Source organism: Paenibacillus sp. FSL H7-0326, assembly GCF_001955535.1.
GTDB lineage: Bacteria > Bacillota > Bacilli > Paenibacillales > Paenibacillaceae > Paenibacillus > Paenibacillus shunpengii.
Genome location: NZ_MPVN01000005.1, coordinates 57,672 through 115,342, shown reverse-complemented (window position 1 = coordinate 115,342; position 57,671 = coordinate 57,672). Strand labels below are relative to the sequence as shown.

The 57,671-nt window shown below is 47.2% G+C and carries 56 protein-coding genes (1 of these 56 only partly in view); 39 read left to right on the top strand and 17 right to left on the bottom strand.

The window, feature by feature from the left end; translation table 11 throughout:
* Positions 1 to 683, bottom strand: partial view of an NAD(P)/FAD-dependent oxidoreductase gene (locus BK126_RS22060; RefSeq protein WP_076314939.1) — the 5' portion only. 364 nt of this gene lie to the left of the window's left edge; only the first 683 of its 1,047 coding nucleotides appear in the window; the start codon lies at positions 681 to 683; its stop codon lies off the left edge, out of view.
* A 177-nt stretch (positions 684 to 860) separates the two neighbouring features.
* Between BK126_RS22060 and BK126_RS22055 the strand changes: the two genes are divergently transcribed.
* Positions 861 to 1,454: a DJ-1/PfpI family protein gene (locus tag BK126_RS22055; RefSeq protein WP_076314705.1), complete on the top strand. Its 594-nt coding sequence runs from the start codon at positions 861 to 863 to the stop codon at positions 1,452 to 1,454.
* A gap of 92 nt (positions 1,455 to 1,546) precedes the next feature.
* Here the strand turns inward: BK126_RS22055 and BK126_RS22050 are convergent, their stop codons facing one another.
* Together BK126_RS22050 and BK126_RS22045 are read right to left on the bottom strand one after the other, a co-directional pair.
* Positions 1,547 to 3,175, bottom strand: coding sequence for a response regulator transcription factor (locus BK126_RS22050; protein ID WP_076314704.1), 1,629 nt, complete (start codon positions 3,173 to 3,175; stop codon positions 1,547 to 1,549).
* A complete protein-coding gene (locus BK126_RS22045) occupies positions 3,153 to 4,928 on the bottom strand; it encodes a cache domain-containing sensor histidine kinase (RefSeq protein WP_076314703.1) in 1,776 nt (591 codons plus the stop codon). The genes BK126_RS22050 and BK126_RS22045 overlap by 23 nt, the downstream gene beginning before the upstream one ends.
* A 410-nt stretch (positions 4,929 to 5,338) precedes the next feature.
* On the opposite strand from BK126_RS22045, the gene BK126_RS22040 reads away from it, so the two are divergent.
* From BK126_RS22040 to BK126_RS22025, 4 genes are all read left to right on the top strand, one after another.
* Positions 5,339 to 6,193, top strand: coding sequence for an ABC transporter permease (locus BK126_RS22040; RefSeq protein WP_143757787.1), 855 nt, complete (start codon positions 5,339 to 5,341; stop codon positions 6,191 to 6,193).
* Between the two features lie 105 nt (positions 6,194 to 6,298).
* Positions 6,299 to 7,138, top strand: a complete 840-nt coding sequence (locus BK126_RS22035) for a carbohydrate ABC transporter permease (RefSeq protein ID WP_090725898.1) — start codon at positions 6,299 to 6,301, stop codon at positions 7,136 to 7,138.
* Positions 7,139 to 7,199: 61 nt separating this feature from the next.
* The gene (locus BK126_RS22030; RefSeq protein ID WP_076314700.1) at positions 7,200 to 8,819 is read left to right on the top strand and encodes an extracellular solute-binding protein; all 1,620 of its coding nucleotides are present in this window, start codon (positions 7,200 to 7,202) and stop codon (positions 8,817 to 8,819) included.
* 195 nt (positions 8,820 to 9,014) lie between these two features.
* Positions 9,015 to 10,319, top strand: a complete 1,305-nt coding sequence (locus BK126_RS22025; RefSeq protein ID WP_179085585.1) for an arsenic transporter — start codon at positions 9,015 to 9,017, stop codon at positions 10,317 to 10,319.
* Positions 10,320 to 10,481: 162 nt separating this feature from the next.
* On the opposite strand, the gene BK126_RS22020 is transcribed toward BK126_RS22025, so the two are convergent.
* The gene (locus BK126_RS22020; protein WP_076314698.1) at positions 10,482 to 11,978 is read right to left on the bottom strand and encodes a copper amine oxidase N-terminal domain-containing protein; all 1,497 of its coding nucleotides are present in this window, start codon (positions 11,976 to 11,978) and stop codon (positions 10,482 to 10,484) included.
* A 235-nt stretch (positions 11,979 to 12,213) separates the two neighbouring features.
* On the opposite strand from BK126_RS22020, the gene BK126_RS22015 reads away from it, so the two are divergent.
* The 6 genes from BK126_RS22015 to BK126_RS21990 all read left to right on the top strand — a co-directional run bounded on the left by BK126_RS22015 (position 12,214) and on the right by BK126_RS21990 (position 15,234).
* A complete protein-coding gene (locus BK126_RS22015) occupies positions 12,214 to 12,729 on the top strand; it encodes a hypothetical protein (RefSeq protein ID WP_076314697.1) in 516 nt (171 codons plus the stop codon).
* A gap of 32 nt (positions 12,730 to 12,761) precedes the next feature.
* Positions 12,762 to 13,121, top strand: coding sequence for a hypothetical protein (locus BK126_RS22010; RefSeq protein ID WP_256702990.1), 360 nt, complete (start codon positions 12,762 to 12,764; stop codon positions 13,119 to 13,121).
* Positions 13,122 to 13,236: 115 nt separating this feature from the next.
* The gene (locus tag BK126_RS22005) at positions 13,237 to 13,824 is read left to right on the top strand and encodes a hypothetical protein (protein ID WP_076314695.1); all 588 of its coding nucleotides are present in this window, start codon (positions 13,237 to 13,239) and stop codon (positions 13,822 to 13,824) included.
* Between the two features lie 25 nt (positions 13,825 to 13,849).
* Positions 13,850 to 14,296, top strand: coding sequence for a hypothetical protein (locus BK126_RS22000; RefSeq protein WP_076314694.1), 447 nt, complete (start codon positions 13,850 to 13,852; stop codon positions 14,294 to 14,296).
* A 143-nt stretch (positions 14,297 to 14,439) separates the two neighbouring features.
* The gene (locus BK126_RS21995) at positions 14,440 to 14,820 is read left to right on the top strand and encodes a hypothetical protein (protein WP_076314693.1); all 381 of its coding nucleotides are present in this window, start codon (positions 14,440 to 14,442) and stop codon (positions 14,818 to 14,820) included.
* Between the two features lie 27 nt (positions 14,821 to 14,847).
* Entirely contained in the window at positions 14,848 to 15,234 is a 387-nt protein-coding gene (locus BK126_RS21990; protein ID WP_076314692.1) for a WapI family immunity protein, read from the top strand.
* Between the two features lie 101 nt (positions 15,235 to 15,335).
* Here the strand turns inward: BK126_RS21990 and BK126_RS30290 are convergent, their stop codons facing one another.
* Entirely contained in the window at positions 15,336 to 15,467 is a 132-nt protein-coding gene (locus tag BK126_RS30290) for a hypothetical protein (protein ID WP_083656082.1), read from the bottom strand.
* 443 nt (positions 15,468 to 15,910) lie between these two features.
* Between BK126_RS30290 and BK126_RS21980 the strand changes: the two genes are divergently transcribed.
* The 3 genes from BK126_RS21980 to BK126_RS21965 all read left to right on the top strand — a co-directional run bounded on the left by BK126_RS21980 (position 15,911) and on the right by BK126_RS21965 (position 20,412).
* Positions 15,911 to 19,018, top strand: coding sequence for a DUF11 domain-containing protein (locus BK126_RS21980; RefSeq protein ID WP_076314691.1), 3,108 nt, complete (start codon positions 15,911 to 15,913; stop codon positions 19,016 to 19,018).
* 462 nt (positions 19,019 to 19,480) lie between these two features.
* Positions 19,481 to 19,609, top strand: a complete 129-nt coding sequence (locus BK126_RS30015) for a hypothetical protein (RefSeq protein WP_256702989.1) — start codon at positions 19,481 to 19,483, stop codon at positions 19,607 to 19,609.
* A 596-nt stretch (positions 19,610 to 20,205) separates the two neighbouring features.
* Positions 20,206 to 20,412 (top strand): hypothetical protein, encoded by a 207-nt coding sequence (locus tag BK126_RS21965; RefSeq protein WP_076314690.1) that lies wholly within the window; start codon positions 20,206 to 20,208, stop codon positions 20,410 to 20,412.
* Positions 20,413 to 20,588: 176 nt separating this feature from the next.
* On the opposite strand, the gene BK126_RS21960 is transcribed toward BK126_RS21965, so the two are convergent.
* Both BK126_RS21960 and BK126_RS21955 read right to left on the bottom strand, forming a co-directional pair.
* Positions 20,589 to 22,139, bottom strand: coding sequence for a solute symporter family protein (locus BK126_RS21960; RefSeq protein WP_076314689.1), 1,551 nt, complete (start codon positions 22,137 to 22,139; stop codon positions 20,589 to 20,591).
* A complete protein-coding gene (locus tag BK126_RS21955; protein ID WP_076314688.1) occupies positions 22,136 to 22,486 on the bottom strand; it encodes a DUF485 domain-containing protein in 351 nt (116 codons plus the stop codon). Before BK126_RS21955 ends, BK126_RS21960 begins: the two co-directional genes overlap by 4 nt.
* 263 nt (positions 22,487 to 22,749) lie before the next feature.
* Between BK126_RS21955 and BK126_RS21950 the strand changes: the two genes are divergently transcribed.
* Positions 22,750 to 23,649, top strand: coding sequence for an SDR family oxidoreductase (locus BK126_RS21950; protein ID WP_076314687.1), 900 nt, complete (start codon positions 22,750 to 22,752; stop codon positions 23,647 to 23,649).
* Between the two features lie 94 nt (positions 23,650 to 23,743).
* Here BK126_RS21950 and BK126_RS29520 read toward each other — a convergent pair whose 3' ends face one another.
* Positions 23,744 to 23,917 (bottom strand): hypothetical protein, encoded by a 174-nt coding sequence (locus tag BK126_RS29520; protein ID WP_179085584.1) that lies wholly within the window; start codon positions 23,915 to 23,917, stop codon positions 23,744 to 23,746.
* Positions 23,918 to 24,042: 125 nt separating this feature from the next.
* Between BK126_RS29520 and BK126_RS21945 the strand changes: the two genes are divergently transcribed.
* Positions 24,043 to 24,504: an Lrp/AsnC family transcriptional regulator gene (locus BK126_RS21945; protein WP_076314686.1), complete on the top strand. Its 462-nt coding sequence runs from the start codon at positions 24,043 to 24,045 to the stop codon at positions 24,502 to 24,504.
* Between the two features lie 55 nt (positions 24,505 to 24,559).
* Here BK126_RS21945 and BK126_RS21940 read toward each other — a convergent pair whose 3' ends face one another.
* Complete coding sequence (locus BK126_RS21940) at positions 24,560 to 24,988, bottom strand: Rrf2 family transcriptional regulator (RefSeq protein ID WP_076314685.1); 429 nt, start codon at positions 24,986 to 24,988, stop codon at positions 24,560 to 24,562.
* 180 nt (positions 24,989 to 25,168) lie between these two features.
* Complete coding sequence (locus BK126_RS21935; RefSeq protein WP_076314684.1) at positions 25,169 to 25,801, bottom strand: NAD(P)-dependent oxidoreductase; 633 nt, start codon at positions 25,799 to 25,801, stop codon at positions 25,169 to 25,171.
* 252 nt (positions 25,802 to 26,053) lie between these two features.
* On the opposite strand from BK126_RS21935, the gene BK126_RS21930 reads away from it, so the two are divergent.
* The 13 genes from BK126_RS21930 to BK126_RS21870 all read left to right on the top strand — a co-directional run bounded on the left by BK126_RS21930 (position 26,054) and on the right by BK126_RS21870 (position 40,220).
* Positions 26,054 to 27,256 (top strand): chromate transporter, encoded by a 1,203-nt coding sequence (locus BK126_RS21930; RefSeq protein WP_076314683.1) that lies wholly within the window; start codon positions 26,054 to 26,056, stop codon positions 27,254 to 27,256.
* Positions 27,257 to 27,315: 59 nt separating this feature from the next.
* Positions 27,316 to 28,467, top strand: coding sequence for a metallophosphoesterase (locus BK126_RS21925; protein ID WP_076314682.1), 1,152 nt, complete (start codon positions 27,316 to 27,318; stop codon positions 28,465 to 28,467).
* A 426-nt stretch (positions 28,468 to 28,893) separates the two neighbouring features.
* Positions 28,894 to 29,373, top strand: coding sequence for an Lrp/AsnC family transcriptional regulator (locus tag BK126_RS21920; protein WP_256209789.1), 480 nt, complete (start codon positions 28,894 to 28,896; stop codon positions 29,371 to 29,373).
* A 112-nt stretch (positions 29,374 to 29,485) separates the two neighbouring features.
* A complete protein-coding gene (locus BK126_RS21915) occupies positions 29,486 to 31,045 on the top strand; it encodes an ABC transporter substrate-binding protein (RefSeq protein ID WP_076314681.1) in 1,560 nt (519 codons plus the stop codon).
* Positions 31,046 to 31,221: 176 nt separating this feature from the next.
* Positions 31,222 to 32,172, top strand: coding sequence for an ABC transporter permease (locus tag BK126_RS21910; protein WP_047911556.1), 951 nt, complete (start codon positions 31,222 to 31,224; stop codon positions 32,170 to 32,172).
* A 4-nt stretch (positions 32,173 to 32,176) separates the two neighbouring features.
* On the top strand, positions 32,177 to 33,007 hold the full coding sequence (locus BK126_RS21905) for an ABC transporter permease (protein WP_076314680.1): 831 nt from the start codon (positions 32,177 to 32,179) through the stop codon (positions 33,005 to 33,007).
* A gap of 19 nt (positions 33,008 to 33,026) precedes the next feature.
* Positions 33,027 to 33,995, top strand: a complete 969-nt coding sequence (locus BK126_RS21900) for an ABC transporter ATP-binding protein (protein WP_047911558.1) — start codon at positions 33,027 to 33,029, stop codon at positions 33,993 to 33,995.
* Position 33,996: 1 nt separating this feature from the next.
* Positions 33,997 to 35,010, top strand: coding sequence for an ABC transporter ATP-binding protein (locus BK126_RS21895; protein ID WP_076314679.1), 1,014 nt, complete (start codon positions 33,997 to 33,999; stop codon positions 35,008 to 35,010).
* A gap of 27 nt (positions 35,011 to 35,037) precedes the next feature.
* Positions 35,038 to 36,651, top strand: coding sequence for a gamma-glutamyltransferase family protein (locus tag BK126_RS21890; protein ID WP_076314678.1), 1,614 nt, complete (start codon positions 35,038 to 35,040; stop codon positions 36,649 to 36,651).
* A 291-nt stretch (positions 36,652 to 36,942) separates the two neighbouring features.
* The gene (locus BK126_RS21885; RefSeq protein ID WP_076314677.1) at positions 36,943 to 37,557 is read left to right on the top strand and encodes a copper resistance CopC family protein; all 615 of its coding nucleotides are present in this window, start codon (positions 36,943 to 36,945) and stop codon (positions 37,555 to 37,557) included.
* Between the two features lie 2 nt (positions 37,558 to 37,559).
* Positions 37,560 to 38,639 (top strand): copper resistance D family protein, encoded by a 1,080-nt coding sequence (locus tag BK126_RS21880; protein WP_076314676.1) that lies wholly within the window; start codon positions 37,560 to 37,562, stop codon positions 38,637 to 38,639.
* 144 nt (positions 38,640 to 38,783) lie between these two features.
* Positions 38,784 to 39,095, top strand: coding sequence for an ArsR/SmtB family transcription factor (locus tag BK126_RS21875; RefSeq protein ID WP_076314675.1), 312 nt, complete (start codon positions 38,784 to 38,786; stop codon positions 39,093 to 39,095).
* Between the two features lie 141 nt (positions 39,096 to 39,236).
* On the top strand, positions 39,237 to 40,220 hold the full coding sequence (locus tag BK126_RS21870) for a Gfo/Idh/MocA family protein (RefSeq protein ID WP_076314674.1): 984 nt from the start codon (positions 39,237 to 39,239) through the stop codon (positions 40,218 to 40,220).
* 73 nt (positions 40,221 to 40,293) lie between these two features.
* On the opposite strand, the gene BK126_RS21865 is transcribed toward BK126_RS21870, so the two are convergent.
* The 3 genes from BK126_RS21865 to BK126_RS30010 all read right to left on the bottom strand — a co-directional run bounded on the left by BK126_RS21865 (position 40,294) and on the right by BK126_RS30010 (position 42,651).
* Positions 40,294 to 40,779: a CarD family transcriptional regulator gene (locus BK126_RS21865; RefSeq protein WP_076314673.1), complete on the bottom strand. Its 486-nt coding sequence runs from the start codon at positions 40,777 to 40,779 to the stop codon at positions 40,294 to 40,296.
* A gap of 312 nt (positions 40,780 to 41,091) precedes the next feature.
* Positions 41,092 to 42,372, bottom strand: coding sequence for an ammonium transporter (locus tag BK126_RS21860; protein WP_081872379.1), 1,281 nt, complete (start codon positions 42,370 to 42,372; stop codon positions 41,092 to 41,094).
* Positions 42,373 to 42,528: 156 nt separating this feature from the next.
* Entirely contained in the window at positions 42,529 to 42,651 is a 123-nt protein-coding gene (locus BK126_RS30010; protein WP_256209788.1) for a hypothetical protein, read from the bottom strand.
* Between the two features lie 434 nt (positions 42,652 to 43,085).
* On the opposite strand from BK126_RS30010, the gene BK126_RS21855 reads away from it, so the two are divergent.
* The gene (locus BK126_RS21855) at positions 43,086 to 44,246 is read left to right on the top strand and encodes an AI-2E family transporter (RefSeq protein ID WP_076314672.1); all 1,161 of its coding nucleotides are present in this window, start codon (positions 43,086 to 43,088) and stop codon (positions 44,244 to 44,246) included.
* A gap of 181 nt (positions 44,247 to 44,427) precedes the next feature.
* On the opposite strand, the gene BK126_RS21850 is transcribed toward BK126_RS21855, so the two are convergent.
* Positions 44,428 to 44,805 (bottom strand): ArsR/SmtB family transcription factor, encoded by a 378-nt coding sequence (locus BK126_RS21850; protein WP_076314671.1) that lies wholly within the window; start codon positions 44,803 to 44,805, stop codon positions 44,428 to 44,430.
* A 177-nt stretch (positions 44,806 to 44,982) separates the two neighbouring features.
* Between BK126_RS21850 and BK126_RS21845 the strand changes: the two genes are divergently transcribed.
* Positions 44,983 to 47,196, top strand: coding sequence for a heavy metal translocating P-type ATPase (locus BK126_RS21845; RefSeq protein WP_076314670.1), 2,214 nt, complete (start codon positions 44,983 to 44,985; stop codon positions 47,194 to 47,196).
* A gap of 125 nt (positions 47,197 to 47,321) precedes the next feature.
* Here BK126_RS21845 and BK126_RS21840 read toward each other — a convergent pair whose 3' ends face one another.
* Positions 47,322 to 47,630, bottom strand: a complete 309-nt coding sequence (locus tag BK126_RS21840) for a hypothetical protein (protein ID WP_076314669.1) — start codon at positions 47,628 to 47,630, stop codon at positions 47,322 to 47,324.
* Positions 47,631 to 47,806: 176 nt separating this feature from the next.
* On the opposite strand from BK126_RS21840, the gene BK126_RS21835 reads away from it, so the two are divergent.
* Positions 47,807 to 49,237: an aldehyde dehydrogenase family protein gene (locus BK126_RS21835; RefSeq protein ID WP_076314668.1), complete on the top strand. Its 1,431-nt coding sequence runs from the start codon at positions 47,807 to 47,809 to the stop codon at positions 49,235 to 49,237.
* A 77-nt stretch (positions 49,238 to 49,314) separates the two neighbouring features.
* On the opposite strand, the gene BK126_RS21830 is transcribed toward BK126_RS21835, so the two are convergent.
* Positions 49,315 to 49,794, bottom strand: a complete 480-nt coding sequence (locus BK126_RS21830) for a GAF domain-containing protein (protein ID WP_076314667.1) — start codon at positions 49,792 to 49,794, stop codon at positions 49,315 to 49,317.
* 194 nt (positions 49,795 to 49,988) lie between these two features.
* On the opposite strand from BK126_RS21830, the gene BK126_RS21825 reads away from it, so the two are divergent.
* Positions 49,989 to 50,273 carry a hypothetical protein gene (locus tag BK126_RS21825; RefSeq protein ID WP_076314666.1) on the top strand — a complete coding sequence of 95 codons (285 nt, stop codon included), beginning with the start codon at positions 49,989 to 49,991 and terminating at the stop codon, positions 50,271 to 50,273.
* 148 nt (positions 50,274 to 50,421) lie between these two features.
* Here BK126_RS21825 and BK126_RS21820 read toward each other — a convergent pair whose 3' ends face one another.
* The gene (locus tag BK126_RS21820) at positions 50,422 to 51,414 is read right to left on the bottom strand and encodes an alpha/beta hydrolase (protein ID WP_076314665.1); all 993 of its coding nucleotides are present in this window, start codon (positions 51,412 to 51,414) and stop codon (positions 50,422 to 50,424) included.
* Between the two features lie 180 nt (positions 51,415 to 51,594).
* Between BK126_RS21820 and BK126_RS21815 the strand changes: the two genes are divergently transcribed.
* The 6 genes from BK126_RS21815 to BK126_RS21790 all read left to right on the top strand — a co-directional run bounded on the left by BK126_RS21815 (position 51,595) and on the right by BK126_RS21790 (position 57,602).
* Positions 51,595 to 52,158 carry a GNAT family N-acetyltransferase gene (locus tag BK126_RS21815; protein ID WP_076314664.1) on the top strand — a complete coding sequence of 188 codons (564 nt, stop codon included), beginning with the start codon at positions 51,595 to 51,597 and terminating at the stop codon, positions 52,156 to 52,158.
* Positions 52,159 to 52,190: 32 nt separating this feature from the next.
* On the top strand, positions 52,191 to 52,946 hold the full coding sequence (locus BK126_RS21810; protein ID WP_076314663.1) for an energy-coupling factor transporter transmembrane component T family protein: 756 nt from the start codon (positions 52,191 to 52,193) through the stop codon (positions 52,944 to 52,946).
* Positions 52,947 to 53,213: 267 nt separating this feature from the next.
* Complete coding sequence (locus BK126_RS21805) at positions 53,214 to 53,753, top strand: ECF transporter S component (protein ID WP_076314937.1); 540 nt, start codon at positions 53,214 to 53,216, stop codon at positions 53,751 to 53,753.
* A 12-nt stretch (positions 53,754 to 53,765) separates the two neighbouring features.
* Positions 53,766 to 55,259 carry an ABC transporter ATP-binding protein gene (locus tag BK126_RS21800; RefSeq protein WP_076314662.1) on the top strand — a complete coding sequence of 498 codons (1,494 nt, stop codon included), beginning with the start codon at positions 53,766 to 53,768 and terminating at the stop codon, positions 55,257 to 55,259.
* 105 nt (positions 55,260 to 55,364) lie between these two features.
* Positions 55,365 to 56,903 carry an MDR family MFS transporter gene (locus BK126_RS21795; protein ID WP_256702988.1) on the top strand — a complete coding sequence of 513 codons (1,539 nt, stop codon included), beginning with the start codon at positions 55,365 to 55,367 and terminating at the stop codon, positions 56,901 to 56,903.
* Positions 56,904 to 57,134: 231 nt separating this feature from the next.
* Positions 57,135 to 57,602 (top strand): hypothetical protein, encoded by a 468-nt coding sequence (locus BK126_RS21790; RefSeq protein WP_076314661.1) that lies wholly within the window; start codon positions 57,135 to 57,137, stop codon positions 57,600 to 57,602.
* Positions 57,603 to 57,671 lie beyond the last annotated feature (69 nt).

The window sequence follows — 57,671 nt, the reverse complement described above, 5'->3', positions numbered from 1 at the left end:
ATGCTCACTTCGTTAATATCCGTTCCGTTCGCACTGTGCAGTGAATCAATAGCATAAGGCGTGCGCACCATGCAGGAGGATTCCTTCATCTTCACCACATTGCGCTCATGACCGCCGAATTGATCCCGCCGATGAACGACGATCAGACTCTCTGCGATCGGCTCCAATGCATTCGCCCAATCCACGGCAGAATCACCGCCGCCGGAGATGAGCACACGCTTGCCGCGGAATACTTCCAGCTCCTGTACCGTATAATGCAGATTGCTTACTTCGTAGCGGTCTGCACCCTCAATTTCGAGCTTCGCCATTTCGAGAATACCATAGCCGATGGCCATGACAACGGTCTTGGTCCAGTGACGCTCGCCTGTTGCTGATGTCAGAATAATGGTGCCGTCTGATTGACGCTCCAGCCCGGTAATATGCTGTCCGAGTACAATCGTCGGATCAAAGGTCATCGCCTGCTGAGACAGTTGCTTAATCAGGTCTTTACCGAGAGTAGGGGTTAATCCGCCCACATCCCAGATCATCTTCTCGGGATAGATCAGAATTCGGCCGCCCAGCTCTTCCCGTGCCTCAATCAGCTTGGTCTTCAAATCTCTCATTCCACTGTAAAAAGCCGTATACATACCGGCAGGGCCCCCGCCGATGATCGTCACATCATATAATTCAAGCTGTTCGCTCATCATTTACGTTCCTTCTTTCCGCATAGTCAGTTGTACAATTGCCTATCGGGTTTATCTTCGCTTATTATATTTGATAACGATTATCATCGTCAATTGATATCTGGTATAGAAGAACTATTTTATAGTAATCTATGAGAATATATTAGATGATAAGTTCTTATAAAAGGGGGCAGTACCATGAAGCAGCTGACAGTAGGAATTCTGTTATTTGATGAGGTAGAGGTTCTCGATTTTGCAGGACCCTTTGAGGTGTTCTCACTTGCAAGCGCTCTAGATAGCGGAGAAAAATGCTTCAACGTGATTACGATTTCAGAGAAGGATGAGCTGCTCTCTGCACGAAATGGGCTCAAAGTGAAAAGTGATTATCTCCTGACAAACCATCCGAAGCTCGACATTGCGATCATTCCAGGAGGGAAAGGGGCAGAGGAGATCGAAATTCACAATCCGGAGGTGATCAGCTGGATCAGAGAGCAGAAGAAATCGGTCACTGTAATGGCTTCAGTCTGCACGGGAGCGCTATTATTGGCTCAAGCTGGATTGCTGGACGGCAGAAAGGCTACAACCCACTGGATGGATACTCAGCGTCTCGAGCAGGAGTTTCCAGAAGTAGAGGTGCTGCGGGGTGTTAAATATGTGGATGAAGCAGATATTGTAACCTCAGGGGGCATATCGGCAGGTATTAATATGTCCTTCCATCTCGTATCGCGCTTCTGTGGTCAAGAGACAGCGAGACAGACGGCGAAGAGAATGGAATATGACATTGATATTTAGAGCTCAAGCCCGCGTTCCGATAGGGAACTCCGGGCTTTTGCGGTCTACGAAAATTGCGGTCTACGAAAGCTGCAGTCTGAGAATCAAGCTGGCTACATGCTGGTGGCTGCTTCCTGCCTCAGCTTGCGATATTCACTTGGAGTGCAGCCAACATCCTGCTTGAACAGCTTGGAGAAATAGGGATAATTAGCATATCCGACCTTCCCGGCGATGGAATAGACGGATAGTGATGTACTCTCCAGCAGCTGACGTGCACTTCTGATCCGGGTCTGAATAATGTAAGCGCCGAGCGATATGCCGGTCTCCTTCTTGAAGATGCGTGCCAAATAATCAGGGTTCAGATATACCATTTCCCCCAAACTGTTCCTTGTCAGCTCATCACCGCAGTGCTTATGAATATGCTGCTTGATCTCCTCGACGACGGAGTCCTGCTGGGCTGCATAACGACGGTATTCCGCTGCAGTTGTGATCAGGTATTCAATATACTTCTCCATATCCTCTATTGAATAGAGGGACGCTTCGTATAACTGATCATGAATTTTTCCGGTATACAGCTTATGTGCCTGGATTTCTCTGCTCTTTAGATAGGAATAGACGAGCTGAATCATGTCTAATCGGAATAGACGGAGTACGGAAGCACTTAAGATTTGACCCTGCCCGTTCGCAATCAGGTCATACAGGCAGCACTTCGCCTCAATCAAGAACGACACCGGATCATCCTTATGCAGCCATTCTTCAAGCCGTGTCAAATCCGGCGCTGTATAGACGGCTGCCTTTACTCCCTCTGCCTGAGGGTACTGCTCCAGATATAGCATTTGATTGCGGTGCTTGATGATGTCTTCATTCATGCGAAGTAAATTCTGTATTCCTTGGTACAGCTCTGGCAGGGGGGCGGTTACGCCGATGCAGCACGAGGCATCGGATTTCAGGAAACGGTTTGCTTTTTGAATAAAGGAGGTACACGCCGTTTCGATAAGAGCGGCTTCTTCATCTGAAGACCATCTGAGGATGACAAAATAGTGATTGTCTTTGACCTCAATCATAGCTTCCAAGGTGAAGGAGGGATGATGAAATAGCTCCGTGAGTACGTTATGAAGAGCATAGTTGAATAAATCCTTGTCTTCCTTGCCAAGGCTTTGGTCGTAAGCATAGATGGATATCAGCAGAGGCAGGAACGGGTCGGACAACTGATATGGCAGACTCTGCTCAATGATCGCCTCAGCCAGAGCTGCTGAGCTTGGGGCATTTTTCTTCTCGGTGCTGAGCTGTCTCCAGAAATGCTCCACCAGCTTGCGCTGATTTTTCTGCCAGAGCTGCCCCTCCTTAATCGCTGATTCATTCCTTCGTTGTTCCCGCACCTTGTATATCGCTTTGGACAGGATCAGCGTGAGCTTGTCGAAGGCGATCGGCTTCAGAAAATAGTCAAAGCTTTGCAGCTCGATCGCCTTCTGCGCGTAATTAAAGTCGGCATAGTTTGTTAGGAAGATCGTTTGGACTGCATAGTTCTCCTCCCGAATCCAGGCTAGAAGCTCAAGCCCGCTGCCCTGCGGCATTTCAATATCGCATACCATAATCTCAATATCCTGCTGCAACAAGATCTCTCTGGCTTGGGCTATATTGTAGGCAGTGTAGACCTGATCAATGGATAGAGCGCTCCAGTCGATCTTCTGCTCCAGTGCAGCAACGACAAAGTAATCATCATCCACTAGCAATACATTCATGTTTGTACCTTCCTTCTCCTTCAAGTTGGGCTTGCAAGGGCTGTGGCAGAAACAGCTGAATACAGGCACCGCCATACCTGCGATTCGAAAAAACCACCCGGGCTTCTCCATCATACAGTGACTCCAGCCGCTTCAGCGTGTTCATAATCCCGATTCTATGCCCTTGGAGCATCTCAAGCGGCTGACCAGCCTGAAGCTGCTCCAGAATTTCTGCGGGAAATCCGGGTCCTGAATCTTCAATTACAATCTTGAGGACACGGCGGCTGCTATCCATCTTCTGTTCCAATTGCAGCTGAATCTGCAGCTTGTTATCTCTCGATACGGCATATTTCACGGCATTCTCTATGAAGGTCTGAAGCACGAGTGGAGGAAGCAGCATCTCCCGGACGGCGTCACTTCCCTTAATGTCGTAGCTGAAGGCATTCCGATACCGGTGCTTTTGGATTTCAAGATAAGTTGTGACATGTTCAATCTCGTCCCCAAGCCGTACAAAGTGATCGTTATTCTGGAAAATATACCGGAAGTACGAGGAGGTGGAGAGGGCCATATACTCGATCTCCTTGTGCATTTGCATTTGGGCCATACTGTAGATGTTGGTGAGGCAGTTGAGAAAAAAGTGCGGCCTGATTTGCATTTTCATATACTCAAGCTGCACCTGCTGCTTGGACAGCTCCTGTTCATACATATCGATCTTGATTTGTTTCATTTGCTCGATGAGATTTCTGTATTGTAATCCTGCTTCCGACAGCTCAATAATGGGGCTGCTGGTGAAGTCCAGCGGCTCGCTGGACTCTGCCATCTTCGAGAGGTTTTTGGAGAATTGCTGGATTGGCTTCAGCACTCTGCCCTTGAAATACATAACGACAATGATCAGAGAGGACGCGACGAGAACGAACAGGAGCAGGATCAAGAGCTGAGCGACCATAATCTTCTCAAATGCGCCGAACTCAATGAACATTCTCACGTTAATGGTAGAATCGGTGAACGCCTTGCTTACGGTCGTCCGTGGACCTGAGATGAATGGGAAGCTGAACCCGGATTCTTGACTCTGTTCCATATCTGCTGCAGGACTGGACAAGATTCTGCCGTCCTGATCAACCAGAGTAGAGAAGCCGTTCTTTCCTAAATTAATCTGTCTTAGTGGCGCGATGAGATCATCCGCAGAAATAAGACACATCAGGTATTGCTCATGATAAGGCACGATGTTGATAATGTAGTACTTATCCTGGATGAGAATGGGCGTCCAGTTGGAATAGAACTTGTCATAGACATTGGGATCACTTGTATAGCTGACCAATTGCTGTCCAAGCTCCTGATACTCGGGATAAGTGATGCTCATGGGCGCGTAATTGCGGAGGAGCTTCTCATCGCTGGAATAATAGAAGAAATTGTACGCGGGTCCGTAGTTCTTCTGCAGCTCCGTGTAGCGTTTGCGCAGGTTATCATTGGCTGCAAGAAATTCGTCGTAGTTAACGTCCTGCCGCTTGGGTACCAGTGCTTCAATGTTGTCGTCGTTGGCCAGCGTCCAGCCCATATAATGATTGATATAATCAAAGTCATGATTGATTCTTGTCAGGTAGAGATCGGCAGTATCCTGGAGGTAACGTGTGGACTGCTGTTTAACAATCGAGATGGAGGCCATGCTGATGGCGAGATCAAGCAGAAGAGCGGAGATCGTGATCAGGAGCGTGATTTTGACATAATGCCGGATGGGATGTGACCTTCGGTGCTTATGCTTGATTACCCTATCCATCGTCAAGCTTCCTTTCCTGACGCTTATAATGTAAGCGTTTTATTATATGGTATTGATATTATAATTCCTCTCCTGTCAAAAGAACATGGATGTCAGGTCATTTTTGCACAAAGTCTGGATTGTGCATGAAGAAGTCCGTAATCCCTCATAATGCACGAGCCGTGTAAGGTCAGATTAGAGGAGCTGGGCAGTAGAAAGGTCCGAATCCTCTCGGTTACAAGTCCAGTACGTACCCTTCACGCGAAGTATACTCAAGACATGAAAAGAGAGTTAAGTTTGAAAGCGCTTCGATAAGCAGCTGACAGGAAAGGGGAGCGGATGTGAGAACAGCGGATTTAAGTGTAAAACAGAGTCATCGGAAAAGAGTACCTGCGGTGCAGCAGATCAAGCGGAATTGGGGTCTATATTTGCTGCTGCTGCCTGCTGTAATATTGCTGCTGCTATTTGCTTACATTCCGATGTACGGCATCGTCATTGCCTTCAAAGAATACAGTCCGGCCCTTGGCATCGGCGGCAGTCCCTGGGCAGGGCTCAAGTACTTCGAGAAGTTTTTCAATTCCTATCAATTTGATACGACGATCAAGAATACGCTGATCCTCAGCTTGTACAGTCTGGCTACGTTTCCGATTCCCATCATGCTCGCACTGATGATCAACCAGATGAGGGAGAACCGGTTTAAGCGGTTTTTTCAGACCGTAACCTATATGCCGCATTTCATCTCGACCGTCGTTATGGTGGGATTGCTACTGATCCTCTTATCGCCAAGTACAGGGCTGATCGGCCACATTTACCGCTTGTTCGGCGCGGAGGCTCCTAATCTAATGGGATCACCGGGGTTGTTCAGCAGTGTATATGTATGGTCCGATGTGTGGCAGCATACCGGCTGGGACAGCATTATCTTCATTGCGGCATTGTCCGCAGTCAGCCCTAGTCTGTACGAAGCAGCTACGATGGACGGAGCAAGCCGGTGGCAAAAAATATGGTATATCGACCTGCCGATGCTTATGCCGACGGCGGTCACACTGCTCATCTTGAGAGTGGGGAGTCTGCTGGGTGTCGGTTTCGAGAAGGTCTATCTGATGCAGAACAACCTGAACATCTCCTCAAGTGAAGTCATCTCTACTTATGTTTATAAGATAGGGATGCTCAGCAGCCAGTACAGCTTCTCGTCCGCCATTAACCTCGCGAATACGATCATTAATTTCATCCTGCTCATCATGGTGAATGAGATATCCAAGAAATACAGCAAGAACAGCCTGTGGTAGGAGCTTACAGGAGAGGAGGAGTAAAGAGTGGACCATGTGGATGCGCCCCGGCAAGCGGCCCGGCCTGTTAACAATCGTTCCTCGGATAGAGTGCTGGAGATTGCTATGTATGTGTTTGCTGTCATGCTGCTCATTGTGCTCATGTATCCGATATATTTTATTATCATCGCCTCGTTCAGTGATCCGGCAGCTGTGGCGAACGGTCAGGTGTGGCTGTTCCCCAAAGGGTTCACACTGGCAGGCTATCAGGAGCTGCTAAAGCATGAGAATATATGGATTGGGTATCGGAACACGATTCTGTATACGGTCATTGGTACGGTCATCAGCCTTGTGGTGAATATATCCGCAGCCTATGCGTTATCCCGCAAGGATTTGTTTGGCCGCAGAGCCATCTCGCTCTTTTTTATCTTCACGATGTTTTTTAATGGAGGGCTCATTCCGACTTTCCTTACGATCAGGGACTTCCATATGTATGATACCTTTCTCGTGATGGTGCTTCCGTTCTCGGTTGCCGTGTATAACATTATTGTCGCCCGGACTTTTTTTCAGCACAGCATCCCTGAAGATTTGTGGGAAGCGGCACAGCTCGATGGCTGCGGTAATTTGAGATACTACCTGCAGATCGTTATTCCCCTGTCCAAAGCTGTGATCTCTGTTATTGCTTTATGGACGGCGGTGGGCCATTGGAACTCGTATTTTAATGCACTTATCTATTTGAAGGACCCGAATCTGTATCCGCTGCAGCTCATTTTGCGCAATATTCTGATTACTAATCAGATGCAGTCCAGTATGGGAACCGGAGAGGCGGCGGCCGTTGCACTGCGTCTTGCCAATCTGATGCGCTATGCGGTCATTATTGTCGCAACAGTGCCGATCATGTGTATTTACCCATTCGTACAGAAGTATTTCAATCAGGGGGTGATGATTGGCGCCGTGAAGCAATAGCCGTCATGTAGTCTGTAATGCGCTGATATAGAGTCTGGTCTTATAAGAGGGGATCGATGATATGGGGATGAAGTATAGGAATAGAGCCTATCGATTGAAGCTGCTGACTTCGGTTGTCCTGGCATCAACACTGCTCCTGGGGCTGATCGGCTGCAGCAATGAAACAGCAGAGGAGCCGCAGGCCGTAGATGAAGCTGTCTTTAATCAAGAGGGGCTGCCTATCGTTAATGAACCGATCACGCTGGATGTGCTGACGGTGCGGTGGGGCAATATGGGGGATACATTTACGCAAAACCAGTGGCTTAAGGACTTAGAGCAGCAGACCAATGTCAAGATCAACTGGCAGGTCATGTCCTCCAATGACTGGGGTGAGCAAAAATCGATCATGCTGGCGAGCGGCACGCTCCCGGACGTGATCCTGGGTGATGCGGTATTCTCGGATTCGGATATTGTGAACAACCTGGCTTATTTCCGTCCGCTGGATGAGTATATTGATCAGTATATGCCGAATTTGAAGACTGCTATGGAGGAGACACCGGAGCTGAAGAAGATCAGTACCTTCCCGGATGGGCAAATCTACTCCCTGCCGGCAAGACTGCCTTCGAGACCGAAGTCCATGAATCAGCCGATTATTAACAAGGTATGGCTGGATCGTCTGGGACTCGAGGTTCCAGAAACGACGGATGAACTGTATCAGGTGCTCAAGGCCTTCAAGGAGCAGGACCCGAACGGTAACGGCAAGCAGGATGAAATCCCGATCAGCGGCTCGGGTGATATCAGCAGTGATCTGCTGAGTCCGTTTGGTATTACGGATATTAATGCCAGCAGCATGATGATCCAAGATGGCAAGCCGGTCTTCTATCCAGTAACCGAGCAATATAAAGAAGCGATTAAATGGGCGCATCAGCTGTATGCAGAAGGCTTGATTGATCCTGAATTGTTCACACAGGATAATACGATGTCTACAGCGAAGCATCAGAACCCGGATGCCGCGCTCATTGGATTCACGAACCAGTGGATACCGGATGCGGTGTTCGGCAAATGGAAAGATGAATATGAGGCAATTCCAACCCTTGCCGGACCTGACGGGCAGCGTTATCAGGCAGGAGACCCTGTAGGGCTCAGCTTCAGACGCAATGAGCTGCTGATCACGACTTCCAGCAAATACCCTGAGGTCGTCGCCCGCTGGGCAGATCAGTTCTATACGAATGAAGCCAGTATTCAAAATTTCTGGGGAGCGATCGGTACTGTCATTGAGAAGAAGGACGATGATACGTATGCACTGATGAGTCCACCAGAGGGTACGAGCGCAGATGCATGGTATTGGGAGCAGTCACTGCGAGATTTTGGACCGAAATATGTCAGTCCGAGCTTTGAACAGAACATTATTCTGGATGAAACGGTCGGAGACGGTCTGAAGCTGGTTATTGATAAGCTGGGCGCTGACTATGTGACGACACCATTCCCGAATGTCATGTACAGCAGTGAGGAGTTCCAGGAGCTGCCGACACTGACGACGGATATTGATGGCTATGTCCGTACCAATCGTGCCAAATGGATTACGGAAGGCACCATTGATGAGGAATGGGATGGATACCTCAAGCAGCTGAATGATATGGGACTGGAGCGATTGGTTCAGATCCGGACTGAAGCGTATGCAAGATATACGAGCGTGCAGTAATTGAATTTTTTCCTGAGACTAGGGAAGAGCACTCCAAAGAGCACTCCAAAGAGCACTCCGATAAGGGGTGCTTTTCTTCGTCTGATTATGGCATTCCAAAAATGATTGTGAACATCAGCCAATACTTATATAATGAGTTTCGTTATATTGAAATGGATTAGCAAATTATAAAAATAAAGTTTGTGAGCATGGGGGATGTCATTTGTGGCTACAGCAATATTAGCCTGCGTTATTTTTGTAATTACTTTAGTACTTGTCATATGGCAGCCCCGTAACCTGTCGATCGGCTGGTCCGCATGCGGCGGGGCAGTTCTCGCGCTGCTGGCGGGGGTAGTGAGCTTCGGAGATGTCTATGATGTGACACAGATTGTCTGGAATGCGACGCTGGCCTTCATTGGCATCATTCTGATCTCCCTGATTCTGGATCAAATCGGGTTCTTTGAATGGGCAGCCCTCCATATGGCCAAGGCAGCCAGAGGAAATGGAATTCGGATGTTCGTGTATATCAGTGTTCTCGGCGCACTGGTATCTGCTTTCTTCGCCAACGACGGAGCGGCCTTGATTCTGACTCCGATTGTGCTGGCGATGGTCCGTGCCCTCCGATTTGATGAGAAGAAGGTGTTCCCTTATATCATTGCAAGCGGGTTTATCGCGGATACGACTTCACTGCCGCTCATTGTGAGCAACCTGGTTAACATCGTCTCTGCCGACTTCTTCGGCATCAGCTTTGGCGAATATGCGAGTCGAATGATCGTCCCGAGTCTGTTCTCTCTCGGTGCCAGCATCCTCGTATTGTATCTATTCTTCCACAAGAGCTTCCCTAAGCGGTTTGACGATTCAGAGCTGAAGGCACCATCTGAAGCGATCAAGGATCCGAAGCTGTTCCGTATTTCATGGTATGTGCTGGGACTGCTGCTCATCGGATATTTTGTGTGTGAGTTTGTCGGTGTTCCGGTATCGGTGGTAGCAGGAATCATTGCAATTCTGTTCCTCGTACTCGCGAGAAGAAGTCCGGCGATTCAGACCAAGGAGGTCGTCCGAGGTGCACCGTGGAGCATCGTGTTCTTCTCGGTGGGGATGTATGTCGTGGTGTATGGACTGCGGAATGCAGGGCTTACGGACATTTTGGCGGATGCCATCGGTGCTGTAGCTGCTCAAGGGTTGTTCGCTGCCACGATGGGGATGGGCTTCATCGCGGCCATCCTCTCATCCATTATGAATAATTTGCCGACCGTGATGATTGGCGCCCTTGCGATTGATGCGGTAGAGACGACTCACGCGGTGAAGGAAGCACTGATCTATGCGAACGTGATCGGTTCTGATCTTGGACCGAAAATAACGCCGATCGGGTCGCTTGCGACCCTGCTCTGGCTGCATGTGCTGTCAGCCAAAGGCATCAGGATCTCCTGGGGGACGTATTTCAAGACAGGCATCATGATTACGATCCCAACCTTGTTTATTACGCTGCTGGGCTTGTACCTGTGGCTTCTTATTTTGTAATAGAGATATGTATCATGATAATTAATTCGCTGAATCTTTTATTTCATAGCATTAAAGATCAAGAACAAACATCAAGAAGAGCCTAACCCGCAAGGGAAGGCTCTTCTTGATGTTTTAAACAATTGAGAAGTTCATTTAAGTGATATAGCAACTATAGCTTGGTTATAGAGGCTTCAACATTTCTACCGCTGATTTGGTAATGTTGGTGCCTGATGTTTTGATCTTGGTAATGGCAATAAGCTTGTCCTTGGACATCATTAATTGGACCGCGGTGCCCTCTGTACGGAAGGTATTCAGGGGCAGCATCGTATCCGCGTCGATTTGATAGACCAGATTACCTTTGACGACAAAGAACTGATCCTCATGGTCAGGACTGGTTGCAATGGCATCAAAAGCAGAAATAGCCCCTACATAATACATATCACTGCTCTTGCTTTTGGTCGAAGTAAATACAGCGCCTGAGCTGTTAACAATATAGCGTCCATCGCCAGTCACTGCAATGACAGTACCCATGTCATGATCACCGTGGTAAGGTGAGTCATATCTTGAGGTGAATATCCCTTCATTTACATGAAATACTTCCATGTCTCTTGGACTTACCCCTTGATTGACACCGTAGATTCTAGTTTGATCCGGGTGCATGACGATGTTTGTTTTATTGTAATAATTTCGTATAGAGGAAAGCTCCTGGTGAGTATAACGATCATATCTCTTGAACACGTACTGTCTGTCGGAACCAGAATTTACATAGACTTTTCCGCTGTCGTCAGCAACGATGTTGTAAGGAGTAATATCAATTTCCCACGAATCCTTAACACTCAGCGTGTCGGGGTCAAGCACCCGTATCACCCCAGCTTCGGTCTCCGTATTATTGTATTCTGTGTAAGTGAAGATGACGTATAACTCACCGTTTGCGTAGGTCATCTTTCTTGGTGTTTCCTTAAAGGCAGGGGAGACAGCCGCCTGTTTTTGATTCACAAGATCATATGCACGGATTCGAGATTTGCTGTCGTCAATCGTATAGATGACCGGCTTGTCGGGGTGGCTTACAGCCTCAGTAACATACTCGGTAAGCAGCATTTTCTGATCCGGGGCAAGTACATACTGAATATAATCGACCGTTTGAGCATCCTGCTTCGGTGTAAGCACCGATTTATCACCAATGACAATAAGACCACGCTCATAAAATACGGTTAGTCCCAAGGTTTCGCTAATATAACGGAGCGGCACGAAGACACGGCCCTGCTTAATTTCGGCTGGTGCATCAAGTAAGGATTTCTTGCCGTTAACCCATACGGTGCTGCTGCCCAGCGTAATCTTCATCGTATTTGGGCCATCCTTGATCGTTACAGTCGAAGCTGCCTGATTCCAGGTTACTGTAGCTCCGAGATTCTCGCTGATGAAGCGAAGCGGTGTCAATGTGCGCTGATTTTTAATATAAGGGGTGATTTCGGAATTTTCTTCATCAATGAATTTCGCCTCTCCAAAGGACAGGCTGTTCGGGCTCCCGATCGACAACGCGACGCTGTCCTTCAAGAGGGTGTTGAGATCCGGACTCGTATTCACTGCAGCAGCAGCTTGTCCCGATAAGTTAAGCGTTGCTGTTATGCCAAGAACGGCACAACCGATCAGAGCAGCTTGCTTCCATTTGTGTTTCATCTGTTTAAGTCTCCTTCTTGGATGTCTGGAATGATAGGCTTTATGGACAAGTGAACTCGCACATTGCCACATTTAAAACGCGAAAATTAGCAGGAAGTTTCGATTCGAATTAAAAAACAGCGTAGGTCACAGTTAGTTGAAGTGGGTAGGCATGAGGGTAGCGACAGGCTATTGAATAAATGATAATCTCTATACAATATCCGGAGACAATAAAAGAAAATAATAGGTGAATGATTTGTACAAATATAGAATCTCGAAATATAATCCTCTTACTGTTGATAAAAATGGAGATGATAAGGAAGTTTGGACTGCGATTAGTGACATTGGCAAGTCATTTGATGGTGAAACATTGACTGTCGCTAAATATGTAGAAGTTGAAGACAGTTATATCAAAGCAATTCATATAGTTATGGATTATCTCGAAACACCATTTTTGTTGATCAACAAGGTGATTCGAAGTTTTTCATATGATACTTTTATGGAAATGATCCAGGATTATCGTGAGCTTTATACTGAAGAAGTATTGGAAATATACAGCAATGCTAATGACTTAGAGCAGTTAGATAAAGATAAATTGGATTCTTTCTGCAGACTGCAATTACGTGAAGATCTTGGTGCTGATGTTTTTTATCCTAGGAGAATGAAAGTTTTTATTGGATATGACTATTTAATGGGATTCCATACTTCCAAATCCATTGATTCATTGATACCCCGAATTGAAGGTTTAGGACTGTTTGTAGAAAAACACTAATTTATAGAACCTTGAGAAAAAGTGAGGTAATCATGATGGAAGCAGAACAACTTTTAAAGAAGATCGAAGATTCCCACTATTGGGATGCGAGGGTTAAAAGATTAAGTACAAACTTTTTTGGTGATGAACTAGTTCTAGTTTATGAGGATGATGATCGTGAGGTCGTTTTAAAATTCTCTAATTGTTATCAAATAAACTACAATCATGCATTAAATTATGATAAAGAGAAGCCTGTTCGTGAACTAAATAGCAATCAACTCCCGTACTTTTTGCAGAACATTGAGCTTCAGGATTATATATCTAACGGAATAAAATATTTCAAGTGTAAGATTGCTATGCCGCCTCTAGATCTTGAGATATTAAGTAAAGAACTAATAGTATTGAAGAAATAAGTCATTTTTTAATACAAGAAAGATAAACTCCCCCTTAGAATAGATATTGGAAAAACCCTTGGGTTTAAACGATGATATTTTAGGGGTATTTTTAACGAGGTCAGGGGGCTACCCATTGAGCCAAATCATAAAAGATACAAACGTTTTTGAAGAAGCGTCACACTTCGTTTCAAAAGTGTTTTACGATAAACAGCGACTACCGAACCAAGTATTTAGAGTGCCGTTTCAAAAAACAGCTGTACTTGATTTTGATTATGCAATGAGTTATCACTTTTGGGATGAACTGAAGCGACTAATCGATACATTCGGTGACTCTTATGTCATTATGGCTGTCTTAGACCCACATCCTGTAGACTACTACTATAATGAGTTCTCCCGGTATAACTGGTGTACGCTTAATAAAGGAACAACAGCAGATGAATATTGGAATATGCTTAATGAGAGTCCTATAGACAGCCCTGCGGACTCGATCGTATCCAATTCAGAAGTGGTCGTGTGGCTGTCTTCGTCTATGAAATGGGCGATATGGGGAGAGAGGAGTTACGGTATTTGTGTTGCAGGCTTCAGTGACGAGATAAAAGACTATAACAAAGAATTGTGGTTTACGATGGATGAAGCCATTACTAATTTAGTATCACTTCAATTTAAAAATTGTATCGTTCCTGAAGAGATTACCTCGAAGTTGATGGAGTTCTATACTTAAGTGTTATTCCAGTCAGGAGGGTAAAATGGATAGCTTCACCTACAAAATAACCGGAGAGGGTACAGATCAAATAGTAACCTTAAAGGTAGAGTCACAGATCATTTATGAGGGTCCCTCTTATAGCTTAGTAACTTCTGTAGATAATGTTCTTGGGCTTGATCTGAATTTTGGTTTCTCAGGAATAGAATATTCGTATTATTTGTATATCATCAAAAGTTTGGAAGAGTATTTATTATTACTACCAGTGAAAGAGCATTATAGATATGCAAATCAATTCATCTTTTCAAAGTCTGATTTGATGAAATTATGGGACGGACTTGGTTATGATTTTGAAGATGATCAAGTGTATATAACGACAGCCAATCCTACTGATATTTTATTTCATTGGTTGTTATCAAGTAGGGTTCATTTCCAGGAATTAAAATTAGATGCAATGAGAAAAGAAATACGAAAAATAGCTGTAGGATTATGATTGGAAGGCTTTATTTATAGATGAACAGGGAGCACTTTGTATGAGATTAAGTCCTGAGTTAGGAATTAGAACTAATGTTTCTATTAACTAGAATAATGTTAACAAGCTCGTTTAACTTGGGATTAGAGCGGGAGATGAAGAAAATGACAAGTGTCCATGATAATGAGATCATATCTTATGAAGTTAGTTTGAAGAATCGTACGATTATAATGAACACATTTGATTATCAAACTGAATCGCTGACTAAGATAGTGTTTTCTGATGTTTTTGCCCATATGTTTGAAACTGAATTAGAAAACAGTATTATTCTTGATATTAAAAAATCGGAGATTTCTAATTTTGTTATTGATCATCGTGATGTATTAGATAAATATAAGAACTCTACGTGGCCGATGTATTATAACACCATTGAAGAATTATCAGAAAGACTACTCATAGAGAATTATAATTACTATGAAATACTATCATCCTTTGGGCTCAGTGGTTGGGTTATAGCTCGAAATTATGAATTAATAAAAGCCTGAATAGTAAAGTTGAAGGCGGAAGAATAAATGAATGATATAGATGCAGTTATATCTAATGATAGTCAGTTACTTTGCTTAGAGTATTTATATACAGTTGAAGATTATATTACCTTGAGCATAAGAGTAAAATCAGGGGGATTCAGCGGTGAGTCTAACTTTTGTATCTCAAAAGAAAGAATAAATCTGATAATTGAGAAATTAAGAGAAATGCAAAGAAATTTATTAGGGAGTATTACTCTGGACGATTATGATTCTGATGCAAATATAATATTTAAGGTTAGCGGTTTAGGCCATTTAGTTATTACAGGTCAAATTGGAGGCAGCCATGCGGAACATATGTTGAAATTCAAATTCGTTTCAGATCAAACAATAATTAATGGACTAACAGATGTCCTCAATTCATTTTTGAGGTAATTATTTAAACTTGAAGGGTTTCTCCTAAGCAAGGGATACCATAGAAAGCTGTCTATGCTTTGGGGACTCATTGAAGCAGAAATTGAGCAACGTTCATACAATTACCTTGGATTAGAGATTGCAGAAAAGGCAGAGCATCCGGAGCGGAATGCTGGAATATGCAAATAGCTCTTTTTGCCGAAGATGCTCAAATGCCTGATTTTACGTGTGGAATTTCGGCCGTCGCACTTCACAAAGGCGTTGGAATAGCAAAGAGGGCAAGGTTTTTAGTATGCCCTCGGTATTGCCTCCAGATGAACCTCTTTTGCATCCATGGAGATCATTTGTTGAAGTTGTAGCTCAGCAGTTCGTTGATATACTGAAGTGGCATCTGTCATATCCTTTGGCTTGTTGTTTGGTGGGACTTACAACAATACAGGATTTACAGATGTTTTTCCATATTTACCCTTGTTTTCCTCGCTATCTCACTTCCTCAACCACTAATTACGGTGTCGCCCCCCCCATTATTACCCGTCTTTGGACCTTCCTTTTTCACCTAATGAGAACTTTAAAGTGTCTCTTATCTGATCCTCCAGGACTATCGGCACAATGAGGAACCCGGCTTCCTGTTTGGGCATAACAATAAATCATAGGAAATCTCGATTAGAAATTGAATCGATCATTAGGAGGGGAACAAGTGGCTTTATTTCTCCGATTCACTGACAATGACACCGGGGCGATTACGTTTACCGGAAATACGCTTGGTCTCAGCCGCTCCGATACGACAGGTGTCCCGGGAACACGGGACTTTATCGGCGCCTTTACAACGATTGACACGTCTATGCAATTCGGCAGCTATCCGCCAGGGACGACAGACGATTTTAATCTGAACAGCGCAAGTGCCATTCTCCGGCTCCCGGAGGACAGCGAAGTGCTTTATGCAGAGCTGATATGGGCAGGTACGTATGCTGTGACAAGAGGAACGAACAATTATGCGGCGTTTATTAACAAATCTGTCTCCCTTACGACTCCTCAGGGAACCACCTTCAGCATCTCTCCTGATCCCGTTACGGCACAGGAATCTCATCGCAATGCGACTGACAATTATTTTCGATCCCAGAATGTTACATCCATTATCCAACAGGGAGGGGCGGGCACTTACACGGTTGGAGGTGTAGTCGGTAACCTTGATTTAGGGAACAGCAGTGCCAACAATTGCGGGTGGACGCTGTGCGTTGTATATGAGAACTCGGCTTTACCGTTCCGCAACCTGACTCTTTATGTCGGTGATGTGGAAATTGCCTCCGGCATTCCGGAGCTGACGACGACGCTCACTGGCTTTGCCACCCCTACATCGGGTCCCATCAGCGGCAGGATGGCGCTGTGCGCACAGGATGGGGATGCGAACAAGACGGGAGACCAGGTCCTGTTTGGACCAGATGTTTCCAGCTTGACGGTACTGCAAGGACCGAATAATTACCCGAGCAACTTCTTTGCTTCCCAGATTAACGACGACAACGGGCTTCTGGACACCTCGGGCACCTTCGGAGACCGAAACCAGATTGCAGGCCAGCCTGGGAGACAGATTGTAGGCGGGAGACAGTCGTGGGATATAACGAATATTGATGTGTCGTCTACCTTAAGCAACAGCCAGACTTCTGCAGTGTTCCAGCTCCGTACAGGCGGTGATGGATATGCCGTCCTTGCCATCGGCATCTATATAGACATTAACTCCCCAAGAGTGACTGTAGATAAAACTGTTGACGCCACTCAGGCTGTTATCGGGCAGGTACTGACTTATACTGTTGTCATAGAGAACTCGGGTACAGTAACCGCGGATACCGCTTTTCTGCTTGATCAATTGCCGAATAATACAGCTTTTGTACCAGGAAGCGTGACGATCGGCGGCGATCCAGCTGAAGATGCAAATCCAGTAAGCGGTATTCCTCTTGGGGCGCTGGAGCCTGGATCAAGGATCACGGTGACGTATCAGGTACGGGTTATATCCATCCCGCCAGACGGTGTCATTGTCAATGAGGCAGTCGTCAATTTCGAATATCAGAGCGTAACAGGAGGACCGATATATGCGGGTGATATTACATCTAACGACGTCGTTACCCCGGTTCTAGCACCGTCAATTAATATCGAGAAAAGTGTTTCTCCAACGGAAGCTGAGCCTGGAGAGCGTGTACAGTATCAAATTATGATTTCGAATACGGGAGAAGTGGATCTAACGAATGTAGTCGTTACGGATTCGCTGCTGGGTCTAAGGGAGACGATTCCAAGCCTGCCTGTTGGAGCAACCACGGTGTTGTTTGACTCCTTTGTTATTCCTGCAGGAGCAGTACCTGGTGAAATGATCGCAAATACAGCAGTCGCGGCATCGGATCAGATCGGTCCGGTGAGCGATGAAGCGCTGGTCACGATCCTCGCGCCCACGCCGGGGCTTGAGCCCGCGCTTTTGATCGAGAAGAGCGTGACTCCCGAGTTTGCGGAACCAGGTCAATTGGTGGAGTATCGGATTGAGGTTATCAATGCAGGGGAAGTGGATCTGACGAATGTGGTGGTAACCGATGCGGTTCTAAGCTTGAATGAAGTCATCCCAAGTCTGCCGGTCGGAAGCAGCACCGTATTGTTCCAGCAGCTCCGTATACCGGAGGGTCTAGAGGCCAACTCCATTATAACGAATGTGGCAACGGCTGTATCGAATGAGACAGATTCGGTGAGCGATGAAGCGCTGGTCACGATCCTCGCGCCCACGCCGGGGCTTGAGCCCGCGCTTTTGATCGAGAAGAGCGTGACTCCCGAGTTTGCGGAACCAGGTCAATTGGTGGAGTATCGGATTGAGGTTATCAATGCAGGGGAAGTGGATCTGACGAATGTGGTCGTTACCGATGAACGGATCGGTCTAACCGAGATCATCCCGAGCCTGCCAATTGGAAGCAACAGAGTGCTGGTCAAATCATTCCAAATCCCTACCGGACTTGTTGCTAATTCGATCATTACGAATATCGCAAGTGCGGTATCGAATGAGCTGGGCCCAGTAAGGGATGAGGCGCTTGTGACGATCCTGCCGCCTGAATTGCCTGTCTACAAACTCGCCATTACCAAAACAGCAGATCGGCACACCACTCCTGCCGGACGAACGATACATTATCAGATTACTGTTACAAATGCAGGAGATACTGTACTTACTTCGATTCGCATTCGCGATGAGCTGCTTGACATCAATCGTACGATCCGCAGCTTGGCTCCTAATGAATCGATCATCGTTGAAGGCAGGTATGTCGTATCGTCTGAGACACCATCGCGTACCGTGATCGTTAATACGGCGTGGGCTGATGCAGCAGAAACTGGTCCGGTTTCAGCTGAGACGTCTGTCACTGTAACGGAGAGCGCAATGCTAGATGTAGAGAAAAGTGTAACACCTCGGATCATCAGCCCGGGTGACGTGCTGACATTCTGCTTCGAGGTGGTCAACATAACGGGGACACTCAGCCCTGTTGTGCTTACGAATGTGATCCTGTACGACGACCTCCCTCGAGGTACTCAGTTTATCGAAGATTCGGTCATGATTAATGACCGCCCTGTCACGACCGTGAATCCGAAACAGGGTATACCGCTTGGTTCTCTTGCTCCGGGCGAGGCAGTGGTCATCTCGTTTCGTGCACGCCAGCTGTTTGTTCCTGCCGGCGAACGGGCTGAGAATCAGGCCTATGTCATATACGAGAGGGCAGATACTGAAGAAACGGACCGCGCAGATTCGAATATCGTTGTAATTGAAGTGTCGGAGGATGATGAATAGCCCTTTGTGGAGTCAGCAAAGTGGAGCCGGATCGAACGGCTCCTTCTTTGTTTACTGTCGTTATCTTTATCAAGCGCGTTTACAGGAAGATTCCTAGACGTTCAGCTAGTTTTATTGGTAAATTCTTTTGATTGCGGTCTGGAGGCCGCATGGATTTTTTTATTCGCTGGAATGAACCATAAGCTGACCATGAGAAAATGATGATCATTTTCTGGCTCAATCTAAAAACTAGGGGCATCTTTTTCAACTTGTTAAATAACGTCGGTTGCATTCAACCCAAATACCTGCTTCACGATTTCCTCTTGCCAGTTTCGCATCGTTTTCAATATGCTGCGGACGGCAGGATGATCGATGTTCTCGCCTTGCTCCAACCAGCGTTTGAATCCCAAGCGAGCTACTTTATAATGAGGTGAAAACAACTGTTAATGTTCGATATATAGCCACAAAAAGAAGGAGTACCTTATGTCGTTTGAATTGAATATTCTAGTCCTGCAACAAGAAAATGTTGCTCCTGTTCCACTTAAATTTCCTTTTAAACTTCAAATTGAATTGAAAGAACAAGGTTTACAAGAGATATTTGGCCGTTTATGAGTTCAAGCAAAGGCGTATAGTATACAGTCGGCATTGAAGAAGACGGACTTTATAGTGCATTACCGATACTGGAATCAGACTTTGAAACTGTAGACGATAGCGATTTACCTTATTGGGTAAAAGACGAGGAAGTCAAATCAAATCTCACAACAATGAGAATCGTTGATATTTACGAGGAAAAGTTGTTTGACCTAATGAGTTACTTGATAGAGCAATCTCCACTAAAAACGATTATGCTGATGTCACGGTACCAAGGTGAAGACAAGGAAATAGTTTGTGGTGTATTTTCACTAAACGAATTTATTGATTTACATGCACAAGGGAAAGTGTTATTTAACGTTTGTTATATTATCAGAAAAGTAAAATAAAGAGGTTATGAGGCATGGTGGACGGACTTGTCACGACGGTGATGGTATCATCATGTTATGTTGTACGTTGGCGAAGAGGAAATAGAAACAGCAGACAATCATGTATTGAAAGGAGGGTATTTTATTTTTGAAAATAAGATAGTATTCATGAATGATGGAATTACAATATCTAATAAATCATCTGGCAATATATTGTCTATTGAAATAGATGGTGATCAAATAGATTGAATGACAGATTTAAGCTGGCTAGATCAATTTGACGGTTTTGAAATCATTATAAAAATTTATTCTAAATTTATGAGAAGTGAACCGAAACTAAAGAATGAAATTATTAATGATTTTGAAGAGATAATTTTACCTTTTTGGGAGAAAGAAGTGCAATGCGTCGTAGTCGGGGGGAAACCCAAGTCTTTCAATCTTGGCTTAATGGATTAGTCGCTGTGCTGATAAAGATTTATTAATAATGATCCCTTCTATAATATTTTGGAACATAGTCTTGAATTAAGAGTAAATACCAAACTGCACCCCAATGGTAGGTACGATCTACCATCGGGGTGCAGTTTTATTCATGACTGAAAATATAATCATCTGAATTTAAGATAATGAATCTGCTAAACCGTATTATCCAGCCCAGTATTGGACCGCACCAGAATCTCGTCGTAGCTTGCTTGCTCGTCTTCCTCAATTGTTTTCTTGCGGGAGAGCAGTGTTCCGACGTAACCGGCCAGAAATCCGAGTGGAATGGAGATCAGCCCCGGGGTCGAGAACGGATAGAGGGGTTCACCCGTGAAGATCGCTTTGCCGGCCTCTGGATGAATGACGTTCGGACTGACGAGTACCAGGCCCACGGACGTGACAAGACCAACCACCATGGCCCAGATGGCACCGTTGGTGTTGAATCTTTTCCAGTAGATCGTGTATAGAATAACCGGCAGATTAGCACTGGCTGCGACGGCAAACGCAAGAGAGACGAGAAAGGCGACATTCAGATTTCGCGCGACAAGCGCAAGCAGAATAGACAGAATGGAGATTCCGATGGAAGCATAACGAGCCATGTTCATCTGCTCCTTCTCCGTCGCCTGCCCCTTGCGTAAGATTTGATTGTAAAAATCATGTGAAAACGCCGTAGCCGCAGTGAGCACGAGACCCGCAACGACCGCCAGAATCGTGGCGAAGGCTACAGCAGAAATGAAAGCAAACATCATGTCCCCGCCAAGCGCCTGTGCCAGCAGCGGTGCAGCCATATTACCTGCCTGATCCTGCGCGATGATGGCGCTATTGCCTACGAATGCGGCAGCACCGAAGCCAAGGAAGATCGTCATAACATAGAAGATACCGATGACCCAGGTCGCATATACAACAGAGCTGCGCGCGGTTTTGGCGTCCTTTACGGTGAAGAAGCGGACCAAAATATGCGGGAGTCCTGCCGTTCCGAGTACAAGACCCATTGTCAGCGACAGCGTGTCGAGCCCATCCTTGTATTTGATTCCGGGATTCAGAAAGTTCTCGTTATGCGGCGTGGCAGTAGTCATATGTGAGAACATGCCGGTAATGCTGAAATCGAATTTGTAGAGTACCAGGATCGAGATAACGAAGGTTCCGCCCATGAGCAGAAAGGCCTTAACAATCTGTACCCAGCTGGTAGCATGCATCCCGCCAAAAATAACGTAAACCGTCATCAGAATGCCGACAATTATGACCGAGGTCGTAAATTCGATCCCGAGCAGCAGCTTGATCAGCGCACCCGCTCCGACCAGCTGTGCAATCATATAGAAGATGGATATGGCAATCGTATTGAAGGCGGCGAAGCCTCGAATCTTCTTCATATGGAAGCGAACGGCGATCATGTCGGCAAACGTATATTTGCCCAGATTCCGCAGCGGCTCAGCCACCAGGAACAGGACGACGAGATAAGCGACGAGGAAGCCGATGCTGTAGAAGAATCCATCAAATCCGGACAGGGCAATCATGCCCGCTATGCCAAGAAAAGAGGCAGCCGACATATAATCTCCGGCGATAGCGAGTCCATTCTGCCAGCCGGTAAGCCCTCCGCCAGCGGTGTAGAAGTCGCTTGCGGAGGTCGTTTTCTTGGAAGCCCAGTACGTGATGAGCAGTGTGGCGGCGACGATAACGAGAAACATGATAAAAGCAGCTGTATTCATAGGTCACCTCTCTTTTCCTCATCAATGATCCGATTGGACAGCTGATCAAATTTGGACGCTTTTCTGTAGTAGATCATGCAGAAAGCCCATGTCATCACAAATTGAAGAAAGGCCAGTACCCAAGCCCAGGTAATGCTGCCGATGAGCGGTGTATTCAGAATCGTCGTGTAGGAGGTGAGGATTGGCAGAGCAAAATAGAAGCAGAAGAAAAAGATCGTGAAGGGAATAATAAAGCGTTTCTTGTCTCGAAGCAGTTGTTGAAAATGAGCAGACTTAGCAATGTTAGAATATTCCTCGGGAGTACGTTTTGCCTTGGCAGGCTCGCGTTGCTGCAAGTTACTTTCCATATGCAATCCCTCGCATTCTATTAGTGTAAGCGCTTTTAAATTGGTGAAGCTTAAAGCTCAAATTCCGGAACTCATAACTCAATCCAATCATTCACCCCCTTTTTGTCAAAGGTAATAAAGGGTTTTCTGTAAAACAATGTTATTATACTACAGGCTTGTGCAGGGTAATACAACTTTTTTACATAAAAAAAGCAAGTTTCCAATGGGCAGATGGGCACATATAATGCACCCGAGATGAAAACGGGTGAACAGGAGGCTAATATATGATTCCCATGTATCCATACTACGGCAAGGAAGTGAAGTGCGAAGAAGTTTCCATTACATTCCCGCCCCAGCAGCAGGACCGCCAGCCCGGGTTTGAGTATGTGATGAACCCGCTGCCGATTGCGGACAATCCAGGGTATGTAGGAAGCGGCAAGCTCAAAGGGAAGATTGCGATCATTACAGGAGGAGATAGTGGAATCGGCAGAGCGGTGGCCATTGCTTTTGCCAAGGAAGGTGCCAGCGTCTCGATCCCTTATCTAGATGAACACCAAGATGCAGAAGATACGAAACGAATGGTGGAGGCCTATGGTGGGAGCTGTCTTCTGCTTCCCGGCGATCTTAGAAATGAGGGACACTGCCGGGCAGTCGTGAACGAAACCGCGAACTGCTTCGGCAGGCTGGATATTCTTGTTATTAATCAGGCCGTACAATTCCCGCAGGAATGCATCACTTCGATTAAGGCACAGCAGCTGGATGATACGTTCCGGACGAACATTTACCCCAGCTTTTTTCTGACACAGGAAGCACTGAAGTATTTGAAGCCGGGGAGCTCCATCATCTCGACAACCTCGGTTACGGCCTATGCAGGCAATCCGCTCCTGCTTGATTATTCCTCTACCAAGGGAGCGATGGTATCGTTCACACGGTCCTTGTCTGAGCAGCTGGTCGGCTGTGGCATTCGCGTCAATGCGGTTGCCCCGGGTCCGATATGGACACCGCTTCAGCCAGCGAGCTATCCGGCAGAGTACATCAAGACGCTGGGAGCAGATACGCCGATGAAGCGTGCCGGTCAGCCCTTTGAGCTGGCACCCACTTACGTCTATTTGGCCTCAGACGACTCCAGCTATGTTACAGGCCAGGTTCTGCATGTAAACGGAGGGACGATGGTGGGCTCCTAGTCATGTAACAAATTTATATCGTAAAGATCAGGATTCTACCTAGAGAGAGCTTGGGCTGTCATTCCTTATCTAAATCAAAGTAGTTTGTTCGTTGTTACTTGAATATAGCTATACCCTTCAGGATTTCATGGAAGTAGTACATCCAGTTTTTTTCGGACTTTGACGGAGCTTGGGCTGTTGTATTGGTTTCTGTTCCAAGGGTGCTGTCAGCCGGCTCGCCATCCACATTTATCGTAGAATTTTGTTGACGGTTCTCGTTGTCTATCATAGGGATCACAACCTTTCTTGATATCTATTTTATCGGGTGGATTGCATTATTGGCATATCAATATTAAGGTATATATAGAGTAATGCTTTATGAATGGAATGAATTAGGAGAGGTTTGATTTACAAATGAAAATAGATCGTGTGGACATGTCTATCCTGACCGAGCTTCAGAAGGATGCGCGTCTGTCTATGAGAGAGCTGGGAAGGCTGGTTAATTTGTCTGCACCCTCGGTAACAGAGAGGGTCAAACGAATGGAGGAGCAGGGACTCATTGAGGGCTATACCATACAGGTCAATCGCAAGAAGCTTGGCTTTACGATGGACTGCCTTATCGAAGTGACGCTGCAGCACGGAGACCATAAGCGCTTCAAGCCATTGATCGAGAGTTATCCGACGGTGCTGTCCTGTTACCGGATTGCAGGCAAGTCATGCTATATGGTGCTGCTTACCGTCAGCCAGCTGGATGAGATTGAGGAGTTCATTGATGCGATATCGACGTATGCCAATACGCTGACGCATGTTATTTTTTCAGAAGTTAAAGTGAATACGTCACTTGAGCAGCATACACCTTTACTGCCGGAGGCTTAACCAAAAAGGACAATCCAATCAATCATTTGGGTTGTCCTTTCGCTTATGCTTTCGTTTATTGAACTGTTTTTTGTGCTACATCATTTACGATATCACGGAGCTTGACCTGTGCAAGCTGGTCCTCCATAGCCCTTTGTGCAGCAGTAAAGATGGGCTCAATACTCCCTTGAATGCTGCGACCTACCTCGCATGCGGGATTGGGGGAATCATGAAGTGAGAACAGGGCATTCTCGTTGACGGCGTGAACCGCGTGATAGATATCTAGCAGCGTAATATCGGAAATGTCTTTTTTAAGCTTTGCACCTGCGACCCCGGGTCTGACCTCCACAAGTCCGGCTTTATTCAACATCCCCATAATTCTGCGGATCACGACGGGATTCGTTCCTACGCTTGCAGCAATGAATTCGGATGTATTTACACCTTCCTTATTGTAGTGCAGCAGTGTCAATATATGAATGCCTACAGAGAATCGGCTGGTAATCATAAACGGATAACTCCTTTGTACGATCTTATATAAGAAGTATACATGAGTATATTATAACAGCAAGCCGTACTAGTCATTTCATAACTTAGGATTTTAAAGGACGATATGGATTCAGTTCATTATACAAAAAAATGGAGAAGCCTTAGGAACGGCATCTCCATTCTTCATTATATAGAGTCATTAGCTTTGTTCAGCTACGACTGTAAAACGCTTCTGCTTATGCTTGGCCGCTTCAATCTCATCCACGAGCGCTACTGCATAATCCGCATAACTGATATAGCTGTTGCCCTGGCTGTTTAGGATCAGGTTGTCTTGTCCTATTTGATAAGAACCGGTTCTTGCACCTTCTGGATCAAAGAATGCAGCAGGGCTGATAAAGGTCCAGTCTACACCTTCGGATGCTTTCAGGTCCTCAAGGTTTCTCGCTTGATTGCTAGCGGTTGGCTTGTAAGCATCCGGAAAATCGGGTGTATCGACAAGTTGCGTTGTTTTCTGTTCATCTACGTAGAGGCTGCCTGCACCTCCGACTACAATAAGACGAATATGGGTATTACTTAGCAGGCGGATAAGAGCCTGCCCTGCTTCCACATGAAGATGCTCTTGACCTGGAGCTGCGCCAAAAGCGTTAACGATAACGTCCAGGCCTTGTACATCTTCAGCAGTAATATGAAACACATCTTTCTCAATGACAGGAAATTCAGAGACTTTACTTGCATCACGGACAATGGCGGTGACGTTATGACCACGGCTTGCGGCTTCCTTTGCGATGAGTCTTCCTGCCTTGCCGCTTGCTCCAATAACTCCAATGTTCATATATCATTCTCCTCCTATAATGGGTTTGTTCTTGGGATTAGTAATGATTTGTATATAATCCTGTAACTATATCAGTTACAATAACATGTAATCATTATAGTTACAAGTGTAAGTTGTTGTCAACAACTTCAAGAACTGCAAATTAACATTGCCCGAATACTTCACTGCTATACTGTCTACGGCTTGCTCAGAGCTTCATCATTTAAGTAGAGCTTACCCGAAGCGGTACGATTTTAAATGTAGGATTAGATCATGAAGGAGGAGATTCATATATCGGGCTTGGGAGCACGACTATGGGAGGTCTTTACAACCGCATTAAAGCTCGGACTCACTTCATTTGGAGGTCCGGTTGCTCACCTCGGCTACTTTCACAATGAATATGTCATGCGGAGAAAATGGATTGATGAACGTACCTACGCAGATCTGGTTGCGTTAAGCCACTTCCTGCCGGGTCCGGCCAGCAGCCAGGTTGGAATGGGTGTAGGTATGATGAGGGCAGGTGTACTCGGCGGGATTATAGCTTGGCTTGGTTTTACGCTGCCTTCTGTCATTGCCTTGTTTATTGCGGCTTCCTTATTGCAGCAGGCTGGCATCGTCGAGATCGGCTGGATGCATGGACTCAAGATTGTTGCTGTTGCGATTGTGGCACATGCCGTCTGGAATATGGGGAAAAGCCTTGCACCGGATCGGAGTAGAATGACTATTGCCGTGCTTGCCTGTGTCCTGGTCGTAATATGGCCTTCCGCTATCACGCAGGTTCTACTCATTATTGCCGCAGGACTTACAGGCATCTACTTGTATCGGGGGGCACAAGAGAAAAGCATCACATCAGTGGAGAACGTTCCGATTGGAAAAGGATTCGGTATCTCCTGTCTTGTGCTATTCTTTCTACTCCTCTTTGGATTGCCACTACTGAGTGAAATGACCGGCTCATCCTGGATCGCTTATTTTGACAGCTTCTACCGAGCGGGTGCTCTCGTATTCGGTGGAGGGCATGTCGTCCTTCCCATGCTGGAGAGAGAGCTGGTTCCGTCAGGATTGATTGATGCTGACTTCTTCCTGGCAGGTTATGGCCTTACTCAGGCAGTTCCAGGCCCGCTCTTTACGTTTGCTTCTTATCTGGGAACCATTATGGAGGGCGCACTCGGCGCGGTAATATTCACCGTAGCCATATTTCTCCCAGGTGCCTTGCTGATTATGGGAGCGATTCCTTTTTGGCAGCAGCTTAGAGGGAGAAATGAAATACAAGGTGCGCTGAAAGGCGTGAATGCCGCCGTTGTCGGACTATTGCTTGCCGCCTTTTATGATCCGGTATTTACCTCAGCTGTCCGCGGTCCATATGATTTTGTACATGCGCTCGTCCTGTTTGTCATGCTGGTCTGGTGGAAGCTGCCGCCATGGATCATCGTGCTGCTCGGATTATTTAGTGGAATGGCTTTGTATCCATCGGTATAATACAATCAAAATAGATTATTATACAACGAATTATGGGATAAAGGAGCCTTGAGATCAGGATGAGGATTACGGGACGAATGGTTATTAATCTTTTGCTCTTTGTGGTCGCTTTTGCAGGGATCAATACGTATATCGGCTGGAACATTTATCTGTTCCTTACGCAGTATTTTGAGGCAGTTTCTCCGTTATGGCTGGGTCTCATTATGACCATTGTTGCACTTGGCTATGGAATTGGTCGGATCAAATGGCTTGGACATGCAGGGCGGTTCATTAAAGTGCTGGGTTCATTTTATTTCGCGCTGCTGGAGTTCTTCATCATCGTGCTCCCCATTGCGGACATTGCCGGCTGGATCAGCCATTTGGCAGGGGTAGAATCGGCAGTATATATCCCGGTTATCGGCTGGCTGGTAGTGGGACTGCTTGTTCTGTTCCTTGTCGCAGGTTCCTATAACGCATGGAGTCCTATTGTACGGCAGCATGAGATTTCTATTCACAAAAAGAAACCAGGAGGTCAGCCTGGAACGTACCGCATTGCCGTTGCTTCGGATATCCATTTGGGCAACATCGTTGGAAATCGTCACCTCGGCAGACTCGTATCCATTATGAATGAAATGAAGCCGGATCTTATTCTGCTTGCCGGAGATGTGCTGGACGATTCAATCGAGCCGTTCCTCAGGAACAAGATGTCAGAAGGAATGAAGAAGCTGAAGGCGAAGCATGGAGTGTATGCTGTTCTCGGCAATCATGAGTATTATGGCGGACACGTTGATCAGTATGTAGAAGAAATGGGGCTGCTCGGCATTCGAGTTCTGCAGGATGAGACGGTAACGACGGCGGGAGGAGCCCTTCAGATTGCCGGAAGAAAGGATCTTACTGCGGAGAAGACGGATCCGAAGAAACGCCTCCCTGTAGCCGATCTGCTGGAGCCGCTGAATCATGAACAGCCGATTATTCTGCTGGATCATCAGCCGTATGCATTTGAGAAGGCTGCTGAAGCGGGGGCCGATCTGCTGCTGTGCGGACACACCCACCGAGGACAATTTGCGCCCAACCATTGGATTACCAAGCGATTGTTTGAGCTGGACTGGGGTTATATGCTGAAGGATAAAATGCATGTGATTGTGTCGTCCGGCTTCGGTTCCTGGGGACCACCCATTCGAATTGCCAGCCGTTCCGAAATCATTCAGATTGAGCTGAAATTAGAAGGTTAATGGATTTACTTATACCTTATCATTAAGACGCAGGTGTCATGATATTCATGATGCCTGTGTTTTTTACTGCTTTCCAAATAAAAGAAGAAATTAACATCTACATCACATCGTTATGTAAAAGGTGCAATGCGATAATACTTTAACCTAATAAACTAATAAAACGAGCTTGAGAGAGGAAATCAGAGAATTCTATAGATAATAGAAGTGATAAATTATTTTTATTTATCAAATAAATTTAGTCTATGTTAAAAATGTCGATTTTTGTTGGAAAAAGGCTTGATTTTAAATCCATCCTGCTTTACTATCAGAAAAACTAAATTCGTACCTATTCACTAAAAAAGTATCGTAAATAGACTCAAAAATATCTAAAACTATATGTAATTAGGAAATGTAGTGAGAAAACGAGTCGAAAAAGGAGCACCTAATGTGACTGAAGAAGAACATCAGCGGGCAATGTACTCCGGTCTTGATGATCTGGATCGCGGTATTGTTGGATTTCTGCAAGAGAATGCCCGTATACCCTTTACCCAAATTGCCAAGGAGTTAAACGTTACAGAGAAGACAGTTCGGCTGCGGGTCCAGCAGATGCAGGATGAAGGTGTCCTGAGCTTAGTAGGGATCGTCAATCCGGTAAAAGCCGGTATCCGAACCGAAACACTGATCTTTATCGCTGTAGAGGATCAAATGATGGAGGAAGTCACAGAAGCACTTCACGATATGCCTGAGGTCAGGCTGATGCTTCTGATTACCGGTGAATATCAGCTGATGCTTCAAGTGTTCACGAAGGACACCGATGAATTCTCCGAATTTTTAATGAAAAAGCTGAATAAAGTCAAAGGCATTACTCGTACCAATGTCATCATGGAGCTCAAGGTTCTCAAATCGAAGTTGAAGTTCGTTCGCTAGAGCTTCATCTTTTTAACCCTCAGTGCATATTTATGCACGTTATTCATTCCGATCTGTCCCTAATTAGGGGATTGGTTATAAATTTATTCTATAGAAAAGTGAGGTCATGAAGATGTTTACGAAAAAAATGAACAAACTCTTATCATCCGCAGTACTAAGCAGCTTGCTTGTGCTAACTGCATGCGGCGGCGGCGGTGGCGGAGAAACAGCAACAGATGCAGGTGGTGCCGGCAGCTCTACTACAGGACAAAAGGTGCTTAACATTGGTCTGAAGGCGGATCCTCCAAGTCTTGACCCAATGTCATCCTCTTCGCTATATGACCGCCAAGTACAGAACAGTATTTATGACAAGCTGTTTGATGTAAATGCGGACGGCGAAGTGGTACCGATGCTCGTATCGGAATATACGGTTTCTGAAGATGGTCTTACGTATACTTTAACGCTTCATGACGGTATCACTTTCCAGGATGGAAGCGAGTTTAATGCAGAGGCGGTTAAATTCAACCTTGAGCGCTATAAGCAGGAAGGCTCGAAGCGGATCAGCGAGTTGAATCCCATTGATACGGTTGAAGCAACAGATGAGTTAACGGTAGTGATTACACTTAAGGAGCCATTTGCTCCATTCTTGTCGGTATTATCCGATCGTTCCGGTATGATGGTATCTCCGGCAGCGGTTGAGAAGCATGGCGATAACTATGTTAAGAATCCGGTAGGAACGGGTCCATATGCCTTCGTTGAGCAGGTCAGCGGTGACCACGTGACTTTGAAGAAGAATGAGAACTATTGGAAGAATGAAGTGAAGATCGACGAAGTGAACTACAAAGTGTTCACGAACACGAGTGCGGCGGTACAGAACCTTCGCTCCGGCGTTGTCGATATAATTGATGAGATTCCGGTAAAAGAAATTCCAACCGTGGAAAGTGACCCGAACCTGACGGTCGTTGCCCAAGCAAACATGGGCTTCCAAGGGATCCATTTGAATAACACCGTAGGCGATCTGCAGAACAAATATCTGCGTCAGGCTGTTGATCTGGCTCTTGATCGGGAAGCGATTGTCAAAGTATTGTTCGACGGATACGGTGCACCGGCACATACACCATTTGCACCAGGCAGCCTTGCTTACAACGAAGAGCAGGACAAGTCTCCGGCAGTAGATGCAGCCAAAGTTCAGGAGCTGCTTGAAAAAGGCGGCAAGCCGGATGGCTTCAGCTTCAAAATGCAAATTTCTACAACGACAGAGAATGAGCAGTTTGGTGCCGTCATCCAGAACATGCTGAAGGCACACAAGATCAACGTTGAGCTTGAGAAAGTCGAGTACGGTACGATGCTGGAGAATGGCGACAGCGGTAACTTCGAAGCGATGCAACTGGGCTGGTCTGGCCGGATCGACCCGGATCAGAACGTGTATGACTTCCTGGTAACGGGCATGCCGAACAACCAAGGCCGTATTTCTGAGCCTGAGCTTGATGAAGTATTGATTGCCGCTCGTGCGGAGCAGGACACAGCGAAGCGTGCAGAGCTGTACCAGCAGGCGATGGATATCGTTCATGAGAACGGAAGCTATATCTACATCTATCATAACTACGATAAATTCGGTGTATCAAACAAAGTACAGGGCTTTACCTACATTCCTGACGGCATCATTCGTACAGCGAACCTGGATATTCAATAACAGTGGAGAGAAAAGGAATATAGGATGTTTAGCATCTCACCTCTAAAGCCTATAATCCCTTTCTCAGTCTGCAAAATAACACTCTAACACAACAAGAAAGCGGAATTCAAATTTCGCTTTCTTGTGTCATTGATAATGGATTTTTGTCAAATAAACAAAATTGGGAGAGAGAGCTCATGATGTTTGTATTAAAGCGTATTTTACTCGCGATCCCCATTCTGTTCTTGGTGTCGATCATGACGTTCTCCTTGATCCATCTCATACCGGGCGATCCAGCCCGAGTCATTCTGGGTCAAGAGGCTACACCGGAGGCACTCGCGAGCTTGAGAGCCGAGCTTGGCCTCGACAAGCCGATTGTACAGCAGTATTTTACATGGCTTGGCAATGTGCTTCAGGGAGATTTGGGGACATCGATTACAGACCATGTACCTGTAAGTGAACTCATTGCACAGCGGCTGCCTGCCACGATACAGCTGACGATCGGAAGCTTTATCGTTGCGCTGCTGATCGCAGTACCCGCGGGGATTCTTGCCGCAGTTAAACGTAACACGTGGATCGACTATCTCAGTTCATTTGGAGCGCTTGGCGGCATGAGTATTCCGAGTTTCTGGCTCGCCATGATGCTCATTATTTATTTTACCGTTGAAAACAACTGGCTTCCTTCATCGGGATACGTTCCTTTTTCCGTCGACTGGAAGGCCAATTTATTAGCACTTATTCTTCCTTGTATTGCAACAGGACTTAGAGAATCGGCTGAACTGATGCGGATGCTTCGTTCCTCACTCGTTGAGGTCGTTAATATGGATTTTGTCCGTACGGCCAAGGCCAAAGGTCTCAATGAATGGGCAACGATATTCAAGCACGTGCTGAGAAATGCCTTGATCCCTGTCGTGACAAGCTCCGGTATTCTTATAGCTGGACTCATCGGCGGTCTAGTCATCACCGAGTCCATCTTCTCGATCCCCGGCTTCGGCCGACTGATCGTAGAATCTGTGTTCAAACGTGACTATGTAACGGTACAGGGCGCGATTCTCGTATCGGCGCTTCTCGTCGTCGTAATCAACATCATCGTGGATCTGCTCTATGCGGTCATTGATCCTCGTATCAAATCAGGTAAGGGGGCATAGACGGATGAAAAAGTTCAAAAAGTTCTTTAAATCCGGACTTGGTGTCCTAGGAACACTCATTATTCTTGTCCTTATTATAACGGCTGTATTTGCAAGCTCTATTGCTCCATATGATCCGAATATGCAGGATTATAACAAGATTCTGCAAGAGCCAAGCAGTGAACATCTGTTCGGTACGGATGATCTGGGCCGGGATATCTTCTCCCGTGTCGTATACGGAGCACAGATTTCTATTAAAGCAGCCTTGATGTCTGTAGCCATTGCCGTCTGCATCGGGGTACCGATTGGACTGCTCACCGGTTATTACCGGGGGTTCTGGGATGAGTGGGTCGTGATGCGGATTGTCGATTCGTTTCAAGCCTTTCCGTTTCTCATTCTGGCACTCGCACTCTCGGCGGTTCTTGGAGCCGGCTTCGGTAATGCGATGCTGGCCATCGGTATCGGCTTTGCGCCTACCTTTGTACGGATTACGAGAGGACAGGTGCTTAGTCTCCGTAACATGGAGTATGTGCATGCAGCCAAATCCGTGGGGGCGAAGGACGGACGTATTATCTTCGGTCATATTTTACCCAATGCACTGGGGCCCATCATTATTCAGGCGACCTTGACGATGGCGAGTGGAATCCTGGCTGAAGCTTCTCTGTCTTATCTGGGACTGGGTGTGCAGCCGCCGACGCCGTCTTGGGGAAGCATGCTGAATCAGGCACAGAGCCTGATGAGTGTAGCGCCTTACGCAACATTGTATCCGGGTCTGGCGATCTTCGTCGTTGTACTTGGATTTAACTTGCTTGGTGATGGATTGCAGCAGTTCCTGAATCCACGCGCAAGGAAATAGAAAGGGGGGTCCGTAAACCATGACAACTATATTAGATGTACAACAGCTAAGAACGCGGTTTAAGACTGATTATGGACAAGTCGCGGTCGTTGATGGCGTGGACTTCTCCATAAAAGAAGGAGAAACGCTCGGCGTCGTGGGTGAATCTGGCTGCGGCAAGAGCGTGACCAGCTTGTCCATCATGCGGCTTCTGGCAGGGAATGGAGCCTCAGAGGGACAAATCTTATTCAAAGGAAACAACCTTCTGGATATTTCGGAGAAACAAATGCAGAAAATCCGGGGTAACGATATCGCGATGATTTTTCAGGAGCCGATGACATCGCTGAATCCCCTTCAAACCGTCGGTCATCAGATCGAGGAAGCCGTCCTGCTGCACCGGAAGGTATCGAAGAAGGAAGCGAAGGAGCGGGCCATCGAAATGCTGAAGGCGGTCGGCATGCCGCGTGCGGGAGAAATTTACGGAGAGTATCCGCATCAGCTCTCCGGCGGTATGCGGCAGCGGGTGATGATCGCTATGGCCATGTCTTGTGAGCCGAAGCTGATTATCGCCGATGAGCCGACCACTGCGCTGGATGTAACTATTCAGGCACAGATCTTGGAGCTTATGCAGAAAGTGAAGGAAGAGACGAATACGTCTATTATGCTGATTACACATGATCTCGGTGTCGTAGCAGAGATGTGCGACCGGGTTATCGTGATGTATGCGGGACAGGTCGTGGAAGAAGCCGAGAAATTCGAGCTGTTCGAGAATCCGAAGCATCCGTATACGGTGGGGCTGATGAACTCGATTCCTGAGCTGTCAGAAGAGGTGGAGTTCCTGGAGACGATTCCGGGTTCGGTTCCGCTGGCACATGAGATGCCGAAGGGCTGCCGTTTTGCTCCAAGATGCAGCAAGGTGATGCCGATCTGTCAGGAGCAGGAGCCTTCACTGTTTAAGCTGGACGGACAGAAATGCCGCTGCTGGCTGTACGCGGAAGGGGATGAGTAAGATGGAACCAATACTACGTGTGAAAGGTCTGAAGCAGCATTTTCCGATTCATGCCGGAGCCTTCAATAAAGTGGTCGGACATGTCCGCGCCGTCGATGGCATTGATCTGGAAGTCTATCCCGGTGAAACCCTTGGTATCGTAGGTGAATCCGGGTGCGGTAAATCAACCACGGGCAGAACAATTATGAGATTGAACGAGCCGACAGAAGGGGAAGTGATCTTCGGCGGCAAGGACCTCGCGAAGCTGGGCAAAGAGGAGATGCGTAAGACAAGACGCGATATCCAGATGGTATTCCAGGACCCATTCGCCTCGCTTAATCCGCGGAAGACGATCCGTAAGATTTTGCTTGAATCCCTAGCGGTTCACAAGATCGGTACAACGAAGGAACGGAACGAGATGGTGGAGAAGATCATCGAGATCGTCGGCTTGAAAAGGGAGCACCTGGATCGTCATCCGCATGACTTCTCCGGCGGGCAGCGCCAGCGGATCGGGATTGCCCGCGCACTTGTGCTGAATCCGAAACTCATTATTGCCGATGAGCCGGTATCTGCCCTGGACGTTTCAATTCAATCACAGGTATTGAATCTGCTCAAGAATTTGAAACAGGATTTCGACCTTACATTGATGTTTATCTCTCATGATCTGTCTGTCGTTAAGCATTTGTGCGATCGGGTTGCCGTGATGTATCTCGGCCGGATTGTAGAGATTGCGGATAAGCGGAGTTTGTTTGCGAATCCAAGTCATCCTTATACCCAGGCACTCTTGTCTGCGGTGCCGCAGGCGAATCCAAGACTGAAGAGAGAGCGCATCCTGCTGACAGGCGACTTGCCGAGTCCGGCAAATCCACCGTCAGGCTGCACGTTCCATCCGCGCTGCCGCTTTGCGACAGAAGAGTGTAAGACGACAGCGCCGCAGCTAAGAGATATTGGCGACGGACATCAGGTGTCCTGCCATTATGCAGAGCAAATACTCGAGAGTCTGCGGGCCAAGGAGTCACAAGGTGTTGTGCACTAGTTCAATCTATCAAGGGGGAAATCATCCATGAAGACGTTCGACCCATTATCTTACCCATATACATCCCAGCGCAATGCGACCTACGCAAAGAACGGAATGGTGGCTACCTCACAGCCACTTGCCGCACAGGCAGGGCTCGACATTTTGAAGCGCGGAGGCAATGCGATTGATGCAGCTATAGCAACAGCAGCCTGTCTTACCGTCGTTGAACCGACTTCGAATGGAATCGGCGGAGATGCATTTGCCATCGTTTGGACGAAAGGCGAGCTCCACGGCTTGAATGCGAGTGGACCTTCACCCGCAGGTATTTCCATTGAGTCCGTGAAGGAGCAAGGACATGACAAGATGCCAACATATGGCTGGCTTCCTGTTACCGTCCCTGGTGCGCCATCCGCTTGGAAGGCGTTATCTGACCGCTTCGGCAAGCTTCCACTTGCGGAAGTGCTTCAGCCTGCTATCGACTATGCGGAGAATGGATTTCCGCTGACACCCACGTTGGGTTATTACTGGAATCTGGCCTATAACAAGTTCAAGGAGAAGCTGGACGGTCCTGAATTTGCCGGATGGTTCGAAACCTTTGCACCGGAAGGAAGAGCTCCGAAGATCGGAGAGATCTGGAAATCACCGGGACATGCGAAGACCCTTCGTGCTATTGCGGAGACAGGAGCAGAGTCCTTCTATCGCGGAGAAATTGCTGATCAGATCGATGCCTTCTCCCGCGAGCATGGCGGATTCCTGCGCAAAGAGGACTTGGCAGCTTATTATCCGGAATGGGTAGATCCGATCTCTGTAAATTATAAAGGCTATGACGTATGGGAAATTCCGCCGAACGGTCAGGGGCTTGTCGCTTTGCTTGCACTGAACATGCTGAAGAAGGATGAGTTCGCCGCTCGTGATACGGTGGATACCCACCATCTACAGATGGAGGCGATGAAGCTGGCCTTTACGGATGGGCTCAAATACATCACTCAGCCTGACAAAATGAATGTGACCGTGGAAGAGCTTCTGTCTGATGCGTACGCGGAAGAGAGAAGAGCACTGATCGGCGAAGAGGCGATCCAGCCGGAACCGGGTAATCCGGCCAGAAGCGGCACAGTATATCTGGCAGCTGCCGACGGTGAAGGGAATATGATCTCCTTTATTCAGAGCAATTACATGGGCTTCGGTTCTGGAGTGGTCGTTCCCGGTACAGGAATCGGGCTGCAAAACCGCGGACATTCCTTCTCGCTGGATGAGACGCATGCCAACCGGCTCGAAGGCGGTAAGAAATCCTACCATACCATTATTCCGGGCTTCTTGACCAAGGATGGCAAGCCGGTCGGACCATTTGGTGTTATGGGTGGATTCATGCAGCCACAGGGTCATATGCAGGTTGTGATGAACATGATTGACTTTAATCTGAACCCGCAGTCTGCACTGGATGCACCTCGCTGGCAGTGGATTGAAGGCAAGACAGTGGAAGTCGAGCCGAACTTCCCGGATCATATTGCACTCAGCCTGTCCAGAAAAGGTCATGACATAAGGCGGGCGAACAGTACAGGCGGCTTTGGCCGCGGACAGATTATTGTACGGGACAACGAGAATGGGGTGCTGGTAGGAGGTACGGATTACCGTACAGATGGTACCATTGCAGCCTGGTAATATTTTTTCTTCTATTATATATAATGAACATATATGAACCTTAACTGAATGAGTATTTCATTCGGTTAAGGTTTTTTTGGCGGGCAAAGGATGGAAGTGGGATAAACTTGTCTAATATATATAGCAGTGGGGGGAATCTGTTGCTTTTTGTTCAATTTTTGAGATAATTACTTCCGCATTGTTGTCTAGAATGGCCCGAGTGGGCTATTCAACATTGCAAGTCATTTAAGTTATGCTGATGTACATAGAGTTTAATCAATTTAATATTGAGCACAGAAAGGAACGAAAATAATGAAAAAAGTCGTATTAATGTTAGTCCTATTTCTATTACTGATGCCGGGAGCAGCGTTTGCGCATACGCATCTCGAGAGCTCATTGCCTGCCGATGGGGAAGAGATCACCGCAGAGCTGACAGAGGTTCAGCTGACCTTTGAAGGACCGATTGAGCAGCTGAGCACGGTAGAAGTCGTAGGTGAAAATGGCGATAAGGTAGAGCTGGCTTCAACGGAAGTTGAAGGAAATGTGCTTACGGGAACCGCAGCTGCTCCGTTTGCGAATGGCAAGTATACAGCGAACTGGAAGATTATCGGGGAAGATGGCCATGAAGTCACAGGCAGTGTTGCGTTTACCGTAAATGCACCTGAGACAGCGCCGGAAGCAGATGCACCGCCTGCAGAGGAGAATAACGGAGATACTCCCGTATCTAATGAGGAGCAGGGAACAGAGGAGCCTGCTGCGGATACAAGTACAGAAGCTCCGGCAGGAGAAGCAGCTGAGAATACGGCAGAGACTGCACAGCCTGAGACAGCATCCGGCTTTAACAATACAGCTCTCTGGATTGGTATTGTGGCTGCCATTGTAATTGCGGGTGTTTATGTAGCGATGCGTAAGAGAGGTAAAAAATAAACATGTCTTTCCTAAGCGATGGACTATTATATATCTGCTATGCATTTCTAATGGGGAGCCTGCTGGTGCAGCTTGCACCGGCAGGCTCTAAACCGCTGGTAGAGATTCCGCGCTGGACCGTTAATTTGAGCATCGTCGGCATTATTCTGCTTGCGTCTGCTCCTCTCCTGCAGATCATCATAAGATTTGGGCCGAGCATCGGTTATGGTCAAGCGATTTCGAGTGTATTATTTACTTTCAAAGAAGGCAGAGCGTATTTAATTGTCGTTGGATTATGTATCCTGCTCCTGCTCCAATTCCTGCTATTCAAGAATTCACTGCAGGAGAAGAAAGTACTGTATCCATCGGTATTGATTACTGTTTGTATCATTGCGATCTTCGGATGGTCCAGCCATCTGGGGGCGATCGCCGGGCTTAAAGGAGCGGCCATACAGTTTCTGCATATGCTCGGTGTAGCGGTATGGATTGGCATTCTGCTTGTGATTGCCTGGTTTACACAAGAGGCGAGGAACTGGCCTGCATTTCTAAAATGGTACACACCTGTGGCGATTGCCGGTGTGCTCATGATTCTGGTCTCCGGTCTCATGACCATGTCTTACACGACACCGGAGTATGTGAATTCCTGGATACTATCCTATGGCCAAGCACTGCTAATGAAGCATCTGCTGTTCATTCCGCTGATCGTGTTTGGTTTTGGCAACGGTTTTATTTATAAGCACAAATTAAAGTCCAATCCTAGCTTTAATCCGATTCCTTGGCTTCGAGCAGAAGCTATTATCGTGATTCTCGTCTTCGGCTTCACGGCATTTATGAAGCTGCAGACACCTCCGCATGAAGTGGCGGAGACGCTTAAATACAGCGAACCGTCCGCTATGTTTACAATGCTGCATCCGGAAGCGAGTCTTCCGCTATCCATCAGCCTAACTGCCTGGGCAATGATCCCCGGGATCATTGCGCTGCTCAGCCTTGGAACCATCGTGTATTCGTTCCGACGGAATCAATCAAGACCTGGCAGCTCCCTGATAGCAGGACTTGTGTTTGTCATGAGTGCCTACGCAGCAGTGATGCTCTGTGTACAATAAAAAAGAAGGCATAATTCGAAGCCCCTTACGTCAGGAGCAGGTGTACATCCATGAGATGAATCCGTCCTTTTGAACGAAAGGGGCTTTACCTAGACAACGGGTCCTTTTGTTTACAAATGAAGGAGGGCAGATATAATTATATTCATGGAACCTATAATGATTCATAAAGTGTTATCGAATGAGACGCGTCGGGATATTCTTGAATGGCTCAAGAATCCGGAAGAGCATTTCGGCGAGAAGTATCATCGTCCGCCGGGTGGTGATGTATCAAAGGGTGTATGTGTCGGAGATATTCAGGTCAAGGCTGGACTTGCCCAATCGGTGATCTCAAGCTATCTCCTTGCGATGCAGAAGGCCGGGCTGCTCATATCGGAACGAGTGGGACAGTGGACGTATTACAGACGCAATGAAGACGTCATTAAGCAGTTTTGTGAAGAGCTGACAAACAACTTATAAAGAAAGGAGTCCGTTGTTTTTATCATCTATTTTTTCGGATATGTGGATTTTAGCTGGCAGTTGGAAGTGCCAAGTGTTGAATTCTGACCTTGCACGAAAATATGTTATAATGGGCCGGATATAGAGAGGATGTGAGGTAACATGGTACGTTTTGGAATTATCGGAACGAATAAGATTACGGTTCAATTTATTGAAGCGGCATCGACTCTTCCTGATTTTAAGCTGACAGCCGTCTATTCTCGTACAGAGGAGAGAGGACGAGAATTTGCGGAACAGCATGGTGCGGAGCACGTATTTACTGATCTTGAGGAAATGGCCCAAAGCGATGTGCTGGATGCGGTATACATAGCGAGTCCGAACTCGTATCACAGTAAGCAGGCTGTTCTCTTGATGCAGCACGGCAAGCATATTCTCTGTGAGAAGCCAATGGCATCCAACAGCAAAGAGTTAGCAGATATGGTTGCTGCGGCAGAAGCCAATAAGGTTGTGCTCATGGAAGCGATGAAGTCAACGCTTATGCCGGGGTTTAAGGCGATGCAGGAGCATATCCTTAAGCTTGGACAAGTGCGTAAATATATGGTGAACTACTGCCAGTATTCATCTCGCTATGATGCATACAAGCAAGGAGACATTCAGAATGCGTTCAAGCCTGAGTTCTCCAATGGCTCACTCATGGATATTGGGATCTACTGCATCTACCCGATGGTGGTATTGTTCGGCCAGCCGGAGAATGTCAAAGCGACAAGTGTCATGCTGGATTCGGGAGTAGATGGTGAAGGCAGCATCGTGCTTCAATATAAAGATATGGAGGGTGTGATCAGCTATTCCAAGATCACCAATTCCTATTTACCTTCGGAGATCCAAGGTGAAGAGGGCAGTATGATCATTGATCATATTAACGTACCCGGAGCGGTCACCTTACGATATCGAAACGGCGATTCCCTGCAAATATCTGAACTGGACGAAGCACCAGCCATGAAGTATGAAGCGGAAGAGTTTATCAGGCTCGTTCAGAGCGGTGAGCTTCAATCGGTTAACAATTCACACCAGCATTCCAGCATAACGATGGAAATTATGGATACCGTTCGCAAGCAGATCGGACTCGTATATCCTGCTGATCGCTGATGCTGGGAGATTAAGCAGAGATTAAACACAAAATAACCCGGAACGCGAGAAGGTCAGCGCTACCGGGTTATTCTTAATTAAGAGCAACTAGAGAATCGTTAAGTAACTCCGTTGCTTGCTCTGGTGATACATTCCGAGCATAAATAAGCTCGCTGATCACGAGCTTTCGCGCATTGTTCAGCATGTTCTTGTCCGACCAACCTAACGTTTTGCGAGTCATCAAATTACTTAGGTCGCGGATAACTTGAATCTCCATACAGATGTCTCCGGTTTTCAGCTTGCCGAGCATCAGTTGTTGTCTTGTGTTCGGATTTGAAGGGATATCCCCGCATTCTTCTTGAAAAATGGCTTTGGCCAGCATCAATGTTGCTTCATCACTGATGCAGCGAATTCCTAGAGAATCTACTTTCGCTACAGGGATAGATACATTCATAAGAGGATGGTCAATGCGGACCTCAAAGTACCATTGCTTCTCCCCAAGAATTTCTTTTTCTTCTAAAGAATGAATAAAGCCTGCGCCGTACATTGGATAAAAAACACAATCTCCTACTTGATACATGAATAAAGACTCCTTTTCTCTAAGATCTAAAGATGTGAACTTTTAATGGAGTGAAAGCATCAATAATCGCAATCATAACGACATCGATTAAGCCAGATGACGATCTTATCCTCCAACAACTTTGCTTGAGACTTGGAGCTTAATATACAAGATGACCGAGGCATCTCCTTCTATTATATCATACCCTTGTTTTAGTGATGGATCAGGTAAATATCGGAAGCTGAAGGAGAGGAATAGTCAACGCAAAAAAACCAAGCCCAGATCAAATTTGACCTGGGCTTGGTTTGGGTACTGACCATAATTTTATAACATTTAAAGCGTCGCGTTTGTTTTGTTATTCTCTACGGACAATTGCTCTGGATAACCGTAAGTTCCGTGCTCACTCATATCCAGACCGATCAATTCTTCCTCTTCTGATACACGAATTCCGATCGTCTTCTTCATTACCCACAAAATTGCATAGGATACGATGAAAGCGTATAGTCCACAAGCGATAACACCCATAGCCTGAACACCTAACTGACCGAAGCCGCCGCCGTAGAAGAGACCCGCATTACCAACACCCAGTTTCTCAACGAGCTCTGGAGTTGCGAAGAAACCAGTGGAGAGTGTTCCCCAGATCCCTGCTGTACCGTGAGCGGAAAGTGCTGCGATAGGATCGTCGATACCCAGGTTTTCAAACATACGGATACTGAAGAATACGAGAATACCAGCGATAAGACCGATCACAATGGCTGCCCAGGAATCTACATAAGCACAAGATGCAGTAATCGCAACGAGACCTGCAAGAGCACCGTTAAGCATCATGGATACATCTGCTTTACCCATAACAGCCCAAGCGATCAGAAGGGCGGCTACGGCACCGGCTGCTGCACCGAGCTGCGTATTGATAGCGACATATCCGAAGAAGTTACCATCTTCAACCGTAATCGTACTGCCGGCATTGAATCCAAACCAGCCTACCCAGAGGATCATGACACCGAGTGTAGTGAAAACTTGGTTATGACCAGGCATATTAAGAGGTTTGCGGTCTTTATTATATTTACCGATACGTGGTTTGAGCAGGAGTGTTGCTGCAAGCGCCGCACAAGCACCTGTCAGATGGACAACGGTAGATCCGGCGAAGTCTTGATCTCCGTGGTCTGCCAGCCAGCCACCGCCCCAGATCCAGTGTGCGATAACCGGATATACAAGGATAGAGAACAGTGCTGCAAAGATTAAGTAAGCGGACAGCTTAGCTCTCTCTGCGAAGCCGCCCCATGCAATGGACATTGAGACTGCTGCAAAAGCCAGCTGGAAGATGAACATAACGGTAGGTGCTACTGTGCTGTCAGCCGGAACCTCCGGTTCGTTAAAGAAGAAGTAATCTCCCCATCCGATGATTGAATTACCTTGACCACCAAAAATAAGTGCATATCCGACTGCCCAGAATACTACAGACACAATACCAACTGTAAAGATCGTTTTACCTGCGACGTGCCCGGCATTCTTCATCCGAGTCGACCCTGCTTCGAGCAGGATAAATCCGGCTTGCATGAACAGTACAAGAATAGCTCCGAGCATTACCCATACGCTGTTGATTCCGATTTCCATCTGATCCACTCCTTGTGTATGATGTGTGATGCGCCCCTTCTGACTTCTTAACATCCGTTACTTCAACCTTAATCTGTAAATCACAACCTTCAAGATAGCCGAGTCGCTTCAAAATAGAATGGTTATGGCACAAGCGAGTGTCGAACTCCCCTTGTTTCATGAAATCAGTCTATTCAGCTGCAAAGGTAATGACTTGGCCGTTGAATCATAGACAACCTTCCTCGCCAGGATCTGAACGTTCATGTATTCTGCAAGAAGCTGAAGCAGTGTATGTATCATGATTCGTCTCCAGTCGGTTAGTCACCAGTGAATCTCAGAAGATTTAAGGTTCCTTATTTAAAGGCTCTGACCGTATTTTAGGTGCAAAAGCACTTGTTGTCAATATATCTAACATAAGAACTTTTATATTTTCTTGTTTTTTCATAAAATTTGCATAATTATTTGCACTTTATCACCTATATTGTGAAGACGACATACGAATTGACCTTGTAACTCCGACTTTTGTTTGAATTTATAGAATGGCAATTAGCCCTATATTTGAGTTTATATAATGGCAAATAGCCGGTTCAATTGATAGAATAGTTAACATGAAGCATCATTTATACAATTGTTGAAACGAAAATAAGAGATGAACGTATTATTGTTACGTTATTTTCAGTAGAATGTATGTAAGTAGTTAGAGCTTTTATTCAGTTAGAGAGGGATGCGGCTGCATGGAACAAGAGAAGGTGTGGCCAGACAGGTTCAAGAGATTTTTTCTTAACAATAAATTTGTGTTGTTCCTGCTGGTCGTTTTATTAGTTGGGCTGAATGTAATGGTGTTCAGCAAAATATCTTTTATTTTTCTCCCGATTGAAGTATTGCTCAAGACGATTATACTGCCCATCATATTGACGGGTGTTGTATATTATCTGCTTAATCCGATCGTGGATATGCTCGAGAGACGAAGAGTGAAGCGTGTATACTCCATACTTATTTTATATCTGCTGATCGCAGCAATTATTACTATTGTTGTACTCGCGGTTATACCGGTTGTTCGTCAGCAAATTACGGATCTGGTTAAAAACTTCCCTGTCTATTACGAGAATGTTGTTCAACAATTTGAACAATTCATTGGCACAGGCTACTTAACGCAGATCGAGAACACGCTCCGCATTAATTTTAACGATATTGTGGGAAGTCTGTCTGAGCGGGTGAGTACTATTGTGGATTCGACCGTTACGGGAATCGGCGGCTTCCTGGGTGTACTGACCGAAACTATTCTGGCTATCATTACGGTGCCTTTTATTCTGTTCTACCTGCTGAAGGACGGGAAGAAGCTTCCTGGCTATTTGCTGTCTTTCTTGCCTACCAATATCCGTGGCGGCACTTCCAGAGTACTTTCGGAGTCCAATCATCAGATCAGCTCGTATATTCGTGGTCAGATTATCGTCAGCTTCTGTATCGGTGTTCTGCTATACATCGGCTACATTATCATCGGACTTGATTATGCATTGATCCTTGCGGTCATCGCAGCTTGTACCGCGATTGTACCTTATCTTGGTCCGGCTATTGCCATCACGCCTGCGCTCATCGTCGCAGCGGTGACTTCGCCGATCATGCTGCTCAAGATGATTGCAGTATGGACGATTGTACAGCTCGTTGAAGGTAAGTTTATTTCACCTCAGATTATGGGCAAATCGCTCAAGGTGCATCCGATTACGATTATCTTTGTTATTCTGACAGCGGGCAATCTGTTTGGAGTCGTCGGAATTCTGCTTGCTGTACCAGGCTATGCTGTACTGAAGGTGGTATTCACCCACCTCTTTAATTGGTTTAAGAACCAATCGGGACTGTACGGTCCGGAGAGCAGGGAAGACAGCTACAAACGTTAAGTGTATTAAGCAGCAGATTTTCTCTTTTTTTATAAAAATAAAGCGCTCAGGGTATCAGGGCTGTACAGCCTGATTCCACTGAGCGCTTTTTTTGCTCTATTGAATCCATTTCATCAAAAAGGTGAATTAGAAACTCTATATACCCTTGATTTAAGCAGTTAAAGATATGATGAAATTAATCCTATTCATGCTTAATATGCTGAAGCGTCTGGATAAAAATTTGCTCAATATGTCCGTCATCAAGGGAATAATAGACGGTCTTACCTTCTTTGCGACGCTTGACGATACGCATGTTACGCAGGGAGCGCAGCTGATGAGAGATAGCAGACTGGCCCATTTCAAGCAGTACAGTCAGGTCGTGAACGCATAATTCGCGCTGCAGAAGCGCATCTATAATCCGGAGACGTGTTGGGTCGCTGAATGCCTTGAACCAATCCGCCATTTGCACCGAAGTTGGTTTATCCATTAGGGACATCTTCGTCTGGTCAAGCTGTGCTTCGGTTCCGAAGCAGGTAGGCTCGCATTCCTCGACGACTGGGATTGCCTTTTGTTCTTTCATGTATATCACCGCCTCTTTAATAGCTCTATTATAGCCAAAATCAGGCGGTCTGCATAAAGATAAATTTAAAGAACACAAAAGATTGACTTCTTTTTGGCTCGGTGCATATAATGAATTTATAACATATGAATGATTGCTCATATATTGATGTTGTTCGGTGGGAAGAGGAGATGACACATGGTGAGTACAAATACAAGTCAAATAAAAAAAGAACTGCTTCTGGAAGGGCTGCATTGTGCCAATTGTGCCCGTAAGATTGAAGAAGGTGTAGGTAAGATCGGTGGAGTCTCCTCCGTTGCTGTCAATTTTGCAACGACGAGAATGAGTATCACCGCCGATGCTGACAGATCAGCGGAAGTGCTCACTGAAGCTGCCAAGAAAGTGAGAAGCATTGAGCCGCATATTCGTGTTTCCGTAATCGAGCCGGCAAGTGCAGCAGCTCATCGTCATAAAGATCATCACGACCATGCAGCTTCACACGCTGAAGAGCATGCGGACGGACACTCACATGCAGGACATCAGCATGACGCAGGAGCGGCTCAGCTGTGGAAACGCGGCGCACGCCTTGCCGTCGGCACAGCGCTTGCAGCATTAGCTGCGCTCGTGCCGATGTCAGGCTATGCTGAGATTGGTTTATTCATCCTTGCGTATCTCTTGGTCGGCGGTGATGTGGTATGGCAGGCAGTTCGCAATATTTCAAGGGGACAGGTGTTTGATGAATATTTCCTGATGACCATTGCAACGATTGGCGCCTTTGCCATTCAGGAATATCCTGAAGCCGTCGCTGTCATGCTGTTCTACCAGGTCGGTGAAATGTTCCAAAGCCTTGCGGTAAACCGTTCTCGAAAGTCGATTCAATCACTAATGGATATACGTCCTGACTACGCTAATCTCGAAACAGAGGAGGGTGTGGTCAGAGTGTCACCAGAGCAGGTGAGCATTGGCGACCGCATCGTTGTAAAGCCAGGCGAGCGTGTACCGCTCGACGGGAAAGTCATCAGCGGAACCTCCATGATGGATACTTCCGCTCTTACAGGAGAATCTGTTCCCAGAGAAGCTCAGCCAGACAGTGAAGTGCTTAGCGGCTTCGTGAATCTGAATGGTGTGCTTACCATGGAAGTATCCAAGGATTATAGTGAATCAACGGTGTCTAAAATTTTGGAGCTTGTTCAAAATGCAACGAGCAAAAAAGCACCGACAGAGACGTTCATTAATAAATTTGCGCGTGTCTACACGCCAATTGTGGTCATTGTTGCCGCATTGCTCGCTGTAGTGCCGCCATTCGTCATCAGCGGGGCGGAATTTGCCGATTGGCTCTACCGTGCACTGGTCTTTCTGGTTATCTCATGTCCATGTGCGCTCGTGGTCTCCATTCCGCTGGGCTTCTTCGGAGGGATCGGGTCAGCCTCAAGGGCAGGCGTGCTAGTGAAAGGCGGCAATTACCTGGAGGCGCTGGGTGATGTAACAACGATCGTTTTTGATAAAACGGGTACGCTGACAGAAGGCGTATTTCAGGTTACTGGCCTATATCCTGCAGATAACGCGCAGCAGAATCCAGAAGAGCTGCTCAAGTATGCAGCCTATGCAGAGTATCATTCCAATCATCCGATTGCTGAGTCGATCCGAAGCGCATATGGTCAGGAGCTGAATCAGGATCGGGTCGGAAGCTATGAAGAAATAAGTGGATATGGGATCAGGGCTCTGCTTGACGGCACAGAGGTGCTTGCGGGAAATAAGAAGCTGATGGAGCAGCACGGAATTTCTTACGCTGAGCCTGTGCAGCACGGTACCGTGGTTCATATCGCAATAGGCGGAAGCTATGCAGGACACATTGTTATCTCGGATAAGGTGAAGCAGGATGCGGCAAGAGCTATCAAGGAATTGAAGGCGCTCAATATAACGAAGACGGTCATGCTGACCGGAGATGCGCGTTCCGTTGCGCGGTCGGTGGGCGAGGAGCTCGGAATCGATGAGATTCATGCAGAGCTGCTGCCTGCCGGCAAGGTGGAGCAATTGGAGCGGCTGGTGGAGAACAAGCCGGCCAAGGAGAAGGTCATGTTTGTCGGAGACGGCATTAATGATACACCTGTGCTTGCACGTGCTGATGTTGGCGCAGCCATGGGAGGTCTGGGCTCGGATGCTGCGATTGAGGCCGCTGATATCGTCATTATGACAGATGAACCGTCGAAGATCGCCACGGCCATTCGTATAGCGAAACGGACGAGAGTGATCATCTGGCAGAACATCATCTTTGCTCTTGTGGTGAAGGGATTGTTTCTCATCCTCGGGGCCTTTGGAATGGCAGAGATGTGGGAGGCTGTATTCTCGGACGTAGGTGTAACGGTGCTTGCTGTACTCAATTCCATGCGGATCTTGAAATATAAAGGCTGACCCTTTGCAAGCAGGCCGCAAAAAGCTTATTCTCTTCACTGAGAGAGAATAAGCTTGTTTTTGTTTCAGCCGGCTAGCTTCCGATGGCAGTTTATGCAGCCCGTCAAGGAATAAGATTTAATGCTCTATGCTCCTGCATTTCGCAAGGATTTCAGCTTGTTTGCTTTTCTCCGGCTGCTGCTGATCGTCAACTGGCGGTGCTTCGGAGAGCGCATAATCCAGCGTTTGAAGGCCTCCGTACCGGCTATGCTAGTCAGCATCGGGGATGGGGCATGAATATAACGGAGTGCTGCATACAAGCATGAATTGAGCAGTATATCCGTAAATACAAAATAAGCAATATCTGAGCTGCTCACGATAATGACAGTATACTTTTGCCGGGAAGTATGGGTTATCGTACCTGATCCATATACACCAATAATACGGTATTTCATGGTGCTGCTCCTTTCGTACTTAGGACGAACCGTCCGCACTTTAGTTTGTTTATTGTATGTCCCTCTGGCTTGGCCCTATGTATGCTGTCCTGAACTTAGGTTAGCCCGCTGGGTAATAGAGACTGTGGAGAAGTACAAGAATATCGATAAATGATTGACAATGAGGAGGAAGCAGCATGCGCAAACAACAGTTATACATCGGAGGAGAATGGATAGAAGGGACCTCGTGGAAGACGCTGTATTCCCCTTATTCCGGGGAAGCTCTTGCAGAGATTGCAGTGGCTGGGGAGCAGCATGTCGAAGCAGCGATCGCCAGTGCCGAAAAAGCCTATGCAGTGACCCGGCGTATGCCGGCGCATGAGCGTTCAGCTATATTGAACAAGGTGGTGGATCTGCTCCACCATCGGCAGGAGGAAGCGGCTGCTCTTATAGCAAGGGAGGCAGCCAAGCCAATAAAGGCGGCAAGAGCCGAGGTTAAGCGAACAATTGAGACCTATCGTTTTGCAGCAGAGGAAGCTCGCCGGATCCAGGGGGAATCGCTGCCAATGGATGCAGCACCTGGAGGAGAGGGAAGAGTCGCTTATACCGTGAGAGAGCCGGTTGGTGTAGTCGGGGCCATCACTCCGTTTAACTTCCCGATGAATCTGGTCGCACACAAGCTGGGACCCGCCCTAGCGGCAGGAAATACAGTTGTACTCAAGCCTGCAGGTCAGACTCCGCTGTCTGCTTATTTCATAGCCGAACTGTTTGAGGAGGCGGGACTGCCCAAGGGGGCTCTGAATGTAGTGAGCGGCAGCGGCAAAACGATCGGAGATCTGCTGGTGTCTGATGAACGGGTCAAGCATATTACTTTTACAGGCAGTCCAGGCGTGGGCAAGGGGATTCGGGAGAGGGCAGGTCTCAAAGGGGTTACGCTGGAGCTCGGTTCGAATTCAGCCGTCATTGTTGATAAAGATATCGACAATCTGGATGCTGTTGCAGAGCGAATTGCACAGGGTTCATTCTCTTATCAGGGACAAGTCTGTATTTCGGTCCAGCGGATTTATGTCCATGAGTCGGCAGCTTCTTCATTTATTGAACTGCTCAGAGAGAAGACAGAGGCACTGGTAATTGGCGATCCACTGGACTCAGCTACGGATGTATCCGCCTTGATCTCGGAGGAGGATACGAGCAGGGTGCTGGAGTGGATCGAGGAAGCCGTTCATGAAGGTGCTGAGCTCATTACCGGTGGTGAGGTCTCACAACGAGTACTTGCGCCAACGATCATGACCCATGTGCCGCATTCGGCGAAGCTGTCCAGCCAGGAAGTGTTTGGTCCGGTGGTGGTCATTCATGAAGTCAGCTCGATTGAAGAGGCAATTGAGAAGGTGAACGATTCGGTATACGGCCTTCAAGCGGGGATCTATACGAATCATATTCAGCACGCGCTGAAGGCCGCTGATTTATTGGAGGTCGGAGGCGTCATCATCAATGATATTCCTACTTTTCGATTGGATCATATGCCATACGGCGGAGTTAAGCAAAGCGGGTATGGACGGGAAGGAATTAAATATGCGATAGAAGCAATGACAGAGCTGAAACTGGTTGTCATGAACCGCGGTATGTAGAGGCTCGTAACACAAATAGCAGGGCGTGGTCCATCCACGCCCTGCTATTTGTGTTGATAGATTTTATATATCGCAGGCTACAGCTGCTCTGCCAGAATGCTCACGAATCTCTCCAAGAACGCCTGATCTTCTTCGTCGAAACGGTTAAGCAGTGGACTATCGATATCAAGCACACCGAACAGCTCGCCATTCTTCACGATCGGCACGACAATCTCACTGTTCGTCGCAGCATCACAAGCAATATGTCCAGGGAAGTCATGAACATTGCGAACGAGCTGAGTCTTGCGCTCCGCTGCCGCAGTTCCACACACGCCGCGTCCAAGCGCAATGCGAATGCAGGCAGGCAGCCCTTGGAAGGGACCCAACACAAGCTCTGTGCCGTTGTATACATAGAATCCGACCCAGTTAATATCCTTAAGGAATACATTCAGCAGAGCGGAGGCATTGGCCATATTCGCTACAGCATCGGGTTCTTCGTAAATTAAGCCCTTCAATTGATCAATAACAGCTTGGTACTGCTCGCTTCTAGTACCCTCATAAGTCATCGCATGGAACATTTCTTATCACCTTCCGGTATGAATAGGGTATGCCGATTTCATAAATCTTTTCACGTTTTGTGCAAAGTTATGAAATTGACTCACCAGCTATAATTTTGAATGAATATCCTTGTCATTGTAAGGGATTGGCGTTTCTTAAGCAAGAGGATTGGTGAAGTAAATACTGTAATTGAAGTCGGAAAGGGGATATGATTATGCTCGCAGATGTGCAAAACTTATTCATTCGTATTCATATGCTTCATCTCGCTCAAACGGAGGATCTGACGGTTACAGACGTCCTGACACGACTGGAGGCGTTAGACTACCGAGTCGGTGAACGGGAAGTGAAACAGGAGCTGGAGAGACTGACGCAGGAGAACTTTCTGACTTCCCATAATGAACAATTCAGCATTACCGGTGCAGGAATTAATGAATTCAAGGAAATTCAGACGGTTCTGAATACGGTGTGCTCTGAAGTGGGAGAAAAGAATAAAGTGTAGCTTGCAACGGTGGCTTCTTCATTTGGGTCATCGGCAAAAAAAGTCCGTCACCTCTAAGGCGAGGCTTCCTGTGACTGTCATTAATGACATTCACAGGAAGCTCGATTCAGGGGTACCGGACTTTTTTTCATTAGCATCATCATCTTCTCTAGCCCCATTGGGTCCGTAGCTGCTGTTCTACCGAAGCAGAGGAAGCAGGAATAGTAGATGCAGGATATAGCGGAATATGCTCATGCTCAAGCACTTCGTCAATAAATTCAAGAACCTGTGAACGATATAATTGCGGATTGACCATATAAGCGTTGGCATGAACAGCCCCTTCGATCAGAAGCAGCCGCTTGAACCCTTTTTTGACCCTATATAAATCCTCGCTCATCTTCGTAGGTACGAAGCGATCCTCAGTTCCGTGAATAAACAGGGTGGGAATGTCGCTGATTTGGACAGCCTTCGTCGGGGATACTTGCTCGAAACGGAAGCCTGCTTTTTTCATCACACGCCGGCTTACCAGATAGTAGAAGCAGGAAACAGGATATAGACGAACCCTTCGCAGCTGATACTTCATCAGCTCGGTCAGATCGGAGTAGGGGCAGTCCGCAATAATGAACCGGATATTCGAAGCAGCCATTGCGCTATATTCCAGTACGGTGCCTCCGCCAAAGGATTGACCATGCAGACCTATAATACAGTTCTCGCCAGCCCGCTGATTCACGTACTCCACCCAGGCTTCAATATCGTACTTTTCCTTATAGCCGAACGTAGTGTAGACTCCTTCGCTCATGCCATGTCTGCGCTGATCGACAAGCAGGAGATTAAAGCCTGACTCCTGAAACATTTGAATATATTGTGTGGAAATAAAGTGTGAGGCTGTATAGCCGTGAACGATGATCATCCAGCGCTTGGAGGAAGGATTGGGTTCTATCATCACTGCATGCAGCTTAAGTCCATCACGGCTTCGGATCCAGACATCCTCCTTCTGGAGCTTCTTAAAATCAGAACGATGATACACACCGGCTTTCTCCAGAAGTGAGAACAGGTAGTCTTCGCTGCGTACTTTCATCCGTATCATTTGACTGAATCCAAACGAAACGATGCCTTCAATCAGGAAATAAACCGAGAGGAGCAGAAAAGCGATTTGATACATATAGGGAAGACCCTCCTTTCTACAATCGGTGATAGTATTTGTTAGAATGACGGCGGCCATTCATGTCCACTTGGCACATTTACCTATTATTAAACGCTTGTCACCATTTCAATCCTGTGATTAGATAAGCTACAATTGGAATTATCCATATCAGTACATTTGCCGAAGGGGTATGAAGTAATGTATGTATGCGGCGGTTACATTCCTGAGCTGAAGACGGAGCGTTTGCTGCTTCGCAAGCTTATGAGAAAAGACAGCAAAGAGATCTACACCATTTGGTCCGATCCAAAGGTTACTGCCTATATGAACATCGCAGCGATGCACAGCGTTCAGGAGGCAGAGGATATGATTGATCTACTGGGTCAGGCATCACAGACAGAAGACGGATTCCGCTATGCCATCATCCTCCAAGAGAGCGGCGCTGTTATCGGCAGCTGCGGATTCAATTATTGGCAGCTTCAAGGTGCATTTCGTGGTGAGATTGGCTATGAGCTTGCCTCCACCCATTGGCGCAAGGGATATATGACAGAAGCACTCCGAGCCTTGCTGCATTACGGATTTGAAACGATGGGACTGAATCGGATTGAAGCGCTGGTGGATCCTAGAAATACAGCCTCACAGCAGCTGCTTCATGGGCTGTCATTCCAGTGTGAGGGCCTGCTTAGGCAGCTGCACTATACATCGACTGGATATAAGGATATGCAAATGCACTCCATTTTGTTTGAGGAATGGAAATATAGATAGAAATCAGAAGAATAAAGGAGGAATTTGGAGTCATGCTGCTTCAATATCGGAGGGGAACCTCTCTGCTGCACCGGATCAGCCCATTGAGCAAATTGGTGATGCTTGCGGCATGGACCGTGGCAGTTCTAAATTCAGAGCATTTGCTGGTACAGGGAATGATGTTCCTCGTTCTGCTGGTCATTGGAAAAATAGGTGCAGGGCTGTCCTTCTCACAGCTGAGAAAAGCGGTCCTCTTTGTGCTTAGCTTTGGTTTCCCTTATTTTGTCTTAACTACACTCGCGGTGCCTGGGCAGGAAATGTTATGGGAGCTGGGCCCCATTCATATTGCAGAGGACAGCATGATGCTGGCCGGAGCGCTTACCATGCGCATGTTTAATATGTTTGTGTCATCTCTGCTATTCATAACGACAACCGACCCGCGGGATTTTGTTCATTCACTGACACTTCGTTTGAAGGTGCCGTACCGGTTTGCGTTTGGCGTCTCGATTGCCCTCACTTTTCTCCCTTTATTAGAAGAAGAGGGGAGAGTGATTGCGCAGGCGCATAAGGTGAGAGGAAGTGAACCGAGAGCAGGAATCCGGAGCAGGCTTCGTTATTATCGGAACTATGGTGTTTCTATTCTGGTCAACTGTGTCCGAAGAGTGCAGCAAACTGCAGGAGCAATGGAGGCAAAAGGGTTTGGGGCCTATCCGGAGCGCACTTACCTAAGAGTTCGCAGGTTCTCGCGTTATAGTCCGTGGTGTGCGGGCGGAAGTGTTCTGATGGTATTGATCGGAATGGTGTGGTGAGCGGTTCAGCTCATCATGGTAACTTGTTCTGGATTTATTGTTAACCTATAACGATCATTTTTATGTTGACAATTGAACTGCATGTCTATAAATTAAGTACAGTAAAGCATTCTCAAGGCACCTACATCTCGACTGAACTGAGCGTGCTGATCTGAATGAGTATATCGCTATATCACATCTGAACAGAATGGAGAGAGGATCGTGTCAAAAAAAGAATCTCGGCTTAAACGTCATTTTGCAGCGTTTACTACCCTGGACATTGTTCTGATGGCTATGCTGGCGACAGCCAACGGAGCCATGACCTTTTACTTGTCGGTCGTGAACAAAATGCTGAACAATCTTGGAGGCCCTATTGCCACTTCAACGATTGTCGGATTATATATGATCTATGGATTACTGGCCTATTACATTATCCGCAAGCCCGGTACGGCCGTCATTACATACAGTATAGGTGCACTGGTGCAGAGCTTTATAGGCTCCGCCTACGGTCTGGCATCCATCATTGTTGCGGCACTATGCTATATGGTCGTTCTGGAAGGGCTATGCTGGATCACAAGATATAACAAATGGAATCTAACTTTTATGCTCATCGCAGGTGCGGCTCTTGTGCCGTTATGGTTTGTCTTTGCCGCGCAAATGTTCGGCTACACGGCGTGGGGCTGGCCTGTTCTTATTAGTGCTTTTGTTACCCGTGTCATTAGTGGTGCCGTGCTGTGCGGATGGCTGACAAAAGTGCTTGGGGATGGATTGATTCGCACGGGTCTCTTGAAGAGGTATCGTTCATCCGAGCAGCCGTTAGAAGTGTAAGGAGCGGGAGATATGGAGGATACACACGACAATTTTATGATTCATAAACCCATGGTTGAATTCAAAAATGTCAGCTATCAATACGAAGGAGAGGCCAGCCCTGTGCTGAAGGGCCTCTCTTTTTCCATTTGCCAAGGAGAGCGGGTTGCTCTGATCGGAGGCAGCGGAAGCGGCAAATCTACGGTATGTCAGCTGCTTAACGGTTACTTGCCCCGGTCCGGCGGAGGGAAACGCTCGGGAGAACTGCGGGTTCGTGGACTGGACCCGGCCGTCGCTTCGATTGCCGATATTGCAGCGGTCTGCGGACTGGTATTTCAGGACCCGGATGCACAGCTTGTTCAGGGTATCGTTGAGGACGAGGTCGCATTTGGCCCGGAGAATTTATGCCTTGCCCCTGAGCTGCTGGAACAGCGGGTAAGTGATGCCCTCAGCGCTGTGTCACTTGTGGGGAAACGGTTCGATGAAGTGTCCAGACTGTCCGGGGGGCAGAAGCAGCGGACAGCGATCAGCAGCATTCTGGCGCTCGCACCAGAGGTGCTCGTCTTCGACGATGCGGCGGCGAGCCTTGACCCGCCGGCGCAGCGCAGACTCGTGCAGCTATGCAGCGCGCTGCACGAGCAGGGCCGGACGCTGATCACCGCGTCCGGGCGGTTTGACGATCACGCGCTGCAAGCGTCGCGCGTGATCGTCCTGGATGGCGGTGCCGTGCGCTTCGCCGGCACGCCGCAGGAGCTGCTCCGCGAGCACGCCGCGGAGCTTGCGGCCTTGGGCCTGCTGCCGCCGCCGACACGCGAAGCTGCGGGGCGGGAGGCACGGGCCCAAGGCCAGCCCCCGCTGCTCGCGGCGCGGGGGCTTACGTTCACCTATCCTGCTGGCCGCAAGGCGCTGCAGGAGGTGAACGGTACGTTGTCAGCAGGTCAGTGGACCCTGCTGACTGGCGAGAACGGCTCAGGCAAGACGACCCTGAGCCGGCTCATGATGGGCTTGCTGCCGGTGCCGAAGCGCAGCCTGTATTTTCAAGACAGGGATATCGCTGAGCTCAAGGTGCATCAGCTGTCCAGAGAGATGGGATACGTCTTTCAGCAGCCGGAGCATCAATTCGTGGCGAGTACGGTGTGGGAGGAATGCATTTGCGGGATTCGGGGAGCACTGTCGCTGAAGCCTGAAGATGTTATTCCGGAAGCTCATGCTGAAGCAGCAATGGATCTGCTTAGGGTAACCGGATTAATCGGCAAAAAGAATGCTTCGCCCTATCTGCTCAGCGGCGGTGAGAAGAAGCTGCTTAGTATTATCGCCCAGCTGGTCGTCCCGAAGCAGCTCTACATCTTGGACGAGCCGACAGCCGGGCTTGATTACGCCTTGATTGAGGTCCTTATACATCTGTGCAGACAGAAGCTGAATGAGGGAGCCGCCATCCTGATGATTACGCATGATACAGAGCTCTTGGCTGCGCATGCCGATCAAATATGGCATCTTGCAGATGGGCGTTTGGATGTGCAGAAGTAAGAAGCCACATCCCTTCTCGAAACTTTACTTCATTATTCCATGGCAAGTAAGCTCATGTTATGATGGTTGAAGTGATGTAAATTATAGAGAGAAGGTACATAAATCTTGAATACACAGGCTAACATTCCAAAACGGGGCTTTATTCTGACGGGTGTACTGCTTGCCACGTTCTTGTCCGCAATTGAAGGAACGGTGATCGGTCCGGCAGGTCCGACCATCGTGAGTGAACTGGGTGATGTATCGCTGCTCAGCTGGATCTTCACCTCGTATCTGCTGACGATGGCGGTCAGTACGCCGATTTTTGGGAAGATCAGTGACCTGTTCGGGCGTAAGCCCGTCTTTTTGATCGGTGTCGGGCTATTTCTGATCGGAAGCCTGCTATGCTGTTTTGCTGAGAATATGCAGAGCTTGATTCTGTTTAGGGCGATACAAGGGATTGGCGCTGGTGCTGTGGTGCCGGTGACTTTTACGATTATCGGGGATATCTACAGCATTGAGGAACGCGGTAAGGTTCAGGGCATGATCAGCTCTGTATGGGGTATTTCTTCGTTACTGGGACCGCTGATTGGTGGATATTTTGTAGATTACCTGGGCTGGCCGTGGATATTTGGCTTCAATATTCCATTTGGTCTGCTGGCCATGTGGTATGTGGGCAGGTATTTGAAAGAAGATGTTGTGAAGCAAAAAGTGCAAATTGACTATCTGGGAGCGATTACATTTACCGTCGGCATTACTTCCCTCCTCATTGCTTTATCCCTTGGCGGGCACGCTTACTCGTGGGGCTCTCCCTTCATCATGGGTCTATTACTAGCTGCCGTCGTGTTTATTGCGGCTTTTCTATTTGTGGAGACCAAAGCGAAGGAGCCAATTGTACCGCTCGGACTGTTTAAGATACGGGATATTACATTGGCCAACATTGCGGGCCTGCTGACCAGCGCGCTGATGATTGGTCTGACGAGTTACCTTCCCTTATGGATACAAGGCGTGCAGGGCGGGAACGCTACGACATCAGGACTTGCGCTTGCGCCGATGTCCATCGGGTGGCTGATTGGCGGTATATTTGCAGGAAGGCTGCTGATGAGGCTGGGGTCTCGTTATACCTCCCTGATCGGTTTGACCGGGATTGTCGCCGGCTCAGCCGGACTGATCTTCCTTAGCGCGAGTTCACCAAGCTGGCTGCTGCTCTTCTATATGTTCGTATATGGGCTGGGCTTCGGCTTCTCCTTCACTGTATTTACGATTATTGCCCAATCCTCTGTCGGCTATCGGCAGAGAGGAGCATCGACTGCGCTCAACACCTTTATGCGTACGTTAGGACAAACGATTGGGGCAGCGGCGTTTGGAACATGGCTGAACTCACGGATTTCTGCACATACAGAGACCATGAATTTAGCTGAGCAGGGCGTAACACAGAAGGATATCAATACGATTCTGGCGCCGCACGGAACGCTTGAGCTGCCCGAGAGAATTCAGGCATTGCTGCAGCAAGTACTGGAACTAAGCCTGCATTCTTTATTTCTTATCATGTTTATCATTGGAATCTGCGGATTTATTGTCACAGCGGGATTGCGCAAGCAGCCGCCGTCACCGGTCGAGTCAGGAGCGGCTGCACAGGCGCAGATTGCAGGCAAGAGAGAAGAATAGCTAGCGTGATAGTCAATATGCCATTCTTCTTCGAGATCCATGAACGAGAGTTATTATATATTGGTGTTTATATAGAGGAAGTCCGGACTGTGTCAACAGCAGCCGGGCTTCTTTTGTTTCGAAAGAACGATTTAATATAATTTACTTCACCTTGTGGAATATTACCCTTAGCGTGACGGGCACAGTTAAGGGTAATTAATTTATACAGACAGAAGGAAAGGGTGAAGTAAAATGAATGATGCAGCATTTCTCGTGCAATTTGAGAATGAGCAGAAGGCCCGCGGGGCATTTGATATGCTCGTGGAGCTGGGATACAAGCCCAATATGATTGGCGGTGGCATGATGGACGTCAACATTGAGCGGCAGGATGTAACCTCAGCGCTCGAAATTATTGAAGCCTATGGCGGAGAGGTTCAGGATGACAGCAATGAGCAGGTGCATGAGGCTTTGACTCCAGAGATGAATCAAATAAGTGATACGGAGTTTGCCTATATGCCGATTCCTGCACATACCGTAAATGAGGATTTGGATGAATCCTATATGGCAGGTTACTCCGATTCACCCTATGGAATGGAGTCATCAGGCTACGATTTAGCATCAGAGGATGATGACACAGAGTTCGCCGAAGAGCATAACCGAACCGAGGATACCGAATTCGGAGGCTCATTTGGCGGATTCTCCGGAAGCGTAAAGGCGTAGCAACGATACCCAAAAAAGCGACACTCTTTAATCGCATCATAGAAGATGCGGATTAAGGAGTAATCGCTT

Coding starts and splice junctions, on each gene's coding strand:
- BK126_RS21820 (WP_076314665.1), bottom strand. CDS start 51,414: ATGTATCAAATCGCTTTTCTGCTCCTCTCGGTTTATTTCCTGATTGAA.
- BK126_RS22050 (WP_076314704.1), bottom strand. CDS start 3,175: ATGAATGTATTGCTAGTGGATGATGATTACTTTGTCGTTGCTGCACTG.
- BK126_RS21880 (WP_076314676.1), top strand. CDS start 37,560: ATGTCTTTCCTAAGCGATGGACTATTATATATCTGCTATGCATTTCTA.
- BK126_RS21815 (WP_076314664.1), top strand. CDS start 51,595: ATGTATGTATGCGGCGGTTACATTCCTGAGCTGAAGACGGAGCGTTTG.
- BK126_RS22035 (WP_090725898.1), top strand. CDS start 6,299: ATGTATGTGTTTGCTGTCATGCTGCTCATTGTGCTCATGTATCCGATA.
- BK126_RS21830 (WP_076314667.1), bottom strand. CDS start 49,794: ATGTTCCATGCGATGACTTATGAGGGTACTAGAAGCGAGCAGTACCAA.
- BK126_RS21835 (WP_076314668.1), top strand. CDS start 47,807: ATGCGCAAACAACAGTTATACATCGGAGGAGAATGGATAGAAGGGACC.
- BK126_RS21840 (WP_076314669.1), bottom strand. CDS start 47,630: ATGAAATACCGTATTATTGGTGTATATGGATCAGGTACGATAACCCAT.
- BK126_RS22020 (WP_076314698.1), bottom strand. CDS start 11,978: ATGAAACACAAATGGAAGCAAGCTGCTCTGATCGGTTGTGCCGTTCTT.
- BK126_RS22010 (WP_256702990.1), top strand. CDS start 12,762: ATGATGGAAGCAGAACAACTTTTAAAGAAGATCGAAGATTCCCACTAT.
- BK126_RS21910 (WP_047911556.1), top strand. CDS start 31,222: ATGATGTTTGTATTAAAGCGTATTTTACTCGCGATCCCCATTCTGTTC.
- BK126_RS21925 (WP_076314682.1), top strand. CDS start 27,316: ATGAGGATTACGGGACGAATGGTTATTAATCTTTTGCTCTTTGTGGTC.
- BK126_RS22030 (WP_076314700.1), top strand. CDS start 7,200: ATGGGGATGAAGTATAGGAATAGAGCCTATCGATTGAAGCTGCTGACT.
- BK126_RS21915 (WP_076314681.1), top strand. CDS start 29,486: ATGTTTACGAAAAAAATGAACAAACTCTTATCATCCGCAGTACTAAGC.
- BK126_RS21805 (WP_076314937.1), top strand. CDS start 53,214: ATGGCTATGCTGGCGACAGCCAACGGAGCCATGACCTTTTACTTGTCG.
- BK126_RS22000 (WP_076314694.1), top strand. CDS start 13,850: ATGGATAGCTTCACCTACAAAATAACCGGAGAGGGTACAGATCAAATA.
- BK126_RS21850 (WP_076314671.1), bottom strand. CDS start 44,805: ATGAAAGAACAAAAGGCAATCCCAGTCGTCGAGGAATGCGAGCCTACC.
- BK126_RS21895 (WP_076314679.1), top strand. CDS start 33,997: ATGGAACCAATACTACGTGTGAAAGGTCTGAAGCAGCATTTTCCGATT.
- BK126_RS21995 (WP_076314693.1), top strand. CDS start 14,440: ATGACAAGTGTCCATGATAATGAGATCATATCTTATGAAGTTAGTTTG.
- BK126_RS21930 (WP_076314683.1), top strand. CDS start 26,054: ATGAAGGAGGAGATTCATATATCGGGCTTGGGAGCACGACTATGGGAG.
- BK126_RS21935 (WP_076314684.1), bottom strand. CDS start 25,801: ATGAACATTGGAGTTATTGGAGCAAGCGGCAAGGCAGGAAGACTCATC.
- BK126_RS21825 (WP_076314666.1), top strand. CDS start 49,989: ATGCTCGCAGATGTGCAAAACTTATTCATTCGTATTCATATGCTTCAT.
- BK126_RS21990 (WP_076314692.1), top strand. CDS start 14,848: ATGAATGATATAGATGCAGTTATATCTAATGATAGTCAGTTACTTTGC.
- BK126_RS29520 (WP_179085584.1), bottom strand. CDS start 23,917: ATGATAGACAACGAGAACCGTCAACAAAATTCTACGATAAATGTGGAT.
- BK126_RS21800 (WP_076314662.1), top strand. CDS start 53,766: ATGGAGGATACACACGACAATTTTATGATTCATAAACCCATGGTTGAA.
- BK126_RS21860 (WP_081872379.1), bottom strand. CDS start 42,372: ATGGAAATCGGAATCAACAGCGTATGGGTAATGCTCGGAGCTATTCTT.
- BK126_RS21875 (WP_076314675.1), top strand. CDS start 38,784: ATGGAACCTATAATGATTCATAAAGTGTTATCGAATGAGACGCGTCGG.
- BK126_RS21900 (WP_047911558.1), top strand. CDS start 33,027: ATGACAACTATATTAGATGTACAACAGCTAAGAACGCGGTTTAAGACT.
- BK126_RS30010 (WP_256209788.1), bottom strand. CDS start 42,651: ATGATACATACACTGCTTCAGCTTCTTGCAGAATACATGAACGTTCAG.
- BK126_RS30015 (WP_256702989.1), top strand. CDS start 19,481: ATGTCGTTTGAATTGAATATTCTAGTCCTGCAACAAGAAAATGTTGCT.
- BK126_RS22055 (WP_076314705.1), top strand. CDS start 861: ATGAAGCAGCTGACAGTAGGAATTCTGTTATTTGATGAGGTAGAGGTT.
- BK126_RS21960 (WP_076314689.1), bottom strand. CDS start 22,139: ATGAATACAGCTGCTTTTATCATGTTTCTCGTTATCGTCGCCGCCACA.
- BK126_RS21855 (WP_076314672.1), top strand. CDS start 43,086: ATGGAACAAGAGAAGGTGTGGCCAGACAGGTTCAAGAGATTTTTTCTT.
- BK126_RS21965 (WP_076314690.1), top strand. CDS start 20,206: ATGACAGATTTAAGCTGGCTAGATCAATTTGACGGTTTTGAAATCATT.
- BK126_RS21870 (WP_076314674.1), top strand. CDS start 39,237: ATGGTACGTTTTGGAATTATCGGAACGAATAAGATTACGGTTCAATTT.
- BK126_RS21845 (WP_076314670.1), top strand. CDS start 44,983: ATGGTGAGTACAAATACAAGTCAAATAAAAAAAGAACTGCTTCTGGAA.
- BK126_RS21950 (WP_076314687.1), top strand. CDS start 22,750: ATGATTCCCATGTATCCATACTACGGCAAGGAAGTGAAGTGCGAAGAA.
- BK126_RS21890 (WP_076314678.1), top strand. CDS start 35,038: ATGAAGACGTTCGACCCATTATCTTACCCATATACATCCCAGCGCAAT.
- BK126_RS21790 (WP_076314661.1), top strand. CDS start 57,135: ATGAATGATGCAGCATTTCTCGTGCAATTTGAGAATGAGCAGAAGGCC.
- BK126_RS21810 (WP_076314663.1), top strand. CDS start 52,191: ATGCTGCTTCAATATCGGAGGGGAACCTCTCTGCTGCACCGGATCAGC.
- BK126_RS21885 (WP_076314677.1), top strand. CDS start 36,943: ATGAAAAAAGTCGTATTAATGTTAGTCCTATTTCTATTACTGATGCCG.
- BK126_RS22045 (WP_076314703.1), bottom strand. CDS start 4,928: ATGGATAGGGTAATCAAGCATAAGCACCGAAGGTCACATCCCATCCGG.
- BK126_RS22025 (WP_179085585.1), top strand. CDS start 9,015: ATGTCATTTGTGGCTACAGCAATATTAGCCTGCGTTATTTTTGTAATT.
- BK126_RS21955 (WP_076314688.1), bottom strand. CDS start 22,486: ATGGAAAGTAACTTGCAGCAACGCGAGCCTGCCAAGGCAAAACGTACT.
- BK126_RS21905 (WP_076314680.1), top strand. CDS start 32,177: ATGAAAAAGTTCAAAAAGTTCTTTAAATCCGGACTTGGTGTCCTAGGA.
- BK126_RS21945 (WP_076314686.1), top strand. CDS start 24,043: ATGAAAATAGATCGTGTGGACATGTCTATCCTGACCGAGCTTCAGAAG.
- BK126_RS21865 (WP_076314673.1), bottom strand. CDS start 40,779: ATGTATCAAGTAGGAGATTGTGTTTTTTATCCAATGTACGGCGCAGGC.
- BK126_RS21940 (WP_076314685.1), bottom strand. CDS start 24,988: ATGATTACCAGCCGATTCTCTGTAGGCATTCATATATTGACACTGCTG.